The sequence below is a fragment of the Bacillus sp. z33 genome (genome assembly GCF_058313615.1).
The window spans coordinates 461,371-519,041 of the sequence record NZ_JBZFQN010000001.1 but is presented as its reverse complement, the minus strand read 5'-3'; the positions used below and the strand labels follow the sequence as shown (position 1 = coordinate 519,041).

General features: G+C 37.3%; 49 protein-coding genes and 2 other annotated features (2 of these 51 only partly in view). Of the genes, 41 read left to right on the top strand and 8 right to left on the bottom strand.

Annotated features, from left to right (window positions below; genetic code table 11):
* Positions 1–789: the end of a methionine synthase gene (gene metH / locus AC4G3L_RS02340; protein ID WP_491075367.1), read on the top strand. It extends 2,655 nt beyond the left edge of the window; the window shows 789 of its 3,444 coding nt (coding positions 2,656–3,444); its start codon lies off the left edge, out of view; it ends in the stop codon at positions 787–789.
* Between the two features lie 1,039 nt (positions 790–1,828).
* On the opposite strand, the gene AC4G3L_RS02335 is transcribed toward metH, so the two are convergent.
* Positions 1,829–2,029, bottom strand: a complete 201-nt coding sequence (locus AC4G3L_RS02335) for a hypothetical protein (protein WP_491075366.1) — start codon at positions 2,027–2,029, stop codon at positions 1,829–1,831.
* A gap of 948 nt (positions 2,030–2,977) precedes the next feature.
* On the opposite strand from AC4G3L_RS02335, the gene AC4G3L_RS02330 reads away from it, so the two are divergent.
* Positions 2,978–4,681: a methyl-accepting chemotaxis protein gene (locus AC4G3L_RS02330; RefSeq protein ID WP_491075365.1), complete on the top strand. Its 1,704-nt coding sequence runs from the start codon at positions 2,978–2,980 to the stop codon at positions 4,679–4,681.
* Between the two features lie 214 nt (positions 4,682–4,895).
* On the opposite strand, the gene AC4G3L_RS02325 is transcribed toward AC4G3L_RS02330, so the two are convergent.
* Positions 4,896–5,642: an NADPH-dependent oxidoreductase gene (locus AC4G3L_RS02325; protein WP_491075364.1), complete on the bottom strand. Its 747-nt coding sequence runs from the start codon at positions 5,640–5,642 to the stop codon at positions 4,896–4,898.
* A gap of 346 nt (positions 5,643–5,988) precedes the next feature.
* Entirely contained in the window at positions 5,989–6,666 is a 678-nt protein-coding gene (locus AC4G3L_RS02320) for a helix-turn-helix transcriptional regulator (protein ID WP_491075363.1), read from the bottom strand.
* Positions 6,667–7,481: 815 nt separating this feature from the next.
* Between AC4G3L_RS02320 and AC4G3L_RS02315 the strand changes: the two genes are divergently transcribed.
* Entirely contained in the window at positions 7,482–8,798 is a 1,317-nt protein-coding gene (locus tag AC4G3L_RS02315; RefSeq protein WP_491075362.1) for an aromatic amino acid transport family protein, read from the top strand.
* Positions 8,799–9,224: 426 nt separating this feature from the next.
* Here the strand turns inward: AC4G3L_RS02315 and AC4G3L_RS02310 are convergent, their stop codons facing one another.
* Positions 9,225–9,707, bottom strand: coding sequence for a DUF6241 domain-containing protein (locus tag AC4G3L_RS02310; protein ID WP_491075361.1), 483 nt, complete (start codon positions 9,705–9,707; stop codon positions 9,225–9,227).
* A 138-nt stretch (positions 9,708–9,845) separates the two neighbouring features.
* Between AC4G3L_RS02310 and AC4G3L_RS02305 the strand changes: the two genes are divergently transcribed.
* The 14 genes from AC4G3L_RS02305 to AC4G3L_RS02240 all read left to right on the top strand — a co-directional run bounded on the left by AC4G3L_RS02305 (position 9,846) and on the right by AC4G3L_RS02240 (position 27,120).
* Positions 9,846–10,373 carry a hypothetical protein gene (locus AC4G3L_RS02305; protein WP_491075360.1) on the top strand — a complete coding sequence of 176 codons (528 nt, stop codon included), beginning with the start codon at positions 9,846–9,848 and terminating at the stop codon, positions 10,371–10,373.
* Between the two features lie 219 nt (positions 10,374–10,592).
* Positions 10,593–11,816, top strand: coding sequence for a beta-ketoacyl-[acyl-carrier-protein] synthase family protein (locus AC4G3L_RS02300; RefSeq protein ID WP_491075359.1), 1,224 nt, complete (start codon positions 10,593–10,595; stop codon positions 11,814–11,816).
* Complete coding sequence (locus AC4G3L_RS02295; RefSeq protein ID WP_491075358.1) at positions 11,813–13,258, top strand: ATP-binding protein; 1,446 nt, start codon at positions 11,813–11,815, stop codon at positions 13,256–13,258. The genes AC4G3L_RS02300 and AC4G3L_RS02295 overlap by 4 nt, the downstream gene beginning before the upstream one ends.
* 610 nt (positions 13,259–13,868) lie before the next feature.
* Positions 13,869–16,709 (top strand): 2-oxoglutarate dehydrogenase E1 component, encoded by a 2,841-nt coding sequence (gene sucA / locus AC4G3L_RS02290; RefSeq protein ID WP_491075357.1) that lies wholly within the window; start codon positions 13,869–13,871, stop codon positions 16,707–16,709.
* A gap of 16 nt (positions 16,710–16,725) precedes the next feature.
* A complete protein-coding gene (gene odhB / locus AC4G3L_RS02285; RefSeq protein WP_491075356.1) occupies positions 16,726–17,973 on the top strand; it encodes a 2-oxoglutarate dehydrogenase complex dihydrolipoyllysine-residue succinyltransferase in 1,248 nt (415 codons plus the stop codon).
* Positions 17,974–18,372: 399 nt separating this feature from the next.
* Positions 18,373–18,629 (top strand) — a binding site (T-box leader).
* Positions 18,630–18,670: 41 nt separating this feature from the next.
* Positions 18,671–18,908, top strand: a binding site (T-box leader).
* Positions 18,909–18,958: 50 nt separating this feature from the next.
* Entirely contained in the window at positions 18,959–20,353 is a 1,395-nt protein-coding gene (locus AC4G3L_RS02280; protein WP_491075355.1) for an anthranilate synthase component I family protein, read from the top strand.
* Positions 20,334–20,927 carry an anthranilate synthase component II gene (locus AC4G3L_RS02275; RefSeq protein ID WP_491075354.1) on the top strand — a complete coding sequence of 198 codons (594 nt, stop codon included), beginning with the start codon at positions 20,334–20,336 and terminating at the stop codon, positions 20,925–20,927. Before AC4G3L_RS02280 ends, AC4G3L_RS02275 begins: the two co-directional genes overlap by 20 nt.
* Complete coding sequence (gene trpD, locus AC4G3L_RS02270; protein WP_491075353.1) at positions 20,920–21,957, top strand: anthranilate phosphoribosyltransferase; 1,038 nt, start codon at positions 20,920–20,922, stop codon at positions 21,955–21,957. Before AC4G3L_RS02275 ends, trpD begins: the two co-directional genes overlap by 8 nt.
* On the top strand, positions 21,942–22,733 hold the full coding sequence (trpC, locus tag AC4G3L_RS02265; protein WP_491075352.1) for an indole-3-glycerol phosphate synthase TrpC: 792 nt from the start codon (positions 21,942–21,944) through the stop codon (positions 22,731–22,733). The genes trpD and trpC overlap by 16 nt, the downstream gene beginning before the upstream one ends.
* Positions 22,730–23,347 (top strand): phosphoribosylanthranilate isomerase, encoded by a 618-nt coding sequence (locus AC4G3L_RS02260; RefSeq protein WP_491075351.1) that lies wholly within the window; start codon positions 22,730–22,732, stop codon positions 23,345–23,347. The genes trpC and AC4G3L_RS02260 overlap by 4 nt, the downstream gene beginning before the upstream one ends.
* Positions 23,348–23,352: 5 nt before the next feature.
* Positions 23,353–24,552 carry a tryptophan synthase subunit beta gene (trpB, locus tag AC4G3L_RS02255; protein ID WP_491076221.1) on the top strand — a complete coding sequence of 400 codons (1,200 nt, stop codon included), beginning with the start codon at positions 23,353–23,355 and terminating at the stop codon, positions 24,550–24,552.
* On the top strand, positions 24,545–25,363 hold the full coding sequence (gene trpA / locus AC4G3L_RS02250) for a tryptophan synthase subunit alpha (RefSeq protein WP_491075350.1): 819 nt from the start codon (positions 24,545–24,547) through the stop codon (positions 25,361–25,363). The genes trpB and trpA overlap by 8 nt, the downstream gene beginning before the upstream one ends.
* 112 nt (positions 25,364–25,475) lie before the next feature.
* On the top strand, positions 25,476–25,961 hold the full coding sequence (locus AC4G3L_RS02245) for a DinB family protein (protein WP_491075349.1): 486 nt from the start codon (positions 25,476–25,478) through the stop codon (positions 25,959–25,961).
* A gap of 361 nt (positions 25,962–26,322) precedes the next feature.
* Complete coding sequence (locus tag AC4G3L_RS02240) at positions 26,323–27,120, top strand: aminoglycoside phosphotransferase family protein (protein WP_491075348.1); 798 nt, start codon at positions 26,323–26,325, stop codon at positions 27,118–27,120.
* Positions 27,121–27,294: 174 nt separating this feature from the next.
* Here the strand turns inward: AC4G3L_RS02240 and AC4G3L_RS02235 are convergent, their stop codons facing one another.
* Complete coding sequence (locus AC4G3L_RS02235; protein ID WP_491075347.1) at positions 27,295–27,606, bottom strand: hypothetical protein; 312 nt, start codon at positions 27,604–27,606, stop codon at positions 27,295–27,297.
* Positions 27,607–27,741: 135 nt separating this feature from the next.
* Between AC4G3L_RS02235 and AC4G3L_RS02230 the strand changes: the two genes are divergently transcribed.
* The 3 genes from AC4G3L_RS02230 to trhA all read left to right on the top strand — a co-directional run bounded on the left by AC4G3L_RS02230 (position 27,742) and on the right by trhA (position 31,085).
* The gene (locus tag AC4G3L_RS02230; protein WP_491075346.1) at positions 27,742–28,533 is read left to right on the top strand and encodes a 5'-nucleotidase, lipoprotein e(P4) family; all 792 of its coding nucleotides are present in this window, start codon (positions 27,742–27,744) and stop codon (positions 28,531–28,533) included.
* Positions 28,534–28,915: 382 nt separating this feature from the next.
* Positions 28,916–30,373, top strand: coding sequence for an NAD(P)H-hydrate dehydratase (locus AC4G3L_RS02225; protein WP_491075345.1), 1,458 nt, complete (start codon positions 28,916–28,918; stop codon positions 30,371–30,373).
* 67 nt (positions 30,374–30,440) lie between these two features.
* Positions 30,441–31,085 (top strand): PAQR family membrane homeostasis protein TrhA, encoded by a 645-nt coding sequence (trhA, locus tag AC4G3L_RS02220; RefSeq protein ID WP_491075344.1) that lies wholly within the window; start codon positions 30,441–30,443, stop codon positions 31,083–31,085.
* A gap of 65 nt (positions 31,086–31,150) precedes the next feature.
* Here the strand turns inward: trhA and AC4G3L_RS02215 are convergent, their stop codons facing one another.
* Positions 31,151–31,855: a type 1 glutamine amidotransferase domain-containing protein gene (locus AC4G3L_RS02215; RefSeq protein WP_491075343.1), complete on the bottom strand. Its 705-nt coding sequence runs from the start codon at positions 31,853–31,855 to the stop codon at positions 31,151–31,153.
* 206 nt (positions 31,856–32,061) lie between these two features.
* On the opposite strand from AC4G3L_RS02215, the gene AC4G3L_RS02210 reads away from it, so the two are divergent.
* The 8 genes from AC4G3L_RS02210 to AC4G3L_RS02175 all read left to right on the top strand — a co-directional run bounded on the left by AC4G3L_RS02210 (position 32,062) and on the right by AC4G3L_RS02175 (position 41,519).
* Positions 32,062–32,808: an MBL fold metallo-hydrolase gene (locus tag AC4G3L_RS02210; RefSeq protein ID WP_491075342.1), complete on the top strand. Its 747-nt coding sequence runs from the start codon at positions 32,062–32,064 to the stop codon at positions 32,806–32,808.
* A gap of 712 nt (positions 32,809–33,520) precedes the next feature.
* The gene (locus AC4G3L_RS02205; protein ID WP_491075341.1) at positions 33,521–34,816 is read left to right on the top strand and encodes an ABC transporter substrate-binding protein; all 1,296 of its coding nucleotides are present in this window, start codon (positions 33,521–33,523) and stop codon (positions 34,814–34,816) included.
* An 86-nt stretch (positions 34,817–34,902) separates the two neighbouring features.
* Positions 34,903–35,862: a carbohydrate ABC transporter permease gene (locus AC4G3L_RS02200; RefSeq protein ID WP_491075340.1), complete on the top strand. Its 960-nt coding sequence runs from the start codon at positions 34,903–34,905 to the stop codon at positions 35,860–35,862.
* Positions 35,859–36,701, top strand: a complete 843-nt coding sequence (locus tag AC4G3L_RS02195) for a carbohydrate ABC transporter permease (RefSeq protein WP_491075339.1) — start codon at positions 35,859–35,861, stop codon at positions 36,699–36,701. The genes AC4G3L_RS02200 and AC4G3L_RS02195 overlap by 4 nt, the downstream gene beginning before the upstream one ends.
* A gap of 71 nt (positions 36,702–36,772) precedes the next feature.
* Entirely contained in the window at positions 36,773–37,777 is a 1,005-nt protein-coding gene (locus tag AC4G3L_RS02190) for a LacI family DNA-binding transcriptional regulator (protein WP_491075338.1), read from the top strand.
* 157 nt (positions 37,778–37,934) lie between these two features.
* Positions 37,935–38,846 carry an ROK family protein gene (locus AC4G3L_RS02185; RefSeq protein WP_491075337.1) on the top strand — a complete coding sequence of 304 codons (912 nt, stop codon included), beginning with the start codon at positions 37,935–37,937 and terminating at the stop codon, positions 38,844–38,846.
* An 81-nt stretch (positions 38,847–38,927) separates the two neighbouring features.
* Complete coding sequence (locus AC4G3L_RS02180; RefSeq protein WP_491075336.1) at positions 38,928–40,358, top strand: glycoside hydrolase family 1 protein; 1,431 nt, start codon at positions 38,928–38,930, stop codon at positions 40,356–40,358.
* Positions 40,359–40,901: 543 nt separating this feature from the next.
* Positions 40,902–41,519, top strand: a complete 618-nt coding sequence (locus AC4G3L_RS02175; RefSeq protein ID WP_491075335.1) for an NAD(P)-dependent oxidoreductase — start codon at positions 40,902–40,904, stop codon at positions 41,517–41,519.
* 606 nt (positions 41,520–42,125) lie between these two features.
* Here the strand turns inward: AC4G3L_RS02175 and AC4G3L_RS02170 are convergent.
* Positions 42,126–42,836 carry a GntR family transcriptional regulator gene (locus tag AC4G3L_RS02170; RefSeq protein ID WP_491075334.1) on the bottom strand — a complete coding sequence of 237 codons (711 nt, stop codon included), beginning with the start codon at positions 42,834–42,836 and terminating at the stop codon, positions 42,126–42,128.
* A 169-nt stretch (positions 42,837–43,005) separates the two neighbouring features.
* On the opposite strand from AC4G3L_RS02170, the gene AC4G3L_RS02165 reads away from it, so the two are divergent.
* The 6 genes from AC4G3L_RS02165 to AC4G3L_RS02140 all read left to right on the top strand — a co-directional run bounded on the left by AC4G3L_RS02165 (position 43,006) and on the right by AC4G3L_RS02140 (position 48,258).
* Positions 43,006–44,901: a beta-glucoside-specific PTS transporter subunit IIABC gene (locus AC4G3L_RS02165; protein ID WP_491075333.1), complete on the top strand. Its 1,896-nt coding sequence runs from the start codon at positions 43,006–43,008 to the stop codon at positions 44,899–44,901.
* 12 nt (positions 44,902–44,913) lie between these two features.
* Positions 44,914–46,353: a 6-phospho-beta-glucosidase BglA gene (bglA, locus tag AC4G3L_RS02160; RefSeq protein ID WP_491075332.1), complete on the top strand. Its 1,440-nt coding sequence runs from the start codon at positions 44,914–44,916 to the stop codon at positions 46,351–46,353.
* Positions 46,354–46,628: 275 nt separating this feature from the next.
* Positions 46,629–47,438, top strand: a complete 810-nt coding sequence (locus AC4G3L_RS02155) for an HAD family hydrolase (RefSeq protein WP_491075331.1) — start codon at positions 46,629–46,631, stop codon at positions 47,436–47,438.
* 97 nt (positions 47,439–47,535) lie between these two features.
* Complete coding sequence (locus AC4G3L_RS02150; RefSeq protein ID WP_491075330.1) at positions 47,536–47,754, top strand: hypothetical protein; 219 nt, start codon at positions 47,536–47,538, stop codon at positions 47,752–47,754.
* An 8-nt stretch (positions 47,755–47,762) separates the two neighbouring features.
* Positions 47,763–48,077 (top strand): hypothetical protein, encoded by a 315-nt coding sequence (locus tag AC4G3L_RS02145; RefSeq protein WP_491075329.1) that lies wholly within the window; start codon positions 47,763–47,765, stop codon positions 48,075–48,077.
* A 10-nt stretch (positions 48,078–48,087) separates the two neighbouring features.
* Positions 48,088–48,258 (top strand): hypothetical protein, encoded by a 171-nt coding sequence (locus AC4G3L_RS02140; protein WP_491075328.1) that lies wholly within the window; start codon positions 48,088–48,090, stop codon positions 48,256–48,258.
* Between the two features lie 269 nt (positions 48,259–48,527).
* Here the strand turns inward: AC4G3L_RS02140 and AC4G3L_RS02135 are convergent, their stop codons facing one another.
* On the bottom strand, positions 48,528–48,881 hold the full coding sequence (locus tag AC4G3L_RS02135; protein ID WP_491075327.1) for a DoxX family protein: 354 nt from the start codon (positions 48,879–48,881) through the stop codon (positions 48,528–48,530).
* Positions 48,882–49,027: 146 nt separating this feature from the next.
* On the opposite strand from AC4G3L_RS02135, the gene AC4G3L_RS02130 reads away from it, so the two are divergent.
* From AC4G3L_RS02130 to pelG, 7 genes are all read left to right on the top strand, one after another.
* Positions 49,028–49,363 (top strand): winged helix-turn-helix transcriptional regulator, encoded by a 336-nt coding sequence (locus AC4G3L_RS02130; protein ID WP_491075326.1) that lies wholly within the window; start codon positions 49,028–49,030, stop codon positions 49,361–49,363.
* 902 nt (positions 49,364–50,265) lie between these two features.
* On the top strand, positions 50,266–51,354 hold the full coding sequence (locus tag AC4G3L_RS02125) for an acyltransferase family protein (RefSeq protein WP_491075325.1): 1,089 nt from the start codon (positions 50,266–50,268) through the stop codon (positions 51,352–51,354).
* A gap of 77 nt (positions 51,355–51,431) precedes the next feature.
* Positions 51,432–53,336: an NAD-dependent epimerase/dehydratase family protein gene (locus tag AC4G3L_RS02120; protein ID WP_491075324.1), complete on the top strand. Its 1,905-nt coding sequence runs from the start codon at positions 51,432–51,434 to the stop codon at positions 53,334–53,336.
* 73 nt (positions 53,337–53,409) lie between these two features.
* Entirely contained in the window at positions 53,410–54,192 is a 783-nt protein-coding gene (locus tag AC4G3L_RS02115; RefSeq protein WP_491075323.1) for a hypothetical protein, read from the top strand.
* A gap of 10 nt (positions 54,193–54,202) precedes the next feature.
* The gene (locus AC4G3L_RS02110) at positions 54,203–56,044 is read left to right on the top strand and encodes a DUF2194 domain-containing protein (protein WP_491075322.1); all 1,842 of its coding nucleotides are present in this window, start codon (positions 54,203–54,205) and stop codon (positions 56,042–56,044) included.
* A complete protein-coding gene (pelF, locus tag AC4G3L_RS02105) occupies positions 56,041–57,507 on the top strand; it encodes a GT4 family glycosyltransferase PelF (protein ID WP_491075321.1) in 1,467 nt (488 codons plus the stop codon). The genes AC4G3L_RS02110 and pelF overlap by 4 nt, the downstream gene beginning before the upstream one ends.
* Positions 57,467–57,671 carry the start of an exopolysaccharide Pel transporter PelG gene (gene pelG / locus AC4G3L_RS02100; RefSeq protein ID WP_491075320.1) on the top strand. Its footprint extends 1,241 nt past the window's final position, so only the first 205 of its 1,446 coding nucleotides appear in the window; it begins with the start codon at positions 57,467–57,469; its stop codon lies beyond the right edge, outside the window. Before pelF ends, pelG begins: the two co-directional genes overlap by 41 nt.

Here is a 57,671-nt window from a genome sequence, read left to right as displayed (position 1 = left end):
GTCCCCGAGGACTTAAACCAGCATATTCTACAGGATTACCCATTGTCTCTGGTGTACCCATATGTAAATAAACAAATGTTATTTGGCCATCACCTTGGAATAAAGGGGAAAGTGGAACGGTTGTTTGAGGAAGAGAATCCAAAATTATTGGAGCTTGCGGCCATAGTTGATGAGATTCTCGAAAACAATCAGATTAAAATGTCAGCCATGTATCAATATTTCCCTGCAAAAAGTAATGGAGAACGCTTGAAAATATGTTCTCCAGCTAATCCAGATGAAGTGCTGGAAACATTTGATTTTCCGCGACAATCTAAAAATCCGTATCTATGTTTATCTGATTATGTAAAGGACCAAGAGTCAGGTGTACAGGATCATGTAGGATTAATGATTGTCACAGCTGGTAAAGGTATAAAAGAAATAGCAGAAAGGTGGAAAAAAGAAGGACAGTATTTAAAGAGCCATATCATCCAAGCACTCGCACTTGAATGTGCAGAAGGCCTAGCCGAACGAGTCCACCAGCTTATGAGGGATGCTTGGGGAATCCATGATCCCATCGACATGACTATGAAAGAACGACTAAGTGCCAAGTATACCGGCCAGCGCTACTCATTTGGCTATCCAGCCTGCCCGAATCTCGAGGATCAGGAAAAGCTGTTCAGGTTGCTGAAACCGGAGGATATCGGAATTCAGTTGACGGAAGGGTTCATGATGAATCCTGAAGCATCTGTTTCCGCGATGGTATTTTCGCATCCGGAGGCGAGGTATTTTAATGTGGGGAGGGAGGAATGAAGGGTTAAAAAGCCTGGATATGACAAGGTTTTGGACAGATAAGGGATGCTAACACGGATTATAACACTGTGGGAGCACCTCTTGCTATGCCTATAATTTTCTGCATGGTTCTATTGCCTCCAAAGTAAATTTCTGTGGAGAAGAATGTATGAAAAAGAATAAGGTATCTTTGAGGTTGATGTTAATAATAGCTTTTTTAATCAAGGAAAAGGATAGCTACAGCAGTGCAGGAAAAGACCTTAGGTGAATTATGATCTACAACAGTAATTATAAAAATAGCAGGGATTTACATAAATGTAATGAATATTATTATTTAGCAGATGAAAGTAAGTGGTTATAAAGAAAGGACTATTATTGATTAAATCACTTACATATCACAGTAATGATGAAGAAATCATTATTGAGGAAGAACAGATATTGATTGCAAGGTGTCTTGAAGAGAGACATGAACATTTTAAAAATATGTTACTAGAATGTAAGAGATAGTATGAGTCTTTTCATAACTATAGTGTGACTACAAAGGGTGTTATTATATTTGTGATAGAAAAGCCTAAGTTTTATAGACTTGTAAGGAGGGCTATAGAGTTAGATGCAGTTGGCAGCAGGCTCAAGGACAGAGCTTTTACTTACTGATAGTCTAATATAATTTATGGGGTAAGCAGGTGGCTGTACATAGTTATTAAACAATAATACCCATTCCCAAAGCTAGCCCTGCCCGAAACATTAAAGTACCAGAGGGAGCTAGTTAGATTAATAGAGGTAGATCCAGATAAGTACAAGGAGGGCTGAGGCTCTCTTTTTTTTATTTCTGAATAACTTACAATAAGCATGATCATTTCAGAGCTAAAAGTGGACAATGCAAATCATTACAACTTAAACAAGTGTTATTACTTACTTTTAACTAAAAATTAACAGTAGGAAGGCGAGCAGTTTTGAAGCTGTTTGATTTCTTTTTAATTAAAACTCTTCCTTTTATTCTCTATGTGCATTCCCCAAAAGTGAATATTAAATAAAAAAACCCACTTTACTAAGTAGGTCATCATGCAACATCATTTATTTTAATTTCATAGCCATGTAATTGAGATTGTTCACTTGGTTTCCATCCATCCCTTAATCCTCTTAAGCCCTCATACAATGAACCACCAATAATATTTTCTAGCCATTTAGTGGTGTCCTTTATTGTCTTGAAGTCATGTAAGTGTATACCATTTTTATAAAGTGAATATTTTTTTGTTTCCATAGTTGCCTTCCCCTCTATCACCTAACAGTAATTTCTTTATTTTAGTATTATAACAGGTTTATATACAAAAAAATACAAAAAGGAGCCTTGCAAATAACAGCTGGATAGAGCAACGGCCCTCTAAGCCGTCGGTCGGGAGTTCGAATATCTCCTGGATGTATTATAATGAAAAAGGTTGAAGTACCAAGGATTTAAGAGGAATAAGTGCCTCTTAGTTTTCCAACGTACTTCAACCTTTTTGTGTATTTTTAAACGAAATGTTGATCAGTTTTTATACTAGACAATTGTCTGGATTCATATAAATGTGTCAAAAGTCTCTATAAACAAAAATATTTCTGTCGATATAGTTTATGAATACTTCGTTCACCATTTAAATTATTAACCATATGAGTGGACCAAGTGAACAAACTCTATTAGATTCATTTCTATTTTCATTATCATTTCAGGAAAAGCTATTGTTTTCTTGGTTTATAGGATGTTTTTCATAATAAAAAAGATAAGGTAGAGCGAATTATCTAATTAAGCCTATATAGTTTTGTTGATTGATGTACTTAGCAAGCTATGTAAAATAAAAAATCCTATGCTCTCGTGAATGGTAAAGATAAACGACTAATAGAAATTAGAAAGGTGGTCACTTGCCAAGGTGGATCTCTTTTATATGGTTTTGAAAGAAGGTTAAAGAACATAATTATGATCCTGACATTTATAAAATTAACCTTTTAATAAATCGACCATCTGATAGATGATGATGGCACTAGATAGATTGCCACTTTCCGTTAATAAGAATCTAACCCTTACTAAAGGAAGATCAAAGCAGAAGTAGCTTATTATATGAGACTGAGAATGATTGTTAATGGTTATTTTGGAGACTGAAAGTGTCATACACTTTCTTATTACTAAGAGTATGATTAAATTTTTTTTAAAAATTGTATAAAAGGGGAAAACAACATGAAATCTCTAAGATCTTTATCAAATGGATGGAGCTTGACTACTAAACTAACTATTGGCTTTTCTTTAGTAGTAGTAATGGTTATTTTATCAACTGGTTACAGTTACTTAGCGTTTGGAAGTATAAATGACAAAGTAGAATATACGGTAGATGAGCAGTTGAATTTACTCATTTTAGATGAAAAAATCGCAGGTAATATGGCCGAGAGAACAAGCCTTTTACACGGGTATTTGTTGTCGAAGGATGAAAAATATCGAACAGAATTCGAATCTGGTTTGGAAGAAAGTATTTCTTTGGAAACTCAGCTATTAGAATCAACTAAATCAGATAAGGTAAAAGAACTGGTAGATAAAAAGGTTGAATGGGGTACTCTAAGCAATAAAGTACTTGAGGAAGTAGACAATAATAACGAAGAAAAAGCAATCGAAATTTTAACAACTCAAGTTCAGCCATTAGAAAGTGAACTAATTAGTGGCTTTAAAGAAGTAGCGACTGATCGTGAAAAAGAGATTAAAGAGTTAGGAAACGAAACAGTTGTATATGGAGATAGTGCTCGTCTAGTCGGTGTAATTTTTACGTTATTAATAATACTTATCATCGTGTTAATCGCTTATACGGCTATTAAATCAACTGTAGCTCCAATAAAAAGAATTGTTGAGAGATTGAAACTTATTAGCGCAGGTGATTTAACAAATGAATTGTTTGTTGTTGATAGAACCGACGAAGCTGGTCACTTGGCATTAGCTATGAATCAATTACAAGAAGAGTTGAAAAATATTCTAAGTGACATTTCCAGAGTTTCAGAAACAGTTGCAAATCATAGTGAAGGACTCACTCAATCAGCTTTAGAAGTATCTTCCGGTTCTGAACAAATCTCTGCTACTATGCAAGAGTTATCTTCCGGTTCTGAACAATTAGCTACTAAATCAGCTGAAATCGCATGTATCACGAATACATTTGCAGTCAAAGTAGAAGAAGCAGACCATTATGGTAAAGAAATTGAAGCCTCTTCTAAGGAAGTTTTACTTATGACAAATGACGGAACTCAATTAATGGAAGCATCCAGTCAACAAATGGAAAACATCAATACCGTTGTAAATGATGCCGTCAAGAAAATGGAAGCTCTGCATGAAAAATCACTGGAGATTTCACAACTTGTCGTAGTCATCAATACTGTTGCAGAACAAACAAACCTACTTTCTTTAAATGCAGCGATTGAAGCAGCTAGAGCAGGAGAAGCAGGTAGAGGATTTGCTGTGGTAGCCGATGAAGTTAAAAAATTATCTGGTCAAACAGCTTTATCTGTAAAAGATATTACTCTCATTGTGAAAGACATTCAAAGTCAATTTGAAGACCTTGTGATTTCACTGTCAAAAGGGTCAGAAGAAGTAGTAAGAGGTACATCGCAAATCAAAAAAACAAGCCATACATTCAAAGAAATTAACCTAGCTGTTGCTTCTATGGTTGAAGGCATACAAGGTATCTCTTCAAATTTAACAGAAGTGGTATCTGATAGTTTAACCATGAATCATTCCATTCAAGATATGGCAGCCATTAGTCAAGAATCCTCTGCTGGAATAGAGGAGACTTCTGCAGCTACAGAACAAACTGGCCATTCTATGGAAGAAGTAAAAGATAGTGCCGAGCAATTGGCTAGATTAGGAGAAGAATTAAATCATTTAGTTAACAAATTTAAACTTTAATCTACTATTAATTGGAAATGGAGAGTAGGCTTAGTGTGAGCCTACTCTTATAAATTAAGAATTTCATCACTTCTTTCCCCATTTAACCAAACGATTAAAAAGATTGAAACTTTAAAAATTCCAAGAAAATTCTATATCGTATCACTTACTAAAGAGTATAAAATCAAAAAGGAAGAGGAGGCGTATTAAGCTTCTCTTCCTTTTTAATTAATATCTATTTTTTATTATGACTTTTCAGCATTTGTTTATCAATTGCCTCATCAATACCCTGATAATAAATTTTGCTATAAAAGCTGGCTACCGCTTTTGTCCAGGTACCAGTCCGTTGACCTTCTGAACGCTCTGATAGATAATCTGAGAATATTTGATTATAAGCTTCAATTTCTTCTTGTAGATCATGCTGATAGGTTTCGCTATGAAAGACAGCCTTAACTGGCAGGCGTGGTTTTAATCCCGGATCTTCTGCTGGATAGCCGATACATAAGCCGGCAATGGGCAGAACATATGATGGTAGGTTGAGCTCTTTTATGACTTCGTCTAAATTTCTCCGTATACCGCCAATGCAGACTGTCCCAAGGCCTAATGATTCGGATGCTGTAATGGCTGCTTCTAGAGCAATTCCTACATCAGTAGCCCCGACCAATAATGTATCAATATTTTCTGGGACAGCAAATGGTGTATTTTCGATTTTGCTGGATAGATAAGCTCTATAAAAATCTGAGCAGAATACGAGGAATACAGGGGCCTCTTCAATATGTTTCTGCCCGCCGCATAGCTCTGCAAACTTTTTCTTCCTGATAGGGTCTTTAACTGCAATAACGGAAACTTGTTGTCCGTTTATCCAGCTGGGCGCAGCTTGGACAGCATGAATGATTTGTTCTAATTGTTCATCGTTCACTGTTTTGTCTTTATAAGATCGGATGGAGCGGTGAGATAATAAGGTTTTCATTATTTCGTTCATGATGAGGTCTCCTCCTTCGATATTTTCTATCGTTATTAGTATAGTACAAACGGGGATGGGATCCATAATAGAAAGATAAAACCTAAAATTCTTCCTTCGCAAAATTGGAACGCACATAACTGAATGGTTAATTTAGTAGAATCATCTAGGAGCATGATAAAAATATAACTTTCTAGGAGTAAAAATGGGTAAGTGGGAGTAAATGGAATCATGTTATACATCCACTAGGAAATCAGTCTAGCCAAGATTTGATGCACTGAAGAACTTAACAATGAATCCTTAAAATAAGCTGTAGAGTCTAAATTCTCAGACTCTACAGCTTATTTAATTCAATCCTCGGCATTTTTTACATCCGGACTATTTTTTCGTTCCGGGTTACCATTTGAAGGTAACGATAGACACTTGATTCCGACATGCCCATTATTTCCGCAACTTCACTTATTGTGCCTTTAATATCGAATATCCCATATTCTTTTAATTTTGAAACAGCAAGTTTCTTTTGCTCAGGTGATAATTGGGCACCAGATTCTAGTATATCTTTGTCGATTACTGTATATATGATAGTACTTACATGGTCCTGAAGTTTTTCGACAGGCTGTTCTTGTTCAGTTTTCATTTCAATATGTTTTATGTCAAAGTTTAGATTAGCCAGCTTTAATACATCTTTTGCGACTTTCCGATAAACGTCTGCATCAAAATTAATACATAAAAGTCCTTGTAATTGACCTTTATGATCTTTTATAAACAAAGTCGATGAACGGAATTTTTTACCCTGTGGGCCCTCTCCAACATAATCTACAACATATTCTTTGTTTAAATAAACTTTTTCGTTGATTAACTTTTTTGCATAGTCAGTCAATGTTGCGTTTAAGGATCTTCCACTTAAATCCCCATTAACAATATGTCCGATATGAGAACCGCCATCTGGATTTAAAATATGTAATACAAATTCATAATTAGATCCCAAAATGTCTCCAAAATAATTCATTATATTTTGATAGTGTCGAAATAGTTCGTTATCCAATTAAGTAATCCCCCTTATACGAAACTAATTTTCGGTGGAGCATCTTTAATCTTTAAAATATACGGAAAAAGAAAGCGCTTTAAATAAACCGCGAAATGATTGATAATCATTGTATCAAATTATAGTGATATCCAATTTATGTATTTTATACTAATGATTATAACAGACGTATAGGCATACTAATAATAAATTTTTATAGAAATAAGTTTTTATTAATTTATATTGACATATTAATCCATATATGTGATACTTTGAGCCAGTAGTAAATAATAACTACTGTAATAATTTATTGGAAATTTATTTAATATATTTCCAGAGTAGAATGAACACTTATAAAGGTTCGTTCTCTAACAGATTGCGGTACCGTCTTACCTTATGCTTTTCTAAATTATGCTAAAGGTGGTGTATCAAGAGTCGGATTTATTTAACCTTAACCTATTAAGAATTGGTCAATTATTGTTTTACTGCAGGATACATCCGAAGTGATAACTTTTTTGATAGAGGGTTAAAATAAATGCGATTTCAAAATTTTAGATAAAAATGAAAACCCTTGCAAGAGGATAGTGTTATTAATCTTATTGAAATATCATTCTATACCTTTTTATTTTTATATATTTTGTAAACGCTAACAGACATCTTAGAATGGGCGCTATGGAGATTCAATGAAGTTGATCATTATAAAAGAGGATCTTGTAATCAAGTTTTATCCATTCAGATTGTGTTAATCTGGTAAGTAATTAATTTTAAAGGAATGTTGTTCCATATTTACAACCTTTAAGGGAAACCCAAGGGTATATAATAGGAGGAATTTTATTATGGATGGAAATACAGCGAAAAAACTCGATTTACCAGTTGAAGATATTTCAGTGAAAGAAAATTTTCCAGACTCCAGTAAATGGCATAAACAAGATACTACCTGGACTTTGAGCCTTTTTGGTACTGCCATTGGAGCGGGTGTACTCTTTTTACCCATAAACGCAGGTTCAGGTGGTTTAATATCTTTACTGTTAATTACCTTACTTGCCTTTCCTGTCATGTATTACTCGCATAGGGCACTTGCTAAAATGATAGCTGCTTCAAATTCAGCTGATGAAGGGATTACAGGTACTATAAGAGAGTATTTCGGAAATAAGGCAAGTATCATCTTTAATATAGTATATTTCTTCTCCATTTATACGATTGTACTAATGTATTCTGTTGCACTTACAAATACGGCAAGTAGCTTTATGGTGAATCAATTACATATGAGCGAGCCTCCAAGGGCCATATTGTCGCTTGTATTGGTGCTCGGTCTTATCGTTATACTGAATTTTGGACAAGATATTACAGTAAAAGTAATGAGTATGTTAGTCTATCCATTCATAGCTTCTTTGATGTTTATCGCCATATCTTTGATTCCACAATGGAATACGTCGATTTTTACTGCTTCAAGTATTTCTTCTGCTTCATCAGGGTCGGGATATTTAGGAACGATATTGTTGATATTGCCAATTATAGTATTCTCTTTTAATCATTCTCCTATCGTATCGTCCTTCGTTATGAAACAGAGGGCAACCTATGGAAGAGATGCGACTGATGCCAAATGTGCCCAAATACAAAAAGTTTGTTATATTATGACATTCGCTGTAGTTATGTTCTTTGTATGGAGCAGTGTCTTGAGTTTAACTCCAAATGATCTTGTCGCGGCAAAAGAACAGAATTTATCCATTCTTTCTTATCTAGCTAATGAGCTTGGTTCGCCAGTAATCGCTATTGCAGCTCCTATTATTGCATTCGTGGCCATCACAAAGTCTTTCCTTGGTCATTATGTAGGAGCTTATGAGGTTATGCGTGACATGATGATTGCTACTAGTAAAGCGCGTGGAAAAAATATAAAAGAAAAAACAATTAAGACATCCATTCTAGTTTTTGTCGTCCTAACATGTTGGTATGTTGCTTATACAAATCCAAGTATTCTTGGTCTAATTGATACCCTCAGCGGACCTTTAGTAGCAGCTATCTTATGTGTATTACCAATGTATGCAATTCGTAAAGTACCTGTATTAGCTAAATATAGAGGAAAAATGAGCAACGTGTTCGTTATTGTTGTAGGTGTGCTTACAATCCTGGCAAGTATAAAAGTATTCTTCTAATAGTCATTTAATAAGAATTAAGATTATTGAATCTAATTGGAAGCTGAAAAAGTAAAAGCTAATAAGGTTTTTATGCTTTGAAGCAAGATATGGCTGTATTCCGTACTTTATGGAATGCAGCTTTTTATTTTTAGTAAACTGTATTACTCGAAATTTGTCTCTGACTATTAGGACTCATGACTGCTTTCTACATTATTTGCATGATGAAAGAAGGTGAACTCAAAAGACTATAGAATATATATGGTTAATATTATGGAGGTATGAAAGATGACGTATCAAAATAACGGAAGCAAAAAGCATGGGAGTTCGATTATGGATTTGAAATAAGCGAGAGTTTTGAAAGGGTAGAATAATGGTCTGGAATAGTGATAGAAATAGTGCACTCATTACATCATATTTAAATACTTAAAAAAGAAACGACTCCATTTAAATCGTTTCTTCATACATTTCGCCGAGCATGGCTATACACCAATCGTGATCTTGCTGAATGGATCCAAAGAAGCCGATTTCCCACTTATCAATTATAGCAAGCGTGTCGTTTTTCATAGCGTAATCTGTTTTCTCTATATGTTCTTTTAGTGTAGAGATAGTGTGATGGGTTATCGGGATAAATTCATTATAATCGTAGGTTTCTATAAAGTCGTTTTTCTCATCTTTTACTTCAATTTTACTATGAGTCATTCTATGCATGATACTGTAAATATCAATTTCGGAGCTATTTTCACCAATCTTAAGCTGATATTCACTGTCGGTATTACCAATTTGGGACAAATATTCTTGTTCAGGAGTATTGACATCTGCATGAGAAGGTAATTCTTTGTCTATTACACCCGTTATCCAAAAAGATAAAGAAAAAATGGCTGCTGCAGTAGTCATAATTGAGCCTGCAATTAGTAATTTATGTATCATCAAAACACACCCCATATTTCAAAATTCTGTTTAAAACATAAGTATACATATATTGGAATTTTATTTAAAGTATATAGATTGGTCTTTACGATAATATTCAGACAGTATGTACGTATAAAAAAGAATAGGAGTAATCATATGAATGCCATTGCTTGGAGTATTGTAGCTTGTGAAATACTGTTTTGGGTGTTTATTATATTGGGCTTAATAACTAGATATATAGTAAAAAAAGATAAACTTGGTTTATTTCTTTTGGCCATGACACCTGTTGTTGATGTGATATTACTGGTTATTACGGGGATAGATTTGTATAACGGGGCAACCGCAACAAAGGCGCATGCCATTTCAGCTGTATATATCGGTATATCCATTGCGTTTGGCAAAAGTATGATTCAATGGGCAGATGAAAGATTTCAATATTATATAGTAAAGCAAGGAGATAAACCTATCAAAAGGGTTGGGCTTGAGTATGCCAAACATTATTTTAAAGGATGGGTACGACATCTTCTAGCTTATTGCATCGGAGCTGGATTATTACTGGGTATCATATTTTTGATAAATGATCCAACCAGAACGGAGGCATTATTAGCTATTTGCAAAGTGTGGTCGTTAGTATTAGGCATTGATCTATTAATAAGCATAAGTTATTTTATTTGGAGAAAATGATGTACTTGTAATAAACATATGATATCTAGTACCGCCTAAAAAACCATCTATTAATATAGGGAATCATGACAATAAATAGGCGCGCCTATTAAATCGGCAATAAATTTAATTATTCGCGCTATTCCAACATTTTTTTCAATTAATTTTTCCTATAGTCAATACAAATCGTTTTCTGTTATACTTTATAGGTAAATATTCTCAGCTGAGGCGGAAGATGACATGAAAATTGTAGTTAGCGGTTACGGGGTAATAGCTCCAAATACAAAAAATATTGACGAATTTTTATATAATTTACAACAAGGTGTCAACTCATTGGAATTATTGGAAGATGAGGGGTACAAAAATGAATCTAATATAGTCGGAATAATCCATAATGGATTGGAAGAATTGGAGAAAGATAGAAAAATCAAGCGATTACCTAAAGTGTCTAAATTAGGAATCGCAGCGGGGAAAGAGGCACTGGAATCAGCAGGCATAGATTTAGAAGGAAAAAAAGTTGGAGTATTCTTTGGTACTTCACTTGGTTCAATTACGGAAAGGCCCTTCCAGGACTCTGTTATACACATCAATAATGATGAATATAAAAAAGTGCCGGTTACATTCCCTCACTATGTTAATTATCATAGCATTACTTCATCCATTGCATACTTTTTAGGTGCAAAAGGTATAACTAGAACCATTACTACTGGTTGCACTTCCAGTCTGGAAGCAATCGAATCCGCTTTACTATATTTAAGGTCAGGTAAAATTGATGTAGCTATAGTAGGTGGAACGGAAAGTTCTATTGACAGAACGGTCACTTATGCATTTGCTAGAACACGGGTGTTGCCACTGGATCAAGAAATGAAAGAGGGAGCTGTACCGTTCCAGGAAGACAGTAAAGGGTTTGCGATAGCTGAAGCTGCTGGTGCTCTGGTGTTAGAAAGAGAAGAAGATGCACTTCATCGTGGAGCTTCTATCAAAGGGGAATTTGTAGACGCTATCTCGAATAATGATGGTATTTACATTTATAGTACGGATGAAACTGGAGAACAATTAGTTAGTGCGTTAAAAGAAATAACAAATGGTCGTTCCCCGGATTATATCAACAGTCAGGCACTTGGAATCCAGGTAAATGATCGTATAGAAGAAAGGTGCTCCAAGGAGTTATTTAACCATCAAACGCCATACACCTCAATTAAGAGTATGTTTGGAAATCCTCTAGGGGCCAGCGGAATCTTACAAGTTATATCTTCACTATTGAGTGTAGAACATAATTTTATCCCACCTACCATAAGGACAACAAAAAAAGGCTATGAAGATATGAATATTGTGACTGAAACAAGATATCAGGAAATTAATGAAGTAGCTGTCACCAATCATGGACATGGTGGAAATAATGCTTGTGCTTATATTCAAAAATACATACCTAATAATCCAACAACGGAGTGCGAAGATAAATGATTATCGGTCTACTAGTATGTAGCATTGGTTTAAGTCCATTACTTGTTTCTTTTGTTATTAAAAGTATGTATAACAATTCAAGTTTATCATCAAGTCTCTTTTTATACTTGTCCTTTATTACAATTTGGCAACTTGATATTGGAAGTTTATATTTTTTAGATACTTTCTCTGAAAGCACCATTCTAATACTATTTAAAGTACTACGAATAGGGCCTACCTTTGGAGTGCCAATTGTTCTTTATTTAGCATACACAATCATAAAGGATCAGCCTACTTTGTTAAAAGATTCCCATTGGTTGTTGAGGATTTCTCGGATTTTGATTACTAAGAAATCACTCATTTTCTTTACAATTTGGAGTGGGGTCTTATATGTTATCAACTTAACTAACTTAGGGATTAGTGGGTTGACTGTAGAAAAAGCTGCTTCAACCAGTTTTTATTATCCAGTATATGGACCTTTAGGATGGATATTCATTGCCCATATGTTTGGTTTTATCATCTTCGTCTTCCTTGTCTACTTGATTTCGAGAAAAATATCTAACCAGAGCTTTAGAAACCTTTTAACAGCCATTTCTTTAGCTTCTATTTGGCTAATCTTTCTGGGCTTATTCAATTTTTCTTCCGCTATGGGTGCCATAACGAGTAGTATTGGAGTAATTATATTCTCAATATCGATTTTTCATTTTTATGTTAAATTGAACACCAGTCTAAAAGAAAGTTACTACCAATTGATGGAACGACAAAAGAAGCTTGATTATACTGGGAATTTGGCAGGGAGTTTAATCCATGAGGTGAAAAATACCAACCAAATTATCAAGAGTTTTTCTAGTCTTCTTAGTCTTAGTGGTGATTTAAATGACGCAGATAAGAGAACATTGGATATGATCCAAAAGTCTTCAGAACATTTGGGTAAACTAACCAATAATTTTAAAGATTACATGAAGTCATCCAATATAGTCTTAAAAAAGGAAAACCTAGTAGATGTTATTCAGGAATCTATTAACCTTTCTTCTGAAATGTTGCGTACGAATCAGGTAAACATTGAGTTTCAGAACAAATATCAACCATTAATTACCTATGTGAATAGAACAAATTTGGGGCAAGTTTTCATTAACTTAATCAAGAATAGTGTGGAGGCTATGCCAGAAGATCGAGCGAATAAGAAAATAACGATTACAACAGAATTAAAAAATGAACAAATTCTAATTCATTTCACTGATACAGGGAAAGGTATTCCGACAACTAATTGGGAAAGTGTATTTGATCCATTTATCTCAATTGATAAGCGGGGAATGGGTTTGGGGTTACCCTTTGTTAAGAAAACGATAATAGAGCATTTAGGTACGATATCCATTGCTGAAAGCTGTCCTGAAGGAACTCACTTCATCATTGAATTGCCACAAAATGGAATATTAGATATGATGAGTAAAGGCAACACATAAATAGTAATGTTTCAGCAGCAATCCCTTTTTTGGAGGGGTTGCTGTTTTTTTATACAATCAACCTATACAATTTTAAAGTAATTTATAAAAATATTATGTAAATTATTATATCTTATTTTTTATATCCTTTGAATTGCATGAGCATCATTGTAAAAGGATAACAGATGGTAAGGGAGGAGGAGAGGCATAGTAAATATAACAGAGGGAAGGGCTATATCAGCTCCTCTGTCCATGCCTTTTCGAAGCAAGGGCTAGAGAAATACTCATTTTGTAGTTTATATACGGATTTATCGAATCCGACCTATAATTCAATCTTTCAGAAATAGGATACGATGGGGTATGAAACGTGCATGATTCAATTTGGAATTAATCCGGATGGTGAGCTGGTTATATAACAACTCTTCTTTTTTACTATTTTATAATAGCTGATTGTTTAGAAAGTTTTGATTTTCTAGTTAAATTAAGTGCAAACCTTTGAGTATAAACACCAAAACATGGTAGAATAATGTCGGAAATGTTTTATCCTTCCGACTTTTTTATAAACATTATTATTATATATTATTCAGTCGCAGGATGAAGGCAAAACAATGTAAAACAGGGGGATTTCATAATGAAACTTGATACACCTGTAACAAACCCTTGGCTAGAGTTTCAGGGGCCAAACTTGGGTTACGTCCAGGAAATGTACGAAGTTTTTTTACAGGACCCAGAGCAAGTGGATCCGGATTTGGTGAGATTATTTGAAGAGTGGGGATCTCCAACATTAGAGGAGACCGAACAAACAAGGGGTAATCAACGTAAGGAAATTTCAGACGGACAATTCACAGCACAAATGATGTACAAAGTATCACAGGCTGTTAAATTGGCTGAGGATATTCGAACAAACGGACATCTGGCCGCTGATATTTATCCGTTGTATAGTAAGAAAAAGAAAGATATTAATTTAGGATTGGGTAAATATGATTTAACCACTGATGATTTGAAAGCGATGCCAGCTTCTCTGATCAGTGATGTTTTGCCTGGACACATTCAAAATGGCCATGAAGCCATCGAATATTTGAAAGTTTTATATACAAGGACAATTGCTTTTGAATTCGATCATATCCATGACATGGAAGAGAAAAAGTGGCTTACACAAATGGTTGAACAAACAGCTTCTGATTTTGAGATTTCTGCAGCTAAAAAGAAAAATTTGTTGAAGCGCTTAACTGAAGTGGATGGATTGGAGAGATTCTTACATAAAACCTTTGTTGGGCAAAAGAGATTTTCTATTGAAGGTGTAGATTCTTTAGTGCCACTCCTTGATGAATTGGTTTTAAAATCTGTTCGCGGCGGGACTACTTCTATCAATATTGGAATGGCACACAGAGGTAGATTGAATGTACTGGCTCATGTACTGGGTAAACCGTACAAAAATATATTCTCTGAATTTCAGCATGCGCCTAATAAAGAATTGGTACCATCTGAAGGATCCACCGGTGTTACGTTTGGATGGACAGGTGATGTGAAATATCATTTGGGTGCAGATCGGAAAATAAAAGAAGAGAATACGAGAGAAGCAATTATCACGTTGGCCAATAATCCAAGTCATTTGGAGTTTGTCAATCCAATCGTAAACGGATACACAAGAGCTGTACAGGATGACAGAAGCCGAAAAGGATACCCTGTTCAGGATTCAAACTCCAGTATGTCAATTATTATTCATGGAGATGCAGCCTTCCCAGGGCAGGGAATTGTGGCTGAAACCTTGAATTTAAGTCGCCTTAATGGATATCAAACGGGAGGAACTGTTCATATTATCGCGAATAATATGATTGGATTTACAACAGAAAGCCGTGATTCCCGCTCTACTCGATACTCAAGTGACCTGGCAAAAGGGTATGAAATCCCAATTATCCATGTCAATGCAGATGATCCTGAGGCTGTCTTGGCTGCAGCTTATGTAGCTATTTCATATCGCCAAACCTTCCAAAAAGACTTTTTAATCGATTTAATTGGATATAGACGTTATGGGCACAACGAAATGGATGAGCCGATGACAACAAATCCAAAAATGTACAAGATGGTGCATGAGCATCCTACACCAAGAGAGGTGTATGCTAAGAAACTGGTTCAAGAAGGACTTGTAACGGAAGAAGAGGTTTCTAGTTTAGAACAGCATCATTTTGATATGTTGAAAGATTACTATAATCAAGTGGGTGCTAAGGAAGATTCTCCACTTGAAGCGGCGGATGTTCCAAAGATTATTGAATCCGGGATTCCAAATGTAGATACCAAAGTAGGGCTTGACGTATTAAAACAGCTAAATGCGGAACTTTTAAAACGACCTGAGAACTTTAAGGTATTTAATAAACTGGATAAAATCCTTATGAGAAGACAGGATGCCCTGAACGAAGGAAATAAAGTAGACTGGGCTTTGGCTGAAGCGTTAGCTTTTGCAAGTATCTTACAGGATGGTACACCGGTTCGTCTTACTGGACAGGATTCAGAGCGCGGTACATTTGCTCACAGAAACATTGTTTTACATGACAGTGAAACGGGAGAAACCTATTCACCATTACATGGACTTGAGGGTGCAAAAGCTTCTTTTGCGGTTCATAACAGTCCATTGTCTGAAGCAGCTGTTATTGGGTTTGAATATGGATACAATGTACAATCTCCGGATACGCTCGTTTTATGGGAAGCCCAATATGGTGATTTTGCCAACACTGCTCAAGTATTATTTGATCAATTTATTGCTGCAGGCAGAGCGAAATGGGGCCAAAAATCCGGCTTAGTTATGCTATTGCCTCATGGTTATGAAGGCCAGGGACCGGAACATTCCAGTGCACGTTTGGAGCGCTATTTATCATTGGCAGCGGAGAATAACTGGACTGTAGCTAATTTAAGTTCAGCAGCTCAATACTTTCATATTTTAAGAAGACAAGCAGCTATTTTAGGAAAAGAAGAAGTGCGCCCACTGGTATTGATGACGCCGAAGAGCTTGCTGAGAAATCCGATTGTTGCGAGTGCTCCTGATGAACTGAGTGAGGGTGAATTCAAATCCTTTGTAGAACAGCCGGGCTTAGGAACCAAAAAAGACAGCGTGGAAAGAATCGTTTGTTGTACAGGCAGAATTGCGATTGATTTGGCTCAGGCTATTGAAGCTCAAGAAAATCTTGATTGGCTTCACATCGTAAGAATTGAAGAAATTTATCCATTCCCACTTAAAGGGGTTCAAGCATTATTTGCTTCTTACCCGAATTTAAAAGAGATTGTATGGGTACAGGAAGAACCAAAAAACATGGGCGCATGGAATTTCGTAGAGCCACGTTTAAGAATTGCAGCACCAGAAGGGGTTAAAGTTGATTACATCGGCAGAAGAAGACGATCCAGTCCTGCAGAGGGAGATCCAACTATTCATAAACAAGGACAAAATCGTATTATTAACAGCGCATTAACTCGCGAATAGAGGAGGAAATATAGAGATGGCAGAGGTAAAAGTACCAGAATTAGCGGAATCAATTACAGAGGGAACAATTGCACAATGGCTTAAACAACCGGGTGAAAAGGTTGAAAAAGGTGAATATATTGTTGAGCTTGAAACAGATAAAGTGAATGTTGAAATCATCTCCGACTATGAAGGAGTTTTGACAGAGCAACTAAAAGAAGAGGGAGATACAGTTCTTGTTGGTGAAGCAATTGCGCTTGTAGATGCTGATGACACGCCTGCGCAGAGTGAAGAACAAGAACCTGCTCCAAAAGAACAAGTGAAAGAAGAGCCAAAAGCAGCAGCTCCAGCTCCTGAACTAATAGAAGTGAAAAAGGGAAACAAACCGGTAGCATCTCCATCTGCACGTAAACTTGCGAGAGAAAAAGGGATTGATTTAAATGAAATCCCGACAGTTGATCCTCTTGGCAGAGTACGTAAACAAGATGTGGAATCCTTTAATGGACAAGCACAACCTAGTGCGCCTGCACCTAAGCCTCCAAAACCGGAAGCTAAAAAAGCAGCACCTGCACCGGCTTCTGGTAAACCGGAAGAACGTGTGAAAATGTCTCGCAGACGTCAAACGATAGCGAAACGTTTAGTTGAGGTACAGCATAATGCAGCGATGCTGACTACATTCAACGAAGTAGATATGACCAATATCATGAACCTGCGTAATAAACGTAAGGATGCATTCCAAAAAGAGAATGATGTGAAATTAGGATTTATGTCCTTCTTTACAAAAGCCGTTGTGGGTTCTCTTAAGAAATATCCACTGTTAAATGCTGAGATTCAAGGTGATGAACTGCTTCTCAAAAAATATTATGATATTGGTGTAGCCGTTTCTGCTCCTGAAGGTTTGGTTGTTCCAGTGGTCAGAGATGCAGATCGTATGAATTTTGCTGAAATTGAAAGAGAAATAGGCAGCTTGGCGAAAAAAGCACGTGATAATAAATTGGCTTTGTCAGATTTACAAGGCGGAACCTTTACAATCACAAATGGCGGTGTTTTCGGATCCCTAATGTCTACTCCTATTCTAAATGGTACTCAAGTAGGTATCCTGGGTATGCATGGTATAAAAAAACGTCCGATTGCTGTTGAAGATGATAAAATCGAAGTTCGCCCAATGATGTATATCGCCTTATCCTACGATCACCGTATTGTCGATGGAGCAGAAGCAGTTAGCTTCCTTGCAAATGTCAAAAAATTAATTGAAGATCCGGAATCTTTATTGCTTGAAGGATGAGGTTTAATTAAATAAATAAAAAAGAAATATCAAGCGAAAATAGATTTGATGCGACAATCGAAACACATTAAAAAATATAGATGATAAACTTCAAGTGAATTTACAAAAAAGAGTGTCAAATTCGTACTGAATTTGCACTCTTTTTTGTAAGCATGTACTGCAACCTTCCTATAAGACTTTGAGTTTTCATCAGAAGAGTGGTAATCGATTAAATATAGGAAATAGTTGTTTATACTAATAGATAAATTAATACTGAATTCTGAGGTATAAAATCAGCTTCTTTTATGAACATATCAATGTATAAATATAGGGAATTTAAACACATCTATTTACCTAAAATTAGCAAAAAATATTGACAATTCAAAATAATTAAATTAGTATTAACAACAACTTAAACATAAATATGCGTTGATGAAGAGTAGTAGCATTTGAAAAAGTTTTAGAGAGCCGATGGGTGGTGGGAATCGGTACATTTTCATTTGTGAATGGACTTCGGAGTTGCCGGGCAGAACGTGAGTAAAACAGTATGCTTAGGCCGGTTTAGCCGATCGTTATTATGGGCTGACAGTTAGTTGTTGATGACAGCAGCTGTTTTGAGGTGGATTGCTGATTTCGGCATTCAATGAAGGTGGTACCGCGGGTCTCTCGTCCTTTTTATAGGGGAAGTGAGGCCCTTTTTGTATGGTGAAAATTAAATAAATAAACGTTAAGAAAGAGGAGTAGCATAGATGTATGGCACTACAGAGAGCCGGAGTGGGTGAGAACCGGTATGCAGACTTTATGTGAATGGGCTTTCGAGTGATTCCTTGAATGGTTAGTAGGGGAATACGGGATTCCGCCGTTAAAAGGATAGGATATCAAATGATGGAATCATTCCATAACGAGTATCTGAAAGAGATCCAACGGGGGTGGCACCACGATCATACGTCCTCCATAAGCAATTTGTTTGCTTATGGAGGATTTTTTTATTTTCAGGGGGGATTACATGAGAAAACCGACCATTATCAGGGTACGCCTGACAACTAATGAACAGAAAAAACTTGAGGCGATAAGTGAAATTACTGATCCATATAAGGCTGTGCTTGAGTTCCCTTCTCCAAGTGGCAGCAGAAACAGAATTATCGCCTTTAATCGATATGCAGAAATAAGGACGGATATTGATGGAACCTTTTTTATTCAAGGTGGTCAAATGGCAAAGAAAGTGAACGATCCGCATGAGTTTATAAAAGCTTCACTTGATATAGATGCATCTCTTTATCCCGATCTTCCATTTAAAGGTGGAGCCATTGGATTTGCAGGCTATTCGTATAGTTTTCACTTTGAAAATATGGAGCCGCCGGAAAAGAATCCAGTTGGTATTCCGGATTTACACTTTCTTTATCATACCGATTATTTTGTTTACAGTGGTGACGATTTTTCCGAATGCAGCCATCTCCATTTAGATTATGAAGGTGAACAATCAGAGGAAGAGTTAATGGAAACCATGCAATCCTTTCGTGAAAAACTAACATTGTCAGGCAAAATAACTAGAAATAAAGAGTATGTGATTCATGGTATTAAAAGCAATACGAATAAGGAAGAATTTATGGAATCGGTCACCTCATTAAAATCAAGAATTAATAACGGTGATATATTTCAGGCCGTTTTATCACAACGTTGGACCGGTTTATTTACAGGAGATTCACAAGATTATTACCAGAAATTAAAGAAAGACCATCCCGAAACGTTCCATTTTCATATTGATTTTGAATTCTATAAATTAGTGGGTTGTTCACCTGAACGATTGATTGCAATCAATCAGGGTGTCATTTATTCCAATCCAATTGCGGGTACCAGGCCAAGAGGGGTAAATCTTAGTGAAGACGAAGAGCAAATGTCCAGCTTAAAAGAGGATGAGAAAGAGAAGGCAGAACATATCATGCTGGTGGATCTAGCTAGAAACGATTTGGGGAAAATCTGCAATCCGCATAGTATAGACATCAAAAGGTATATGGAGATTGAAAAATTTAAAAATGTGATTCACCTTGTATCGGAAATAGCAGGTGTATTAAAGGAAGAAGTTCATCCAATGGATGCCATTAAAGCTTGTCTGCCAGCTGGCACAGTTTCAGGTGCCCCAAAGTTAAGAGCAATGGAGCTGATTACAGAAGCTGAGCAAGAAAGAAGAGGGGCATATGGCGGAGGAATTGGCTTTGTCTCTTATGGAGGAGAGTTGGATTTGGCATTGGCAATCAGGATGGCTGTGATTAAAGATCAGCATATCCATATCCAGGCAGGTGCCGGCGTTGTCTACGATTCCAATCCAGAGAATGAATGGTATGAAACACTTTATAAAGCAGGGTTTAAGGAGGTTGGAATCCATGATTTTACTTATCGATAATTTTGATTCATTTACGTATAACCTTTATCAGCTTTTATTGGAATCAGGAGAAGATGTACTGGTTAAACGAAATAACTCCCTTACGATTCAGGATATAAATCAATTATCACCAACATCCATTGTCCTGTCTCCCGGACCCGGACGACCGGAAGAGAGTGGAATATGTACCGAATTGATTAAACATTTCTGCAGCCGAATACCTATTTTAGGCGTATGTCTCGGTCATCAGGCCATTGGCCAGGTGTTTGGTGCTACGGTTTGCAGAGCGAGACAAATCAAGCATGGTAAAACTTCAAGAATCATTCATAGAGGAGATGAGATTTTTAAAGATCTCCCTCAAAGTTTTCAGGCGATGAGATATCATTCTCTCATTATAAAAACAGACCCATTTCCTGAAGAGATTAAGATTATCGCAAAATCTGAGGAGGACGATGAAATTATGGCTGTTCGCCACAAGGAATATCCCTTATATGGTGTACAGTTTCATCCTGAATCGATTGGAACTCCATATGGGAAAACAATTCTATCTAACTTTCTGCAAATAACTTTGAAGGAGGCAGTCATCCATGAATGAGTATCTCTTAGAATTAAGCAAAGGTAAGAGTTTATCAGAGGATGAGATTGCGGATGCTGCAAATCAAATGCTAAGTTCGAAAATATCAGAAGCGGAATTGGCTGCGTTTTTGATGGCGATTGGACTGAAGGGATACGGGAGTATGGAATTGCATATTATTGCAGAAATCATTCGGAAGGAGTCGACACACCAGCTTGGGGATATCCCTGATGCGATGGATAATTGCGGAACTGGAGGAGACCAAAGCAACAGTTTTAATATCAGCACAGCCTCGGCATTTGTTTTGGCAAGTGCAGGAATCAAAATGGTTAAGCACGGAAATAAAAATATGACGAGTCAATCTGGTAGCATGGATGTTCTGAAAGCATTGGGCATTAATACGATCAATCAAATCGAAGAAGCGAGGGAAGCTATTCATCAATCTAATTTAGTTTTTTTGAATGCCAGTCATATCCATCCTAAATTAAAAAGGATTGCTGCTGTCCGTAAGCAACTGGGAATTCCTACGATTTTTAATGCAATCGGACCCTTGACAAATCCCGTGCAATTAACCTATCAAGTGGTTGGTGTGTATGAGGAAAAGCTATTAAATTTGTATGGAGAAGTATTATTGAAAGCAGGCAGAAAGAGGGCTGCCATCATCCATGGAGCAGGAAATATGGATGAAGCTTCGTTAGCTGGTGAAAACAAACTATACTTCGTTCAGAATGGAAAGATATCAGAAGAAAACCTTCATCCACATGATGTTGGATTAAACGTATCGGACAATATCCATTTAGCTGGTGGTGGACCGGCTGAAAATGCTAAAAAAATGATTGAGATTTTCGAGGGGGAAAAGAATCCATGCCGTGATGCCGTCCTCCTGAATGCAGGCATTGGCTTATTTGTTTCAGAGAAAGTTCCGACGATTCGGGAGGGTGTCGTGTATGCTGCTGAATTAATTGATTCGGGTGTTGTCTTTAAGAAATTACTTGAAGTTAGAGGGCGGGATAACAAGAAAGGAGCCGAGGGTGTATGCCAACCTATTTAACAAAGATCGTGGAACAGAAGAGAAAAGAACTAAATAGTTTAAAAGCAATTGAAATACCGGGTTGCGTTAAAGATAAACCAGTGAGCGGATCATTTACTGCGCGAGTCAAAAGTCAGTCGACACTTGGAGTGATTGCTGAATTTAAACGGTCATCTCCCTCAAAAGGAGTCATTCATGCTATCGCCAATCCTATAGAGATAGCTAATAAGTACGTGGATGGCGGTGTAGATGCTATTTCTGTTTTGACGGATAAAGAACACTTTAACGGAAGTTTTGAAGATTTGCAGGCTGTAACCAGTCATATCAATCTGCCAGTCTTATGTAAAGATTTTATATTGGAAGAAACTCAGATTAATCGAGCTTTTTTATCAGGTGCAAGTTTGATCCTGCTGATTGTGAGAATTTTATCACCACCAAAATTAACCGCTTTATATGAGTATGCTGTCCATCTTGGTATGGAAGTGTTACTTGAAGTACATGATGAAGACGATTTGGAGATAGCTCTGTCCCTGCAGCCAAACCTTATTGGCATAAATAATCGGAATCTTCAATCATTTAGTACAGATTTAGCTGTTACTGAACGTTTAATTAAGTTGATCCTAGATCCTTCCATCCTCGTTATAAGTGAAAGTGGTATTAGGAATTTGGATGATTGTTTGCGTATTGCCAATGCAGGGGCAGATGCGATTTTAATGGGAGAGGCATTAATGAAACATCAAGATCCTGATCTTTTCATACAAGAGATAAAACAAATCGAAAGAAGGACCAGGCGGTGAAGGTGAAAATCTGCGGAATCCAAAAAATCGAGGATGCGCTGACAGCTGAAAAAGCAGGTGCGGATGCATTGGGATTTATGTTTGCTGAAAGTAAGCGAAGGGTTACACCAGAAGTAGCAAAATACATTATATCTAAACTGGATTGTAAGAGCTGGAAGGTTGGTGTCTTTGTCAATGAAGAAGTTGAAAGGGTGAAAAAAGTGGCACAGGATTGTGGATTGACAGCAATTCAGCTTCATGGAGAAGAAAACCCGGCGGATTATTTGGAGGTAAACTTACCGATTATCAAATCCATAGGCATTGCATCCAATCAAGCAGATTTAGATATTAGGCAAGTGCAGCATGCGGATTATATTTTGTTGGATGCTGCTGCACAGGAATATAGAGGCGGAAACGGAGTCACGTTTGACTGGGAGAAGGCAAGAGGACTGGGTCATAAATTCCCAAACATCATTCTTGCGGGTGGCTTGAATCTTGAAAATGTAGGTACTGCGATTAATGTTGTAAATCCATATATGGTAGATGTCAGCAGCGGTGTGGAGATAGATGGGAGAAAAAACACACGAAGAATCTATGAATTTATAAAAATGACAAAAGAGGGGGAAATCAAGTGATTAACATAAAAGAATATCCAGATACAACTGGGCGATATGGAGAATATGGGGGTAGATTTGTACCGGAAACATTAATACCTGCTTTGCTTGAATTAGAAGAAGCGTATAAAACCATAACTCAGGATGAGGCATTTATCACTGAATATAGGTCGCTGTTAAAAGATTATGTAGGAAGAGAAACTCCGTTATACTATGCGAAAAATCTAACCAATCATTTAGGTGGCGCCCAAATTTACCTTAAACGGGAGGATTTGAATCATACGGGTGCTCACAAAATAAATAATACGCTGGGACAGGCGTTACTTGCCAAGGCGATGGGCAAAAAGAGGGTAGTGGCAGAAACAGGCGCCGGCCAGCATGGAGTCGCGACCGCTTCTGCTTGTGCTTTGCTTGGATTAGAAGCGGTTATTTTTATGGGAGAAAAAGATATTAAGAGGCAAAAGCCAAATGTACTGAAAATGGAATTGTTAGGTGCCAAGGTAGTATCCGTTCAGCAGGGAAGCCGTTCATTGAAGGATGCCGTAAATGAAGCTTTGCGTTATTGGGTCAGTCATATTGAGGATACTCATTATTTATTGGGTTCTGTTATGGGTCCGCATCCTTTCCCGCAGATCGTGCGAGATTTTCAATCTGTAATCGGGCGGGAAACAAGGGAGCAATTCCTGACATTACAGGATAGATTACCAGATCAAATTATTGCCTGTATTGGAGGAGGCAGTAATGCGATTGGCATGTTTTACGAGTTTTTAGAGGATAATCAAGTTTCTTTAATTGGGGTGGAGGCCGCTGGCAAGGGATTAGATACGAAAGAGCACGCTGCATCCATTTCAAAAGGAGAAAAGGGAATTTTACACGGTGCACTCATGTATCTTTTACAGGATGACGCTGGGCAGGTGGAGGAAGCGCACTCCATCTCGGCGGGACTTGATTATCCAGGAGTCGGGCCGGAACATTGTTTTTTGAAGGATGAGGGCAGAGTGGAGTATACATCTATACAAGATGATGAGGCATTGGAAGCTTTTAAGCTTTTAACAAGAAAGGAAGGGATTATTCCTGCGTTGGAAAGCTCGCATGCGATAGCAGAAGCGGTCAAACGAGCACCTGGCATGGGAAAAAATCAGTCAATCGTGATTTGTTTATCCGGGAGAGGAGATAAAGATATGGATACCGTTATGACCGTAATGGGAGGTGGAGAGCATGCCTAATAAGTTGGTGGAACAGTTTTCAGATACTAAAAAGCATGGAGGAAAAGGGTTTATTCCCTATATTATGGCTGGTGATGGAGGTGTGCATCAGCTCATTTCAACCCTTAAATACTTTGAAGAATTAGATGCATCCGCCATCGAAATAGGGATACCGTTTTCTGACCCAGTGGCTGATGGCCCAAGCATTCAGGAAGCGGGACTACGTGCCCTGAAACAAGGGGTTACCTTAACGGATATATTGGATGAGCTGATCAATACGGAAGAAACTATCGCGATTCCGTTGATTGTTATGACGTATGCCAATCCAGTGTTGAGAGTGGGAATCCATCAGTTTGCTGTTAAGTGTAGAGAAGCATCCGTAAGTGCCTGTATTATACCGGATGTACCGCTTGAAGAAGAATCGGTTTTTAAAGAAGCTCTTAATAAGGAAGGGATTGTGTTGATCAGGCTTGTGCCATTAACGGCCAATCCATCTCGAATGGCAGAGCTTTGTGATGGAGCGGAAGGTTTTATTTACGCCGTAACAGTAAATGGTACGACAGGGGAACAGGCTCAGTTAAATGATGTAACCTTTAAAGAACAAATTTCTCAACTTAAGCACTATACAAATTGTCCGATTTATGCAGGATTTGGCATTTCCAGTTCTACGACCGCTAATCAATTGTATGACTATTGCGATGGGGTTGTTGTGGGAAGTAAGGTTGTGACTCATCTCTATCAAGGGACTCACCAGGCATTAGAATCATTTATAGGAGAGCTGAACCGAAATAAGGAAAAACAAACCACCAGCCATACAGTTGGCAAGGTATGATTTACCATGTGAAAGACTGTTTTCCTGCTGTTTTTCTTCAGAATAAATTGGGTATATAGGACAGAAGCCCATTATTTTATGAAGGGAATACAGATAATTTGGAGGGGTATAAATGGAAACGTCTGGTATGCAAAAACAATTTGAGTTAACCAGAACCAAACTGCATGAAACTTTTGAGGATTTAACTGAAGCAGAAGCTGACTTTCAACCAGAAGGTTTTAATAATACAATTCGCTGGCAATTAGGTCATATCCTAGTCAGTGCGGAAGCAATCTTATTCGATTATCCTGACAGTGGGTCACCACTTTCAAAGTTATATGGTGAATTTTTTTGCAGCGGGACTTCTCCAAAGTATTGGCAAAGAAGCGCGCCTTCTCTGAAAGATATAAAAGCCAATTACCTCACACAGGAAAAGAGAATTAAAGAACTTCCGCCAGAATACTGGCGAGAAGAGGTAACCGGCCCTTTAAAAAAATTCAATGTTGAAACAAAAAGCGATCTGTTTCACTTCTTACTAAATCATGAAGCGATACATCTGGGACAGATTCAATCTTTAAAAATATTGACAAAACACCATACTACGACTAATCAGTACTAATATAGGCGGGTGTAAACCTGCTCGTTTACTAAAGATAAGGAATTCAGAAGGAGTCTTTGAAGGGCTATATTCTGAATTCCTTCTTTATTTATAGCAGTTATTTAATTTCTGAATGGCACTGTATAGAGGATGTTTAGTTTTTTAAAAGAGGAAGATTATACCTTTGCAGCTTGTAAATTGCGAAGTACTCATGAGTATCCCCTTTGAAATGATTCAGCCGGTGTGATTCTTCACTGTTAAGAATATTTGTAGCGGAAATCATTCAAGGGATTTATGGTGTGGAAAATTAAATTTCTCTTATCAAGGCGTAAACACATTTTTATTAACACAATTCCAGTTCCCCAAAATTGGAGAGATCAAAATGGCAAATGAGTACGAAAGTGAAGAAGTATTGACAGGTGGAAACGTTTCAAACGTATATCGGATTGGTGATACAGTGCGACGAGACTTAAAGACAGAAGGGACTAAAATTCATAAGCTTTTAAAGCATTTGGAGACCAAAGGTTATAAGAGTGCGCCAATGTTTATTGGTGTTGATGAAAAAGGAAGAGAGATCCTGTCATTTATTGAAGGAGAAGCTGGTCATTATCCTTTAAAAGAGTATATGTGGTCAAACAATACCTTAAAAGACATTGCGCTTATGCTGCGGCTCTATCATGATGCTGTAAGTGACTTTCCGTTATCACAAGAATGGAAACCAATGGATCAGACACCGGGCAAAATAGAGGTTATATGTCATAACGATTTTGCCATATACAACATCATTTTTAACCACAAAAAACCGGTCGGTATTATTGATTTTGATATGGCTGCTCCAGGGCCAAGACTTTGGGATATCGTCTATACTCTTTATACGTGCGTCCCTTTAAGTAGGCTTTATCATACGGAAACAGGTGAGGCGGTTTATTATAAATCTTCAACGGATGCCAAACGTATCAAACAAAGAGTGCAATTATTTTTTGAATCATATGGGATGGTGGACTTGAAAGAAGGGTTTTTAGAGATTGTCTTGTTACGCTTACAAGCTTTAAGGCAAACTATGCTTCAAAAAGCTAGTAAAGGCAATCTTGCTTTTCAACAGATGATTAATCGAGGAGAGCTGGACCATTATCAAAAAGATATCTACTTCATTCGTGAACACGGAAAAGAATGGATCTGAGATATAAATGAATGAAAAAGTGAAAGCGTTAAGCCTAAATGGTTTAGCGCTATTTTTGTTAATCAGGAATGGTTATTCAAACGATATTGCTAGAGGATATAATTATACAAATGTAAAGATGATCTTAAAGGATGGTCAACCATCTAGTTTATGGTTTAAGTTTTTTTACTGAATTTAAAGATAGTCCATTAAGTAGGTTAGAATTGGCGGTAATAATAGTAGGATAACTGCGCTGTTTATAAGTGTATTTGAGATTACTTTCGGAAGTCTTTTTATCCCTTTTCCCTTATACCATCCACTAAATTGCCACCTATTTCTGTAAAGAACGAAAATTAAAATAAGAATGGCGATATAGCCTAACCAAAAATACTTAGAGTCCGTACCAATCAATGTATAAATCGACTCTAGGAAGAATCCGCCCATAGCTCCAAGAAGCAAGAATATAGCAAGAATTCTTATAAGTTCTAATAAAACTTTTGCAGCCATTTCAATACCACTCTCCTCATAAATAAATCCTTTATCAGATATTACCATATATAACCAAGTGGGTGTTGAGTTGTTTTACGATAAAATTTAATTAAATTATATACCATTGGAGAAACTGTTCGAGAGGTGATTGGAATGAAAAGGAATACGATAAGAAAAGCATTTATCGTTATCGTTCTATTCTGTGTTTGGGGTAATATGCCGCTATACAGTGTTGAAGCAAGTATGTATAAAAGCCAGCAGGATGAAAATGTTATGTCGGTCCTTTGGTATCAACAGTCAGCGGAAGCTGATGCGTTATACAGGCAAGGATATGAACTGGCAAAACTTAGACTTGATCAAGCGTTACAACATAAGACAGATAAGGATAAAGCCATTATTTTGGACATTGATGAGACCGTATTAAATAATAGTCCTTTTTTAGCTCAAATAGTACAAAAGAACATTTCCTTTAATGAAGGTTGGGATGAGTGGGTGTCTCAAGCAAATGCCAAGCCACTACCCGGAGCATTAGAATTCCTTCAATATGCAGATATGAAAGGCATCACAATCTTTTATGTGACAAATAGGAAAAAGCACTTATACGAGGCTACCGAAAAGAACTTGAAGAAGGCTGGGTTCCCGCAAATAGATAATGGACATCTAATTTTACTGACAGACGAAGTGAGTAAAGAATCAAGAAGGCAAGCAATCGAAAAGAACCATGACGTTATTCTTCTCCTCGGTGATAATTTAATTGATTTCTCTAAGGAGTTTGACTCTTTAGATTCCCAAGAACGAAAAAGACAAGTTGAGTTAATGAAGAATAGGATAGGAAATAAGTTTATTCTTTTTCCGAATCCGATGTATGGAAATTGGGAGAAAGCATTAAATAAAGGAAAAGTACCAGGTATTGATCGAAAAACTTTACTAGATACAGATGGTTGAATGGAGGTCGGCACCGATTGCGGAGCCGGCCTTCTTATTTTTTATCGGCCAAATTTTTTCGGCAGCTTTTCAACGCTTATATCATGCTTATAGCAAGTCAAAAGGTCTGTGAAAGGCGGGTCAAAGGTGCTTTCATCCGGCTATGAAGCGGCTATGCACCCGCTATCCCGGGTCAAAGGCGTGTGAAAGGCTGGCCAAAGCCCCACTATGTCCTGGCTATGAAGCGACTATCCCCCGGCTATGAAGCGACTATCCCCCGGCTATCAGGCACCTATCCCACCTCTATCCTCACTCAAAGTTCCTGGATACATGTCATATCGCTTAAATTGCTCGATGCTATTGTTGTATACTAAAAGTAGAAGTAGAAGAGAGGTGTCCATTGATGAATATTTATTTTTCGAATGAAATTAGAAAAATAGACAGTAAAGCCGCGGCAGACGGGTTATCTATCTTTACTTTGATGGAAAATTCCGGGCAGGCTTTGTTCAGAGAAGTAACGAATCTAATCCATAAAGAAGATGAGATTGGTATACTCGCCGGGAATGGAAATAATGGAGGAGATGCGATTGTCCTTGCGAGACTGTTATTGAACTACGGATACAAGGCAAGGCTTATCTTACCGTTTGGACTGCCTAAGTCTGAAGTCGCTCAGCGACATTTTTCTTATTTTATTACTTGTGGATATCCATACACCCAAACAATTGAAAATGAATATGATGTTCTGGTAGATGGGCTTTTTGGAATTGGTTTCAAACCACCATTATCGGATGAAGCAGAGCGAGTGCTGGCCTATTGGAATCAATCCAAAGCATTGAAAATTGCGGTAGATATCCCATCCGGTGTAGAAGCAGATAGAGGAAATGTAATGACAGCTTTTAAAGCAGATTACACTTTATGCTTACATGGAATTAAACCTTCCGCTTTTTTAGTACCCTCGACTGACTATTACGGCACAGTTAAATCTCTTGATATTGGATTAATCCAGCAATCGGGCTGGAGAGTGTGGGAAGAGGATGATGTCAGAAAAACCTGGCCCGCTTTACCCAATAATCCGCACAAAGGGTCATTTGGAACCGGGTTGTTAATTGCTGGAAGTGGAGAGATGCCAGGATGTGCAATTTTGGCCGGACTCGGTGCTATGCGTTCCGGTATAGGGAAACTGACGATTGCAACTGATAAAAGTGTATCAACTATCATTTGTCAGAGGCTTCCTGAAGCAACCTATTGGTATCAACCGCTTCAACAATTAAAAGAGAATAAACAATTATCCAGTATGAAAGCTGCAGCAATTGGACCGGGCTTAGATCATGATAGTCATTTGGAGAATAAAGTACAGTTTTTGCTGGAGCAGTCAGATCTGCCTCTTATTCTAGACGCGGCAGCTCTCCAAAAAAGAGAGTATCCAAAGGGGCGACAGGCACCCATTATTCTGACACCGCATCCTGGTGAAATGGCACGAATAACGGGTTTATCTGCTAAGTGGATCAATGAAAACCGCATCACGGTAGCGCGTGACTATGCGATTGAACATGAGGTGACGGTCGTTTTAAAGGGAGTAAATACGGTCATTGCTTTTCCTGATGGAACTGGATATATCAATCAAACGGGTAATCGTGGACTCTCAAAAGGAGGCTCGGGTGATACATTGCTCGGCATCATTTTAGGGTTAATGTGCCAAGGTGGGCCAGCATCCTATTCTTCAGCAGTGGCGAATGCTGTTTTCCTACACGGGAAATCATCAGAATATTGGGCAAATGACCGTGAGCCGAGTGCAATGCTTGCAACCGACATTATGGAGGTTTGGCCCTATCTAATAAAAAAATTAAAACTTAAAAAATAGTTAATTAGGTATTAAGTTAGTAAAAAAGCGGGAATAGACAAATAACAACAGAGAAAGGAGCATAATGATGAATCGTGTCTATACATACACCCAAAAAGAGGAAATTGTAAACGCAATTACGCACGGCATTGGGGCAGCTTTATCCTTTGCAGCTCTCATTTTAATGATTACTTTTTCTGTAACGAATGGAGCTGAAGATAGACTATCGGTAGTTCTAATTTACGGAATATCGATGCTGATGCTTTTTACATTTTCGACTCTGACACATGCATTTCCTGAAGGAAAAGTCAAAATGGTTATGGAACTTTTTGATCATGCCTCCATCTATTTGTTTATTGCAGGGACATATACACCTTATGCAGTCATTGCAATTGGAGGTAAGACAGGGTATACATTATTGGCAATCATTTGGACTTTAGCAATAGCTGGAATTATTTTTAAAGCTCTTTTTCTAAGAAAATTTGTCGTTCTCTCTACTATGATTTATATCGTAATGGGTTGGTTGATTATTGTAGCTTGGGAGCCTTTGAAAATGGCGGTTCCACCAACTGGATTAATGATGCTGGTGTATGGCGGTTTATTATACACCGTAGGTAGCATCTTTTATGTATGGAGGGGGTTTCCTTATCACCATGCAATTTGGCATTTGATGGTATTGGTTGCTTCAATCCTCCACTTTTTATCCATCTTTTTGTATGTTTTGCCTATGTAAATCTAAATCATAAAAAATGTCGATTCAATACTCCAACAAAGGTTTGGAGTTTGAATCGACATTTTTTAATAGGTTCTGCGATTTTGTAAGAAGCGTAAAGTCATCTCACCTACTGCACGTGCACTTTGTGGATTTTGCCCTGTGATTACTCGCTCATTTTCTACCACATGTGAGGTGAAGGGAATAGCTGATTTTGTGAATTTTCCTGCTTTAGCGGATAACTCATTTTGAAGCTTAAACGGTATATTGTTCGCTGCAAACATAATCGTTTCTTCCATATTTGTATAACCGGTTACTGTTTTTCCTTCCAATAGATGAGTCCCATCTGATAATTCAACATTTAATAAAGCAGCAGGCCCGTGGCAAACAGCCGAAACGACCCCGCCATTTTCATAGATTTCAGCAGTCAGTTTTTGAATACTGGACTGGTTAGGGAAGTCCCACATCGTGCCATGCCCGCCTGCAAAATAGATACAGCTATATTCATCAGCCTTAACCTCATCAATCGAAATGGTTTTATCCAATCTACTGATAAAGTACGGATCCAAATAGTATTCCTTTGTCCTATTATCCAGCAAAACAGGGAGAAGGCTTTTTGGATCCAGAGGTACTTTGCCACCCATTGTACTGACAATATCAACCTCATACCCTGCAAGTTTTAGACAATCATAAAAATGTACAAGTTCACTTAACCATAAACCTGTTTTATTTTTTTCATTTTTCATATATCCATGGCTCGTAACAACTGCCAATATTTTCTTTTTGACCATCATAATTCCTCCCATCTATAAAGTGTAATTTTAACATAAATTGACTCACTTGACCTATTGTTAGGGGTTGTAAAAAAAGGAAGTGGTGAAAAGAGTTAATTAATCCGTTTAGTGAAAGCAGTATACCTAGTTTGTTAATAATGTTAAAATATTCCTAAAATAAGGAGGTGTGCCGAGGCTCGGTCTTTGTACCGGGATTGGCAAAGATGATGCGTATTGCGGATGGGTTAGAAATGTTGGAATTGGAAATGAAGCTTAATGGACGCTCTATGATGATTCACCCTGTAATCGTAAATGATAAGGACGATTGGACGTTAATTGATACGGGTATGCCCGGTTTAGCTGAAGATATCATCTCGTATGTTGAGCAAGCTGGAATATCTAAGAAACCACTTCGAGCTATCATTCTTACGCATCAGGACATAGACCATATTGGAGGTTTTCCAGGATTCTTAGATGCATTGGGGGAGGAATCATTCGATGTCTACGCTCATGAAGATGATCGAGATACAATTGATGGAAAAGTTGGCCTTTTAAAGTTCCCACCTGAGAATCTTACTGCAGAGTTAGCATCATTACCGGACGAAGTACGCATATCGTTCGAAAATGTCTTTATAAGGTCGTCCAAGCCAAATGTGAAGCAACTATTGGCGGATGGAATGAAACTTCCAATGGGAGGAGGGCTGTCGGTCATTCATACGCCGGGTCACACGCCAGGCCATGTTAGTCTGTATCATCATGCAAGTAAGACGTTGATAGCGAGTGATGCTTTAGTAATCCATAACGGTGAACTCCAACCTTCCTCACCGTATTCCACGGTAAACATGGAGCAGGCTCTTCAATCATTAGAGAAGTTTACACCTTTTGATATCGAGAATGTTGTCTGTTATCACGGCGGGCTAATGCGTGGAGATATTAATCAGAAAATCAAAGAATTAATTGCTCGTAATTAAGCCATTTCTTGGTGGTGTTTAGGCAGACCCACCAGAACGAAAAGAAAAATAAAGGTTTGTTTTCTCTCAGACGATGAAGAAGCGTTAGGAATGATATCCTGGCGCTTCTTTCATATATTCATGAGAGTATCAGGTTTCTCCGTGCAGGAGGAATTTTTGATAGGAACTACTCACACATAAACTGCAGGGAGCCTATCTTAAAATTATAGAGATAAAATTGAAACTATTATACTAAAAACCACGGCGAACTCCATCATTCATATCAGTATATTACAGTTTGTTTCTATCATTTTTAATAACCATAGTGGCATGAAGCTCCCTGGAATCAATAGCCTTTGCAATTTAAAGAGCCGTTATCTACGAAAAAGAACATAGGATATTGAGGCTAGCTTTCTAGGCATTAAATAATACCCATTTGATTTTTAGGTTAAGAGGAGCTTTAACGAAAGCGATTTCCCAAATTGCTTATTAAATTTCCAATAAGTGGTTGATTTTCTATTTGTTTGGATTTATAATCATGTTGAAAGCGGTTTCATTATGTATTATTTACATAACAATTGTACTTTTTAGGAAACCGGTTTCTCTGTAGTGGAGCTATTATCATATTTTTAGAGAATAGCATGGTAAAGGAGGTAGGAAAGGATAAGAATTTATAATAGCCATTTTGGATTCGGTGTACGGCAGACAAAACAATTATAAGGGGGTTTCATAAATGAAAAGTTTTAAAAAACTGGCTACGATCGGATTATCTACGGCATTGGTATTCTCATTAGCAGCATGTAAGGATGATGAAAAGACTTCTTCAAACGGTGGTAAAAGCGGAGAAAAAGTTACCTTGGATTTCTGGACATTTGGAGCTACGAATTATGAGGATCTTGCGAAGGAATATGAGAAGGAAAATCCAAACGTCAATATTAAAGTAAGAGCAGCTGAAACAGCAGATCACCATGATGCTTTATTCACCGCTTTATCTGCTGGAGGCGGAGCGCCTGATATCACGATGTTGGAAATTGACCAACTGGACCGTTTTAAAGGTGCACAGGATCGCTTTGAAAACTTATATGATCTTGGTGCAAAAGATATTCAGGATCAATACTTAGATTGGAAATGGAAAACAGGTGAGAATGATAGTGGAGATTTCTTGATTGGTCTGCCAACAGATATTGGACCGAAAGCCTTGTACTATCGTGCAGATTTATTTGAAGCTGCGGGTCTTCCAACAGATCCTGAGGAAGTAGCCACGCTGATTAATTCACCAAAAGCTTTTGAAGAAGCTGGTGTGAAAGTGAAGGAAAAAACAGGCAAAGTATTCATAGATAGTATTGAAATGGCATTCAGAGCTTACTTGGATGGTGCAGAGACAACATTCCTTAATTCTAAAGGGGAGTTATTGATTGAAGAGGATGGTAACGCCGTTAAAGAAGCTTATGATTATGCTGTGAAATTGAATGAAATGGGTATTGTCGGTAAATTTGAAATGTGGTCACCGGAGTGGGCAAATGCTGTAAATAAAGGTGAATTTGCTGCTGAATTAGGTGCTGGCTGGTTAAAAGGCTGGATGGAAGGGAATGCGCAAGAAGCTTCCGGTAAATGGAGAGTTGCGACATTGCCATCTGAATTTGCGGCAAACTGGGGTGGTTCATTCATCTCCATACCAAGCGAAACGAAAAATGCAAAAGAAGCATATAAATTTACTTCATGGTTAGTTTCTCCAGACAATCAACTGAAATCCTTCCAAGACAAGGGACTTTTCCCTTCCGCACAATCTGTATATGAAATGGACGCTTTCAAAACAAACGAAGATGCCTTCTTTGGCGGTCAAGCAACAGCACCGGTATTTGCTAAAGCAGCACAAGATATCAGTGGAGCTGTTTATAAAGGGGAAAAATACTTTCCAATCTATTCAGAAGTACTGAATGGCTTAAAGAACGTTCAAAATAAAGGAACGGATCCTGAAAAAGAATGGAAAGCTGCCGTTAAGCGCTCCAAAGGCTTATTGAGCAGGTAATTTTAATAAATTACTAATAAGGTGGGAATCGGCGTAATTTTCATGGAAACGCCGCTCCCATCTTTGATAAGAAAAGAGGTGTAGAAATGGATCCAGTGAAAGCGAATCCTAGTATGAACGAAATCAAAGTTAAAAAGAAGCGAGCTATGTCTGAGGCTAAAAAAGATATGTATTCCGCTTATTTATACATTGCTCCTTTCTTTATCATTTTTGCGATTATTGGTTTGTATCCGATGATTTTCAGTATTTATTTAGCGTTTCAAAAGTGGAATGGTCTCAGTCCCATGGTCTCAGTGGGGTTGGATAATTTTAAGGTTGTTTTAACAGACCCTCTATTTTGGAAGGCTGTTTACAATACGATTGTTATGGGCATTATGGGCACGGCTCCGCAAATTGTGTTTGGAATCATTTTTGCTTATCTGTTAAATCTTGCCTTCCTAAGATTTAAAAACTTCTTCAGAGTCACTATTTTTATGCCCTATATTACATCAATGGTTGCGGTAGCCCTGATTTTCAGTGTGCTGTTCAGTAATCATGAATCCTCCTTAGCCAATTATGTTCTTAGTTTAGCAGGTCTTGATCCAGTAAGCTGGGCAAGTTCAGAATGGGGAACGAAAATTGCGATATCCATTATGGTCTTTTGGCGATGGGTTGGCTATAATACGATCATTTACCTAGCAGGAATTCAGAGTATTCCCAATGAATTGTATGAAGCCGCCACGATTGATGGAGCAAATAAAACGCAACAGTTTCGTTACATAACGGTTCCATTGTTAAAACCATTTATTATACTGACGGTCTTTACTTCTACCGTTGGAGCTTTGCAGCTGTTTTCCGAGCCTACTATCTTTATGGGAACAGGTGCCTTTACAAGAGATGAAGCTATGACGATTGTTATGTACCTGTATCGTGATGCTTTCAGATTGCAATCCTTTGGCACTGCTTCTGCAACAGCTATTATTTTGCTGGTATTAATCTCAGTGATTGCAGCAATCAATGTATACGTAACTTCTGGAGTTGGAAGAAAAAGGAGGGGTGGGCAATGACTAAAAATAAAAAAGTAAGGAAATTTTCCATAAGCAAACTATTAGTTTATGGCTTACTGGGCATCTCCTCCTTATTATCCTTGTTCCCGTTTTATTGGATGTTTGTAATGGCGACTAGTCCAAGCTCGGCCTTTAACTCGATTCCTCCCACCCTTACACCGGGGAATATGTTAGTTGAAAATTTTAAAAAGGTATTAAATCAAATTGATTTCTTCGGTTCAATGTGGAACTCTTTTGTCATTTGTGCCATCGTAACCATCGTTGTACTATTCATTAGTTCATTGGCCGGTTTTGCATTTGCAAAGTTTACGTTCCGGGGAAAAAATGTACTATTTGTCGCAATTTTGCTAACGATGATTATTCCGCCGCAACTGGGTTTAATCCCACAATATTTCCTTATATCAAAGGCTGGCATGCTTGATACCTTACCAGGTGTAATGGTGCTTTTCTTTTTAAATCCTTTGGGAATATTCCTCATGAGGCAATATATTAGTAAATCGGTTCCTGATGAGCTTATTGAAGCAGCAAAATTAGATGGCTGTTCTAATTTTAGAATTTATCGCAGTATCATCGTGCCGATTACGCTTCCTGCATTTGCAACATTGGGTATTATTGTGTTCACGGCAGTATGGGGTGAGTTCTTATGGCAGTTCACTGTATTAAGGGATCCTGAAAACTATACCATTCAGGTAGCATTGGCCCAATTAAGCAATACACATAATGTGGACTTTGGAATGATTATGTCAGGAGTATTTTGGGCAACAGTTCCTCTGTTACTAGTATTCTTATTCTTTAATAAATTATTTATTTCTAGTATTACGGAAGGCTCTGTTAAATAAACAATCGCTATTAAAACTCCTATTACTCTAATTGGATAATACTATATGACTCGGATTTAGAAGGGATTTACATGAATTTAACCATTAAAGATATAGCGCAAATGGCCAATGTTTCTCAGGGTACCGTTTCAAAGGTCCTTAATAATTACGAGGGAATAAGTGAAAAAACGAAGAAAAAGGTTATGGATATCATTAACCAAAATGGTTACGAGCCCAATTTTTCCGCTAGATCCCTAGCAACGAAAAAATCAAATCTAATTGGGTTAATTTATGCAGGAAGAATTAACGTAGATATGACCCATCCTTATTTCAATGAGGTTATCTCTTCATTCAAAAAAAATATAGGTTTACTAGGATACGATATTTTAATGTTTTCAAACGAAAACTTTCAATCGGATAATGGTAGTTATTTGGCAAGATGCCGGCATTTTAATGTGGATGGCTGTTTAATTATTGCGGGTGAAGAAGTAGAGGAATCCACCTACGCTTTAGCCTTAGACGGTCTACCATGTATTGGAATCGATATTGAATTAAAAGGACCTAAAGCAAGTTACATTATGACGGATAATTTAGGGTTGTCGAGAAAAGTAGTGGAGTATCTCTATCTTAATGCCATTAAAAAAATCGGTTTTATTGGCGGCAAATTTGATTCTCCTGTTTCGATCTTTCGCAAACAAGGTTTCCTGGAAGCGCTGAATCAATTTGGTCTAGAGATTCGTGAGGACTGGATTCAGTACGGTGATTTTCACGAGGAAAGCGGGTATGTGGCAATGAAGCAAATACTTCAATCTAAAACCTTACCTGAGGCTATTTTTGCGACATCAGATATGATGGCACTTGGAGCATTGCAAGCGATTAAAGAAGCAGGCTTAAACTGTCCGGAGGATATCCGGTTAATTGGCTGTGATGATATTGCAGCTTGCCGTTATAGTCATCCAAAATTAACAACGGTGAAACAGGATAAAGAGAAATTTGGTAAATTATCTGCCTATATGCTCGATGATTTAATTAATGACAGATCCCAATTAAAACCAGTATTTATTGACTCAGAATTAATTATTCGGGAATCATGTTGAAACAATTCTCCCGTATTCTGAGCTTCCCAGGTACAGGTATAAACAAGAATCTATTTTAAATAAAACAAAAGATGTCTATTTAAGATTATTTGATTTAAATACGATAAAACGGAAGAAGCAGCTTATTTGTAAAAAATGGGTGACTGGAGGTTTTGTGGTGAATTACTACGTGGTACTTGATGTTGGAGGTTCTGCCATTAAATATGCTCTTATGGACGAAACGGGTTGCTTTATTGAAAAATCCTCCCTTCCTACTCCTAAAAAGAGTCTCACCAAATTTATGGATACGGTCGATTCAATCGTTAAAGAGTTTGATAAAAAGTATCAGTTAAAAGGTCTGGCTGTGAGTATGCCGGGTGCTGTGAATATTGAAACAGGAATGATTGAGGGGATTACAGCTCTTCCTTATATTCATGGTCCCAATATGAAAGACCTTCTTCAGGAACGCACAGAGTTACCGGTTGAATTGGAAAATGATGCAAATTGTGCTGGACTGGCAGAAGGCTGGATTGGTGCGGCAAAGGATGTAAAGGATTATCTTTGTATTGTAATTGGTACCGGAGTTGGCGGTGCAGTGGTCCTTGATAAGAAGATTAGGCATGGAAAAAATGGGTTTGCCGGAGAATTTGGCTATATGATGATGGAGAACTATCTGGGAACTCAACCAGCGGAAACCTATAGTACGTTGGCAGCCGTTGGCGGATTGATTAAGCAGGTGGCTAAACGGAAAAGCATGGACCCCGATGTTCTTAACGGTAAAATGATATTTGAGCTTGCAGAAAATGGAGATACGGAAGTACAGAACGAGATTGATAAATTTATGCGGCGGCTTGCTGTGGGCATCTATAATTTACAATTTATTCTTGATCCGGAGAAGATTTTGATTGGTGGTGCAATTAGTCATCGTGAGGGGTTTATCGATAAGATTAATGAAACATTAAACGAAATGAAATATGACACAGAGGGATTAACAGTCAAAGTCGAAAGATGTCAGTTTGGAAATGACTCTAATCTAATCGGTGCTTTGTACCATTTTTTACAGCGGCAGAAGGACTCCATTCTGGTTTGAAGCTAGATTGCGAGAGTGTCTCAGTGACTTTGTAATAAAAGAAATGAGGCAACATTTGACGGAAGGGAGACTAAAACAATTATGTATAAAACAGTAAAACCATTTCCGACAGACTTTTTATGGGGAGCGGCTTCCGCTGCCTATCAAATTGAAGGGGCATGGGATATAGACGGGAAAGGGATTAGTAATTGGGACCAGTTTGTACGTATTCCAGGTAAGACCTATAAAGGGACGACGGGAGATGTGGCAGTAGACCACTATCATCGTTATAAGGAAGATGTCCGTTTAATGGCAGAAATGGGGTTAAAGGCTTACCGCTTTTCTGTATCATGGCCGCGTATTTTTCCGAACGGAAGAGGTGAGATCAACGAGCAGGGCCTCGCTTTTTATGATGATTTGATTAATGAGCTGCGTAAATATCAAATTGAGCCTATCTTAACCTTGTACCATTGGGATTTGCCGCAGGCACTGCAGGACGAATATGGCGGTTGGGAGTCCCGAAGAATCATTGAGGACTTTACGAATTATAGCGTGGAATGTTTTAAACGCTTTGGAGACCGTGTGAAGTACTGGGTCAGCTTAAATGAACAAAATATTTTTACAAGCCATGGATATGAAAAAGGATCGCATCCGCCGGGTGTAAAAGATAAGAAGCTGTTCTATCAGGTGAATCATCACGCAAATCTGGCCAATGCCAGTGTCATCAAAGCGTTCCGTCACTATGTTCCGGATGGTCAGATTGGTCCGAGCTTTGCTTATGGACCAGCTTACCCGGCTTCTTCAAAGCCAGAAGATATTTTGGCTGCAGAGAATGCTGAGGAGCTGAACAGCCATTGGTGGATGGATATCTATACTTGGGGGAAATACCCGAAGGCTGCGTGGAACTATTTAGCGGAAGAAGGTCTAGCACCGGAAGTGGAAGAAGGTGACTTTGCTTTATTACGAGAAGGCAAACCAGACTTTATGGGCTTAAACTATTATCAAAGCACGACATTTGAGATGAACCCATTAGAAGACGGGGTGGGTGCCGGGGAAATGAATACGACGGGTATCAAAGGTACATCAAAGGATTCTGGAATTCCAGGACTATACAAAACTACGAAGAATCCCAACCTGGAACGGACGAATTGGGATTGGAATATTGATCCGCAAGGACTGAGAACTGCGCTACGCCGAATCACAAACCGATATGATTTGCCGGTATTGATAAGTGAAAATGGACTCGGTGCATTTGATAAGGTAGAGGACCATGACCAAATCCATGATGATTACCGGATTGAGTACCTTCAGGCTCATGTGAAAGCAATTCAAGACGCCATTTCCGATGGTGCCGAAGTGATTGGCTATTGTGTCTGGTCCTTCACGGATCTGTTAAGCTGGCTAAATGGTTTCCAAAAACGCTACGGATTCGTATATGTCAATCAGCACGAAGAAGGAACCCATGACCTGCGCCGTATTAAAAAGGATAGCTTCTATTGGTACAAGCAAGTCATTGAATCGAATGGAATTTAGGAAAGCGAAGCATTATCTTCGCTTTCTTTTTTTGCAATCAAATTTGTCTTGTTGCTGTAGGATTAAAACATCTTTGGCAAATCGAAAGGATCTGTTTCCATCTGGTAGGCTGCAGGTGTATTGGGTTGATATTTTGGGCCTAATTAAAACACCGATATATGAATTACAGAAGTGAAAAGATAGAATATCCATTTTTTAGCAACAGTTTGAAGGCTATATCAACGAAAACCATCACTTTGAGTTTTATCTTTTCCCATATTCAGATTGTGTACAAATTAAAACGATGAATATTACGAAGCGTAAATTTCTTAAGTAGTGGGAATTGAAAAAATGGAGGGACAACAATATTATTAAATTATTAGGTCCATCAAGTGCAAGTAGATATGTCATATTAAACTAATAAACAAAAAAGCAATCATTTTCATTATATTGATAACAATTTTTATTGTTTCTATAGAATGGCTTAAAAATAATAAAGTCATGGTCCGAAAGTGAGCAATCTAAGAATGATGGTATGATAATGAGGTAGAAAGGTGGATTGTTATGAAAATTATCGTTTTTGGGGCAACAGGTGGTGTAGGTCAATCTGTTGTGCGTCAAGGAATTGAGGCTGGTTTTGAAGTAACGGCCTTTGTACGTACTCCATCAAAGCTAGACTTTTCACATGAAAATTTAAAGATTATACAAGGAAATGCCTTTAATCAAGGGGAAGTCTCAGAAGCGATTGCGGGTCAGGATGCTGTCGTATCATGTTTAGGTTCAAGCCAAGGAATGAAAAAGTCGACTGAGCTTCAAGAGATGATTAAAAATATTGTTACTGGTATGAAGGAGCATAATGTAGAACGAATTATCTACACTGCATCTGCAGGAGTCCATAAAGAATTATCGGGGTTAAGTGGAAAATTAGTTATGAGAATGCTCAAGAATCCTCTAATAGATCACCGAGCTGCAGTTGATTGCATTCAAGCAAGTGGACTCAACTATACAATTGTGAGACCGATGGGGCTAACAGATCATCCTTTTACAGGGAAGTACAGAGAATCTACAACAAGTGTACCAGAGAAATCAAGGTCAATCCCACGTGCTGACGTAGCCCATTTTATCGTAAAAGCATTACGAGATAGAAGTTATGATCATACATCAATTGGAATTTCTACTTGAGTAGTTACATAACGCGCACTTTTTAATAGTAGAATGATGGTTGAATTAAGGTATTTTCAAAACAGCAGTAGTTTTATTAAGTCTCTAAAAAAGGCGTCTATTAAAAAACGCATTTAGTAGATGAATCCTGCTTAGCTATAAGTAGTTGTTTTATGCCTTCTATCACATATCCTAGCGGAAATAGTTACATGTTGAACATGGGTAGTACCATTTTGAACAGTAATGATAAACTAAATAGGCATTTATTAGTAAATGTTCTAAAAGCATTTAAGGAGCAGTCATCTTAACAATTAGTTTGATGACTGCTCTTTTTTCTTAGAACGTTCAAACAAAGTGGTTAGAAGTATTGGTTAAGCTTGCGGAAATTTTACAATATGACTATATATTGTAAACATATCTCCAGATCCCATACTCCCAAGACAAAGATGAGATTCATTTAATCCTGTATTTTCCAAGTTTCGCATATTCCATTTGAGTAGTCCCCTCCCTCATAATACGTATTTAGTACATTGATAGCTACACATGAACCTCAAGGCAAGTTATAAACGATTATGGTGGCTATTCAAAGTTTTATATTGAATATGCTTATTTTTAATCCCTAAACTTCTACAGTAACTGGCCGTTAGCCTGAGTAAAGAAATAGGACTTTTTGTAGTTATAGGTAACTTTTGAAAAGTCGAATGGCTGACCGTTTGTTAAATGGAAAATACTTTCGATACAGAACTTAGGATCGTTGGTTTCTAACCCTAAAAGCTCTGCTTCTTCTCCGTCTAATATACCCGCATGAAGGAACAAATCCGTATATCCAATTTTCAGTCCGAGCCCTTCACGAATATAATTAAATATTGATTCGGAAACAATTTCTTTATTTAAATAACTAATAATCTCTTTATTAAAATAAGAGTGCTCAATACATAACGTCTCTCCGTTAATGTAGCGAATTCGTTTGACATGATAGACATCATTATCTGGTCCGATGTTTAAGTTATCCATCATCTCTTGTGTCGGTTTTACAACTTCTAATTTAATAACCTTCGTTGTTAATTGAGAATCCTCGAGGTCTTTTTTAAACCCTTGGTTGGTAAGTAGGTTGATATAACCCTTCCTTTTATGCCGTCTTACAAAGATGCCGCTGCCACGGACTTGAAAAACTACCCCCTTTTTTTCTAGGAGATCTAAAGATTTTATAATCGTACTCTTGCTCACTCCATGCTGTTTTATTAATGCTTCCAGAACCGGTAGCTTATGACCTTGCTGGAGATTATGATCCTCAATATATTTTTCTATTTCATTCGCAATCTGTTGGTATTTTAACATTCTTGTATCCTCTAATTGTTTTTTTTTGTTTACGCCAATTATAGCATAATGAAAATACATATATTATCTTTAAATTAAAATTATACCGTTATTGCCAAATTATACATGTACAATTATAATGAAACCGTAAACAATTTTTCTTGGAAGTATAAATTAAGGAGGACAGAATATGTCAGCAAAAGTGAGGGATTATCCGCAACTGGCGAAAGACATTTTGGCAGCTGTGGGTGGGGAAGATAATATCGTTGGTGTAACACGTTGTGCAACAAGATTGCGTTTAGTATTAAAAAGGTCCAATCCAAAAGCAAAAGATGAGGTTGCCTCATTACCAGGGGTCATTACCGTTGTTGAAAACAATGGTCAATTTCAAATAGTCATTGGGCAGCATGTCGGCGATGTCTACGAGGAATTTATCAATCTTGTAAACATTGAAACTACTAATGAGGAAAATGGAAATAAGGGAACAATTTTAAATCGTATTATTGCAACCATGTCAGCTGTGTTCGCTCCTTTTATCTATGTCTTAGCAGCAGCGGGTATTTTGCAGGGTGTATTGATTATTATCAATCTATTTTTTGACGGCTTCGCCAATACAGGCACATATCAAGTGTTAAGCTTTATGTCTTGGGCGCCGTTTACTTTTCTACCAATATTTATCGCTATTACTGCCTCGAAACATTTTAAGACAAATACGTTTATAGCGGTTGCCAGTGTTGCCGCACTAGTCAGTCCAACATGGGCCGAGATGGCTGCGCAAATTGCAGATGGAAAGTCGATTACATTTTTAGGTATTGCTTTATCGGAAACTACTTATACATCGTCTGTGCTTCCGCCATTGTTTTTAGTCTGGATAATGTCATATCTTGAAAAATTTCTAAACAAACGTATGAATGATGTGATTAAACCATTATTTGTGCCACTAATCTGTATGGTCGTTATGGTACCGTTAACGATTCTCTTAATCGGTCCGCTTACAACTCTAGGGGCAAACGGAATTGCAAACGGATATAATTTCTTAGCAGAACATGTTCCAGTACTGGCAGGAGCAATTATTGGAGGCTTCTGGCAGGTAATTGTTATTTTTGGAGTCCATTGGGGAGTTACACCAATGGTTATGGCAAACTTTGATTTATATGGCCGCGATTCCTTTCAAGCCTATCAAACCATAGCTGTTATCGCGCAAGTTGGTGCAGTTCTTGGGGTCTATCTAAAAGCGAAGAGCCAAGAGGTTAAAAAAGTCAGTATTTCGGCTGGAATTACCGGAATTTTCGGGATTACTGAGCCTGCAATTTATGGTGTTACCTTAAGATTCAAGAAACCGTTTATATTTGGATGTATTTCCGGCGCAATCGGGGCCATCGTTGCAAGCTTTTTTAAACCATATTACTTTGCTTATGCAGGGCTGCCGGGTCCGTTAACGATTGTAAACGGAATTAATGAAAAATTCCCAACATCTATCTGGGGAATATTAATCGGCGTAGCGATTGCGATTATTCTTCCTATTATATTGATTCAAATTTTTGGCTATGGCGATGATACAGCCAAACAAGCAGACGGTGGGAATAAATCTGTTGAACAAAACGGTGCCATGAGCCAGCCTGATTTAAATGAAGAAGTTATCTATTCACCGCTTAGCGGAACAGTAATTCCATTATCAGAGGTACCAGATCCGGTATTCAGTTCTGGTGCGATGGGTGAAGGAATTGCAATTGAGCCATCTGATAACAAATTATATGGCCCGTTTGACGGAACGGTTGTGATGGTAGCGCCGACTAATCACGCTATTGGGCTCCGTTCGGAGACTGGTGTTGAAGTGCTCGTTCATATTGGTCTGGATACCGTCAAACTAGAAGGAACGCCATTTGATTTGAAAGTGAAGGAAGGAGATAAATTTCATCAGAATGATATTTTAATGGAGTTTAATAAGGAATTGATAGAAAGTCATGGTCTAAAAACAATTACACCGGTCATCATTACAAACACACAATCATTCCAAAAAATTATCAGTGAAAATAATCAAACACTACTATCATCAAATCAGAAATTATTCACAGTTGTAAAATAGGAGGAAATTGAAATGGATAAATTACCAAAAGGTTTTCTATGGGGTGGCGCTTTAGCTGCCCACCAATTTGAAGGTGGCTGGAATGAGGGAGGCAAGGGGCCAAGTGTAGTTGATGTCATGACTGCCGGAGCTCACGGCGTTCCTAGAAAAATTACAGATACCATTGAGGAAAACGGATTTTACCCGAACCATGAAGCGATTGATTTTTACCATCATTATAAGGAAGATATAGCGTTGTTTGCAGAAATGGGATTGAAATGTTTACGGACGTCGATTGGATGGAGTCGTATTTTCCCGAATGGAGATGAAGCTGAACCAAATGAAGCGGGTCTTCAATTCTATGATAATGTATTTGATGAATTGCTGAAATATGGTATTCAGCCAGTAATCACTTTATCTCATTTTGAAATGCCTTTGCATCTGGCCAGAGAATATGGAGGTTTCCGCAATCGTGCAGTAGTAGATTATTTTGTGAAATTTGCAGAAACGTGCTTCAGGCGCTACAAGGATAAAGTGAACTATTGGATGACGTTTAATGAAATCAATAACCAAATGGATGTAAACAATCCGCTTTTCTTATGGACCAACTCAGGTGTGATGCTGAAGGAAGGCGAGAATGCCAAAGAGGTTATGTATCAAACTGCGCATCATGAGTTAGTGGCAAGTGCCTTGGCGGTTGCGAAAGGGAAGGAAATTAATCCTGAGTTCCAGATTGGTGCGATGGTATCGCATGTACCGATTTATCCTTATTCCTGCAATCCTGAAGATATTATGCTTGCGGAAGAAGAAATGCGCCAGCGTTATTTCTTCCCGGATGTACAGGTTCGTGGCTATTATCCTGCTTATGCGATGAAAGAATTTGAACGTGAAGGTTACGATATCAAAATGGAAGATGGAGATGAAGAAATTCTCCGTAATGGTATCGTTGATTACCTTGGATTCAGCTACTATATGTCCACAACTGTAAAAAGTGATGTTAAAAAGGATAATATAGGGGATATAGTGAATGGCGGTTTGCAGAATGGTGTGGAGAATCCTTATATCAAAGAAAGTGACTGGGGCTGGGCTATTGACCCGACAGGATTGCGTTATACTTTAAACCGTTTATACGACCGTTATCAAATTCCTTTGTTTATCGTAGAAAACGGTTTTGGTGCAGTAGATGTAATGGAAGAGGACGGTTCCGTTCATGATGCTGCAAGAATTGAGTATTTAAGATCGCATATTGAGGCTTTAGAAAAAGCGGTTGCCTATGATGGTGTGGATTTAATAGGATATACACCATGGGGCATCATTGACATCGTATCCTTCACAACTGGTGAAATGAAAAAGCGTTATGGCATGATCTATGTTGACCGTGATAACGAAGGAAGAGGAACAATGAAGCGCTTTAAGAAGGATTCATTTGATTGGTACAAAAAGGTGATTGAAACCAATGGTGGAGTTCTATAAATAAGATGGATGTAGGTTGCTCAATTAACTGAATAATGGATTGAATCAATGTATGGTATACCTTAAAGTATTTGATATAAGTTAATACTATTAGACTGAATGATTACTTAAAAAACCTGTATAAATAATACCTATTTATACAGGTTTTTAATTGAAAATCGTTGGGTAAACTGGCATTCAATATATTGCTTCTTACAGAATTATAGATTCTCTTAACTATGTAAGAGCTTGTAAACCATAGCTATATAGAATGGTATTCCACAGGAGGCAATGTAATGATTAAATTAGTGTTGACGGACATGGATGGTACATTTTTGAATAATAGCGGTGACTTTAACAGGGAATTGTACAAGGATGTAAAAAAGATTATGAAAGAAAAAGGTGTTGTTTTTGCTCCTGTCACCGGTAAGCAATGCGAACGGGTAGAAGAGTTATTTGGCGAGGATGCAGATGATTTATGGATTCTGGGGGACAGTGCTACTCGGATCAAGCATAATGGGGTATTTGTTTATGAATCACTGTTAAGCAATAAATTGGGACAGGAAATCATTCGTTTACTTGAAGAAATAAGCCTGGACCATACCATTATTGCATGTACGAGATCCGGTGCATTTATAAAAGATCATTTATCTCCTGAAGAAGCAGCAATCGTCAGGAGGTCTTATGCACAAGTAAGGCATGTATCTGATTTTAAAGAAGTAACAGAGGATTTTGTTAAGATAACCATTCATGATCCGGCACTCAAAAGTTTTGAAACCAGGGAAAAATTATCCCGATTTTTTGAGTCGGCATATATTATCGCTTCTGAAGAAGCTTGGATTGATATTGCCAATACGAATGTACATAAGGGTACGACCGTTAAACATCTGCAACAAATTTTGAATATTACTCCGGAAGAAACGATGGCTTTCGGAGACGGGTACAATGATATAGAGCTCATGACTCGCAGCACCTACAGCTTTGCAGTACGAAATGCGGTTGATAAATTAAAGGATGCAGCCAATTTTATAACGCGATCCAATGAAGAAGACGCTGTTATGAAAACAATCATACATCTTTTATCATTACAGGAAAATAAGCATTAAGAATATTGAGGGAGCCATTATCGGCAAACGGTTTAAAAACTTAACTAATCGGCACTTTTGCGGATTTTTTTATAAAAAACAAATAGGGAGAATTACATTGAATATTTTTTATAGAGAAGATACGATCACAGATTTTCTTGTTAATTGTTTTAAGGATTCAGAGGAATTTTTAATTCAATTTTTATATGAATCTGGTATTCAGACAGATCAAAATACTGTCTTCGATATTGATACACGTGTTGGCATAGGGGAGAGAATTGGTACACCTGACATTGTGATTCGAGCACTAAGCAATAATCGAAACTTATTATTATAGAAAATAAGATGGGTGCTTCTGAGGGGGTTGAACAGACCAAACGTTATGAATCTTTGGAAGCAAGAACTCGAATAGCCAAAAGGTATAATGTTCCTTTTGGTCAAATGGAATTCCACTATATCTTTTTAGCCTTGGATTCAACTGTTAAGCCTAAAAGTTCACAATTTGCCTTTTTAAATTACGATATTTTTTTAGGCAGAGAATGGCCCCTAAAAGAGGAGAAGCTACAATTCTTATTTAAAGAATTTCAACAGAAACTCGAACAATTTTATGAGCCTATAATTAAACCGTTTGAAAGCCTTGAGGCAAAAAGTTTTATTTGATGCCTTTTATTTGAATAATGAACTACTTTTAGACTGGGGAGAAGCAGCTGGGGCAGGACGCAGCAACTTTATTTTTTTAGTTTCAAAGTCAGATTGGACAAGCAGCAAGTCATTTAAAGAAGCAGAACATTGTATAGATGATGTGATTAGTGAAATGAAAACAGAGAATTTAATTAAATAGCTTTAAAGTTCTAAGGTATTGCAAATATAATGAAATGAAAATGCGGCGAGGCCTGCTTTGGGATACGAGAGGGTGAACCGTATCATAAGTAAATGAGATTTTCCTCCTATGAATAGTTGTAAAAAAGATGAGACCTATCTAAACAGGATAAATCTCATCTATTTTTCTATAAAGGTTAAAAAGATCCAAACATTTCGTAGTAAAAAATGGATGAAGTTTTATAAGAACGAAATATCAAGTGATCATAAATTAAAAAAACTTTATCTATCTTAGATATAATAAATTGCAATCATTAAGGTTAATGCAAATAAAACAATGTTCATAGTGATCTCCCGATATTCCTTACGTATTACATGAAATAAGGCTCCAAGTAGTACGGTTGTTGCAAGTCCAAAAGCAGCAATCGGTGTTAATATAGGTACAATATTTAGCGCTTGTGGGAGGATAATGCCAAGGGCCCCTAATAATTCTGCTACCCCAATAAAGATGACCAACTGTTTTGGAACCTCATTTACCCATCCCCAGGATTTTCTGGCTTTTTCATATTGAATGGCTTTTAACCACCCTGAGTAGATAAATACCAGTGCAACTAGACATTGAATGATCGATATTAGCATATTCATTGAACAATACTAACCTCCTAAGTTCATATTTTATACCCTCTAAATGTATAATAGCTGAGAATAACCAAGTTAAGGAAGTAGGCACTTTATTTAAACATAGTAAATAAAAAGTAACCTTACGCAATAAAAGGGAGATGGGCGTTTAAATGAAACAATATTGTAAATTTGAATCTGCACTAGAAATTTTAATTGGTAAATGGAAACCAGTCATTCTTCTTCAGCTTATATCGAATGGAACAATGAGATTTGGTGAACTTCAAAAGGCAATACCAAACATAAATAAAAAGATGTTAACCCAACAATTACGAGAACTTGAGTATAACGATATTGTGCATCGCAAAGTTTATAATCAAATTCCACCAAAAGTTGAATATTCGATTTCAGAATATGGGAAAAGTTTAAGTACGGTATTACAGGCGATGAATGATTGGGGAGAGATACATATGGAGCACATGAATGTGCTGTACGGAGAAAAGGGTTAGTCCGAGAATGATTAACTAACCATTACCCTGGGCATGTAAACGTATTTTACAAGACTAAGAGAGATGATTCTTAGTTAGTTGATAATGATCGACCTAAGTTAAAAATGGATCGATAATAGCCAATAGTGAACCGATATTACAGCAGTTCGAACTGATTTTGGTCTGTATTCCTTACGAGTTAGAATTGATATCAGAATCTCATTTAGATACATCGCGGAGAACCGTATCATAAATTAATGTTTTTGAAGCTCTCCTATCCTATTAATCTAAAAAAGATGCTCTCAGTTATGAGGACATCTTATTTTTATGAGGAGTTTCACCAATTGTTTTTTCAATAAAATCTGACATAAAGTATTACTAAATTACATAGAAAACGAATAATTGCCAAAAATTTAAAGGTTGATTAATACAAGTGTATAAATCAGTCTTTTTTTAATGAAAAACCAAGAATAGTATAAATGACTTAGAAATTAATGGGAAGATTTTGTAGTATTATCGCTTAAATTTGATGCTCTTCGAGAATTAATTTGTTCGTTATATGAGTAAAATTGTATGTATATATTTGTTGATAATGAAATTTAGCATTATTAAATTAAGAAAGGAACAAAATTTATCCTAATCTGAATTCGGAGAGAAGATTTATTTCTATGCTATATAAGCATAAAAAGCTCATGAACGACTTAAATGGTGTGAGAGGAGAAAGCCTCAATAGAAAGAGGTCAGATTGTTTATTTATTTTTATAAAGTTTTAGATGCTGTCATCCTACTCAAGTGCAAAAAATAAAGATAAAAAATATTGTAAGATTTTACAATATGGCATATCATTAAGTCCAAGTTCTTTATTGAGAACAAAAAAATGACTGGGTCTAGGTAAACAATTAGTTTAATTGGGAGGTGGATTAATGGCAAGAAAGAGATTAAATATGATTCAATTTTCCCGAGCGTTCGTACCTATTGTGGTAATGCTATTTCACTTATCTTTATCCATGCATGAATACTATGATTTTAATTTGCTTGGATTATACCAACTTCCTATGTCGGGTGGGGTGAGTTACTTCTTTGCACTCTCGGGTTTTATGATGTATTACGTTTACCAACACAATTTTGGCCAACCGAAACAATTGAAGAATTACTTTATTAATCGGTTTATACGAATATATCCGCTTTATTGGATTTTAACGATGTTTTTGCTACCTTTTTTACTTTTGTATCCATGGTATGGAGCAGGACATGAAACGAAGCTTGGTACAATCATTTCATCTTTTTTGCTCAGTCCAAATCCAAGTGACGATCCTCCAATTCTAATTGCTGCCTGGTCATTGAAATTTACGATTCTTTTTTATTTAATGTTTTCTCTTTCATTCATGCCTAAGCCTAGGTTAGGAAAAGCCATTTTAGCCATTTGGGGAGGAATGTGTGTCGCCGTTTTCCTTGGTTACATTCCGGTTACCAATTTTATTACTGGATTTATCTTTAACGAGATTAATCTTATCCTGCTTGGAGGGATGTGTGCCGCATATTTTGTAACGCATGTTAGGATCAATTGGTTCTTATCGCTTTTGTTCACGATAACAGGCATACTGGGATTTCCTTTTATGTGGCGAAACTCATTGAATCCAATTTACGATATCAACTTTGATCTTGGGACTGGCTTTATGTCCATTCTTCTTATTATAGGGATTGCATCAATAGATCTTAAGAAGGATATACGTATTCCAAGATACTTGAACTATTTAGGAAATGCAACTTTTTCAATCTATTTATCACATAATATGCCATTGGATTTTTTTAATGAAATGTTTAGCAGGTATTATGTTTACCAAGCTTTTGGGGGATGGGTTTTAAGCGTAATTCTCTTTATCATTATGGTCAGTATCGGATGTCTCGTGCATTCTCATCTTGAGAAACCATTAATTAACATGCTTAAGAAGCTTCTGCTGGGTAGGAGAATCAGAATCAAAGGAATCAAAACAGTTGTCGTTAAGTATTAAAGTTGCAATGGATAAGAGCTATTCAAATACAGGTCATTTTCTAGATAGGGCTCAATACTAAATTTTGGGGTGAGAACTTGAGGGTATTAATTACTGGTGGCTATGGATTTATTGGTTCTTTTGTTGGTGAGATGTTTACTATGGAAGGACATGAGGTGCACATTATAGATAACTTATCTTCAGGCAATAGTGAAAATGTAAAATTCAATCATGTATTCTACCAAGTTAATGCAGAAGACCCAAAGTGTGAGGAAATTTTTAAAAAGTTTAAGTTTGATGTTGTGATTCATTTGGCTGCACAGGTAAATGTGGCGGTATCGATGGATGACCCCTATATTGATTCAAAATACAATGTACTCGGTATTTCAAACATGCTCAATCTTGCAAAAAAATATGGAGCAAATAAAGTTGTTTTTTCCTCATCAGCTGCGGTATACGGATTGAATGAAGAAATACCATTAAAGGAAAATTCACAATGTGATCCAGTATCTCCTTACGGAATGAATAAATGGGTGGGCGAAATGTATTGCGAAAAGTGGAATGAAATCTTTGGCCTTGATACCCTTTGTTATCGGTTTTCAAATGTATATGGTCCAAGACAGGGAACAATTGGCGAGGGTGGAGTTGTCTCGATTTTTATCCAAAGGGCTGCTCAAGGAAAAGATTTAACTATCTACGGTGATGGGGAGCAAACAAGGGACTTTATCTATGTGCAAGATGTAGCAGAAGCCATTTACAGGGGAGTTGAAAAAGACCTATCAGGGATCTACAACCTATCAACGAATACTGGGATCAGTGTGAATCAGCTAATTGAAACTATCGGAGAATTTGCTGACATAAAGAATGTAAACTATGAAAACGAACGGCAAGGGGACATAAAGCATTCACGCCTGGATAATACAAAAATTAAGGGTGATTTGGATTGGGAACCATTTCATACTTACAAGGATGGTTTGGCAAAAACCTACCATTGGTTTAATGAAAATAAGAGTGTCCCAAAAAAAGAAAAAAAGAAAAGAAAAATAAAAATGCCAGAGTGGCTTAACCGGTACAATCTTTTACTTCCATATCTAGAGAATATAGGATTGCTCGTAATGGTATATTTAATCAGTGATGTGGTGGGTGTCCATTATTATATGGTCGACTATCAACTTGTATATATCATCATGGCATCCTTCCTATTCGGCAAGGCTCAATCCGTTTTATCTATTGGTATGGCAACAATCTGGTTCGTGGCTGAAAAAATATCATTAGGAAGAGATATTATTTCCATGCTTATTGACCCAAGTTCACTTGTGCATGTGAGTGTATACATATTTGCCGGAGTGGCAATACGTTATGTACTGGATAAAAAGGAAACCCTTCTTATGAATTATCAAAATGAGGCAGCAGAGATTAAGGAAAAATATCAATTCTTACATACAACATACGAGGATGCAATGAAGGTTAAAGAAGAACTTCAAAACCAAATTCTTTATACAGATAATAGTGTGGGAACGGTATCTAGAATTATGAAGGGTTTGAATAGTCTTGAACCGCATGAAATCTACGAGTCTTCGATTCATATTGTGGAAAATATCCTGAAGACAAAGAAAGTCGCTTTCTATATTTTCAACTTATCAACTGGTGAATTACGATTGCAAGAGAAATCAGAATATTTTGAACTAGATGAGATCCTTAATGTAGAGCATAAAGCATATTTTAAAGATGTTTTAAAAAATGGGAAGACATTTGTCAATAAAACATTGGTAGAGGGTCACCCATCAGTAATTGTTCCAGTGCGTGTAAATGGCAAGGTGTCTGGTGTAATCTGTGTGGAAGGGTTAAGGTTTGAACAACTGTCCATATTTTACATTAACATGTTAAACACATTAGGAGACCTAATTTCCTCATCCTTGAATTGCGCTTATGAGCACCAGTACATGATGGAAAATAAGGGCGTAAATAATCAAATATCCAATAAGGTGATAGCCAATGTTTAAGTGGTTCATTTTGTATTATCTTTTTTGTCTCTGTTATGTCAGCTATTTATTGCTGAACAATAGGGAGAATAGGGTGATTAAAGCGATTATTATAATCTTCATCCCGGTTCTTGGATATGCCCTATCCTATTTGCTATTTAAAAGGTCAAAGAATTTCCAACATGAAAGTAGTGGGGAAAGCGCTAAGGAGTTTTTATTTTCGTCTTTTCCAAGCAGCAAGATCGATGTGGAGCGGGAAATCAATATTATCTCGTTCCAGGAAGTCTTGCTTTCTAATGATAATCACCATAAAAGAAGTATGCTTATTGATAGTCTAAAAGATGGAATAAACGATATCGATATCCTATTTAAAGCAACTAAAAGTGATGACAAGGAAACAGCGCATTATGCTGCTACAGCCATTATGGAAATTCAGAAGAAATTTGTTACCTCCCTTCACGGATTGAATAAAAGAATTGAAGAGAATCCGACCAATTTTGAAGCGATGGATAGATACGCAGAAACATTAAAAAAATATGTAGACAGTAATATGGTTGATCAAGAGACCAAAATGAAATACCGGTTCCAGTTATCAGAGCTTCTGGATCGTTTGTTGGAAAGCCCTGTTCGTTGCAAAAAGCACTTTGTTGAAAAAATTAATTGTGATTTGGAAATAGGGGATTTAGAAAAATCCCTGTATTATAGTCAGCTATTTATGGAAGAATTTCCTGATGATGAGGTTCCCTATTTATTAGCTATGAAAGTATCTTATACCATGCAAAATTCGAAAAAACTTTATGAAATTATGAATAAGTTGAAGAGGAGGCCAATTCAATTATCGCCAACGGGGATAAATGCCCTTCACTTTTGGACGTAGGAGGATGACAGTGATCAACAAAATCAATTTGATCAAAATAATCAACATAGTGGTGTTCCTTGCGCTGTTTGGAATTGTTGTGATTATCTCACAGCTTGGGTCAGTCCACTTGTTCAATTTGAATAATAGCCCTGTAATAGGTGGTGGAGTAAAGAAGGAAGCAGCTCTTTCTCCAGCAGAAATACAAACAATACATCAGGATAATATTCTGCTTGTCTATGATCCGAATATTAAAGAGAGTTCTGATTTAATGAGCAATTTCGAGAAGACTTTGGCTTACTTGAAAAAGACATATACTACAGTTTCTGTATCACAAACACCATCAAATCTTCAAGATTATAAAAATATCATCATCTTGACTCCGAAGCTGGAGTCGATTAAGGACTTCCCCCTCATTACCAACTATGTTTCCGATGGAGGAGAAGTGTTTTTTGGAATAAGACCCGATGCAGATTCAACTATATATGAGCGTTATCATGGCATTCTTGGCATCAATGAGTCAGCGGCGGATACTTCATACAGAGATACTTCGAATATCAAGATGGAATCGGATTTGCTGTTAAAATCAAAGGGATTGAAGTTTCAGGATGAGATTGTCTTTTCCAATTCCGTGCTGGATATTAGCTTGAAGGAAAATAGCAAGGTTTTAGCGGTTGCCGGCAATCACATTCCATTTATTTGGAGCACACCGTATGGAAAAGGAACTTTCATGGTGTTCAATGGAACAATGCTGGATCATGAAATGAACCGTGGATTCATTGCGGGAGCGCTAAGCTATTTAAATAATAATTTCATTTACCCCATTATAAACTCAAAAGTAATGTATATAGACGACTTCCCGGCCCCTTTTCCAGAGGGGACAAATGAGATTATTTATAGGGAATATAAAATGGATATTAAAAGCTTTTTCCATATGGTTTGGTGGCCGGATATGCTGAAGGCAGCAAAGGAATATGACGTAAAATATACAGCAGGAATGATTGAGAGCTATAACGATGATGTCGACGGCCCTTTTAATGAGCGGTTATCGGAAGAGAACTTAAAAATATTCGGGCGTGATTTGATTCAGATGGGTGGCGAGCTGGCTGTTCACGGATATAATCATCAATCATTAACGATGGATCAAAAGCAGGTGGATCGCCTGGGATACACTGCTTGGAAAGATAAAAAGGATATGGTCAATTCTTTGAAGGAACTGGATCAATTTGTACAAGATGTGTTTCCGGGACATACCTTTAAAACGTATATTCCTCCATCGAATGTATTAAGCGAAGATGGAAAGAAAGCGATTCAAGAAGCCATCCCTTCAATCACCAATTTTGCTTCTCTTCTTATACCTGACGATAAGGCTATTGCATACATTCAAGAGTATCAATATTCAGGTCAATATTATGAAATACCGAGATTAACCTCAGATTACCATTACCAGGATGAAGTTCAATGGATTGTAGCTAATGGGGCAACATTATATGGGGCGTTTTCACATTTCGTCCATCCCGATGATATTTTAGATGAGGAGCGGAATGAAAATAAAAGATGGGCTGATATGTCGGCGAATTACAGTAAAATGCTTAAGGATGTCAAAGGAAAATACCCATGGATGAAAAGTCAAACGGCTTCAAAAAGTACTGAGTCATTAAGGAAATATCAGGATGCGCAAGTATTTATTTCAGAGAGTGACCAAAAAGTAGAAGGATATATAAATGGTTTTCAAGGGGAGTTGGATTTTGTTTTCCGCAGTGATAAAAAAATTGCTGATTCCAAGGGCTGTAAGGTAAAAAAAATAGATGGTGATCATTATTTGATACGTGCTCTATCATCTAAGTTCACTATTGAACTGGAGGATGTATGATGAGAATATGCCTGATTGCAGAAGGTTCCTATCCATATGTTGTCGGGGGAGTCTCGAGCTGGGTACAATCCTTGATTACGGCAATGCCTGAGCATGAATTTATTATTTATGCCATTGGCGCAGACGAAAAAGACAAGGGGAAATTCAAATACGAACTACCAGCGAACCTGATTGAAGTGCGGGAAATCTTTTTAAACATCGGGATGGCATGGTCTGGAAGGCAAGGTAAAGGAAATATACTGGCGGAATGGGAGAAACAAGCAATAAAATCTTTACTGGTCAGTGATCATGGAAACTGGGAGGCATTGTTTTCTATCTTCTTTAAAGGGAGACATAGGAAATTCCAATCAGCTGCTGAACTTGTTACAAGCCGGGATTTCTTAGATATTGTTAAAGAGTTATGCATCGAGTCATACTTTGAACTGCCTTTCACCCAGTTATACTGGTCTGTAAGATCGATGCTATTACCTTTAATATCTGTTCTTTCTTATCCTCCTCCGAAAGCTGACCTGTATCATAGCATTTCAACAGGATATGCAGGCATCGTCGGTTCATATTGTAAACATTATTATGGAAGCCCATATGTCCTTACCGAGCACGGGATTTATACAAGAGAGCGTGAGGAAGAAATTATTAAATCAGATCAAATTAAAGGACCGCTGAAAACGCTTTGGATTAAATATTTCCATAGTTTATCGAAAGGTGCCTATGTATCAGCAAATCAAGTCGTTACATTATTCAATGCAAATAGGGAAATCCAGCTTGAAATGGGCTGCCCAGAAGAAAAGACATGTATCATACCCAACGGTGTACACCTTGATGATTATTTAGACTTGCAGCAAAAGACCGGAGAAGACAAACAATTTGTAGACATCGGGGCTGTGGTCAGGGTAGTGCCGATTAAAGATATAAAAACGATGATTCAAAGCTTCGCGATTGTGAAAAGAAAGATTCCAAACGCCAGATTTTACATTATGGGCCCAGTTGATGAAGACAAGGAATATTACGAGGAATGCTTGCAATTAGTGAATTTTTTAGGTCTTCGAGACATTCAGTTTACTGGAACGGTGAATGTTAAGGAGCACATTGGAAAAATGGATTTACTGGTTCTTTCAAGCATCAGTGAGGGGCAGCCACTTGTCCTGCTTGAAGGTATGGCAAGTGGAAAGCCGTTTGTCTGTACAGATGTTGGTAGTTGTAAGGAGTTGTTGTATGGCAGGGAGGATTCATTTGGCCAGGCTGGATATGTGGTCTCGGTTATGGATTCTGTGGGAATGGCACAGGAAATCATCAGACTTGCACAAAATCCTCCCCTTCGAACGAGAATGGGGGAGAGCGGACGCTGGCGTATGGATGTCCTTTACTCCTGGGAAAATTTCATTGAGCAATACCGGAAAATTTATGGGAATAGGGGTTATTTGAATGGCAGGGATAGGATTCCAACTCAAAAAATTAGTAGATAACAGGAAGAATTATGGTGGTCTCAGAGCTTTTACCTATTCTTCGGTCATCATTTCTGGTCCAATGATTTTATGTATAATCCAGTTACTGATTGGCCAAAAGCTATTAATGGATTCAGGATCAACCTTTGTGGAGCGTGAACTCTTATTAACCGGGACCATGTACA

Coding starts and splice junctions, on each gene's coding strand:
- AC4G3L_RS02335 (WP_491075366.1), bottom strand. CDS start 2,029: ATGGAAACAAAAAAATATTCACTTTATAAAAATGGTATACACTTACAT.
- AC4G3L_RS02330 (WP_491075365.1), top strand. CDS start 2,978: ATGAAATCTCTAAGATCTTTATCAAATGGATGGAGCTTGACTACTAAA.
- AC4G3L_RS02325 (WP_491075364.1), bottom strand. CDS start 5,642: ATGAACGAAATAATGAAAACCTTATTATCTCACCGCTCCATCCGATCT.
- AC4G3L_RS02315 (WP_491075362.1), top strand. CDS start 7,482: ATGGATGGAAATACAGCGAAAAAACTCGATTTACCAGTTGAAGATATT.
- AC4G3L_RS02310 (WP_491075361.1), bottom strand. CDS start 9,707: ATGATACATAAATTACTAATTGCAGGCTCAATTATGACTACTGCAGCA.
- AC4G3L_RS02305 (WP_491075360.1), top strand. CDS start 9,846: ATGAATGCCATTGCTTGGAGTATTGTAGCTTGTGAAATACTGTTTTGG.
- AC4G3L_RS02300 (WP_491075359.1), top strand. CDS start 10,593: ATGAAAATTGTAGTTAGCGGTTACGGGGTAATAGCTCCAAATACAAAA.
- AC4G3L_RS02295 (WP_491075358.1), top strand. CDS start 11,813: ATGATTATCGGTCTACTAGTATGTAGCATTGGTTTAAGTCCATTACTT.
- sucA (WP_491075357.1), top strand. CDS start 13,869: ATGAAACTTGATACACCTGTAACAAACCCTTGGCTAGAGTTTCAGGGG.
- odhB (WP_491075356.1), top strand. CDS start 16,726: ATGGCAGAGGTAAAAGTACCAGAATTAGCGGAATCAATTACAGAGGGA.
- AC4G3L_RS02280 (WP_491075355.1), top strand. CDS start 18,959: ATGAGAAAACCGACCATTATCAGGGTACGCCTGACAACTAATGAACAG.
- AC4G3L_RS02275 (WP_491075354.1), top strand. CDS start 20,334: ATGATTTTACTTATCGATAATTTTGATTCATTTACGTATAACCTTTAT.
- trpD (WP_491075353.1), top strand. CDS start 20,920: ATGAATGAGTATCTCTTAGAATTAAGCAAAGGTAAGAGTTTATCAGAG.
- trpC (WP_491075352.1), top strand. CDS start 21,942: ATGCCAACCTATTTAACAAAGATCGTGGAACAGAAGAGAAAAGAACTA.
- trpA (WP_491075350.1), top strand. CDS start 24,545: ATGCCTAATAAGTTGGTGGAACAGTTTTCAGATACTAAAAAGCATGGA.
- AC4G3L_RS02245 (WP_491075349.1), top strand. CDS start 25,476: ATGGAAACGTCTGGTATGCAAAAACAATTTGAGTTAACCAGAACCAAA.
- AC4G3L_RS02240 (WP_491075348.1), top strand. CDS start 26,323: ATGGCAAATGAGTACGAAAGTGAAGAAGTATTGACAGGTGGAAACGTT.
- AC4G3L_RS02235 (WP_491075347.1), bottom strand. CDS start 27,606: ATGGCTGCAAAAGTTTTATTAGAACTTATAAGAATTCTTGCTATATTC.
- AC4G3L_RS02230 (WP_491075346.1), top strand. CDS start 27,742: ATGAAAAGGAATACGATAAGAAAAGCATTTATCGTTATCGTTCTATTC.
- AC4G3L_RS02225 (WP_491075345.1), top strand. CDS start 28,916: ATGAATATTTATTTTTCGAATGAAATTAGAAAAATAGACAGTAAAGCC.
- trhA (WP_491075344.1), top strand. CDS start 30,441: ATGAATCGTGTCTATACATACACCCAAAAAGAGGAAATTGTAAACGCA.
- AC4G3L_RS02215 (WP_491075343.1), bottom strand. CDS start 31,855: ATGGTCAAAAAGAAAATATTGGCAGTTGTTACGAGCCATGGATATATG.
- AC4G3L_RS02210 (WP_491075342.1), top strand. CDS start 32,062: ATGATGCGTATTGCGGATGGGTTAGAAATGTTGGAATTGGAAATGAAG.
- AC4G3L_RS02205 (WP_491075341.1), top strand. CDS start 33,521: ATGAAAAGTTTTAAAAAACTGGCTACGATCGGATTATCTACGGCATTG.
- AC4G3L_RS02200 (WP_491075340.1), top strand. CDS start 34,903: ATGGATCCAGTGAAAGCGAATCCTAGTATGAACGAAATCAAAGTTAAA.
- AC4G3L_RS02195 (WP_491075339.1), top strand. CDS start 35,859: ATGACTAAAAATAAAAAAGTAAGGAAATTTTCCATAAGCAAACTATTA.
- AC4G3L_RS02190 (WP_491075338.1), top strand. CDS start 36,773: ATGAATTTAACCATTAAAGATATAGCGCAAATGGCCAATGTTTCTCAG.
- AC4G3L_RS02180 (WP_491075336.1), top strand. CDS start 38,928: ATGTATAAAACAGTAAAACCATTTCCGACAGACTTTTTATGGGGAGCG.
- AC4G3L_RS02175 (WP_491075335.1), top strand. CDS start 40,902: ATGAAAATTATCGTTTTTGGGGCAACAGGTGGTGTAGGTCAATCTGTT.
- AC4G3L_RS02170 (WP_491075334.1), bottom strand. CDS start 42,836: ATGTTAAAATACCAACAGATTGCGAATGAAATAGAAAAATATATTGAG.
- AC4G3L_RS02165 (WP_491075333.1), top strand. CDS start 43,006: ATGTCAGCAAAAGTGAGGGATTATCCGCAACTGGCGAAAGACATTTTG.
- bglA (WP_491075332.1), top strand. CDS start 44,914: ATGGATAAATTACCAAAAGGTTTTCTATGGGGTGGCGCTTTAGCTGCC.
- AC4G3L_RS02155 (WP_491075331.1), top strand. CDS start 46,629: ATGATTAAATTAGTGTTGACGGACATGGATGGTACATTTTTGAATAAT.
- AC4G3L_RS02145 (WP_491075329.1), top strand. CDS start 47,763: ATGGGTGCTTCTGAGGGGGTTGAACAGACCAAACGTTATGAATCTTTG.
- AC4G3L_RS02135 (WP_491075327.1), bottom strand. CDS start 48,881: ATGAATATGCTAATATCGATCATTCAATGTCTAGTTGCACTGGTATTT.
- AC4G3L_RS02130 (WP_491075326.1), top strand. CDS start 49,028: ATGAAACAATATTGTAAATTTGAATCTGCACTAGAAATTTTAATTGGT.
- AC4G3L_RS02125 (WP_491075325.1), top strand. CDS start 50,266: ATGGCAAGAAAGAGATTAAATATGATTCAATTTTCCCGAGCGTTCGTA.
- pelF (WP_491075321.1), top strand. CDS start 56,041: ATGATGAGAATATGCCTGATTGCAGAAGGTTCCTATCCATATGTTGTC.